The 57,671-nt window shown below is 74.7% G+C and carries 41 protein-coding genes (1 of these 41 running past the window's edge); 18 read left to right on the top strand and 23 right to left on the bottom strand.

All coding sequences use genetic code 11. The features are described from left to right. Positions 1-1,227, top strand: partial view of an alpha-amylase family protein gene (locus ABWU78_RS06735; protein ID WP_439157920.1) — the 3' portion only. Its footprint begins 477 nt before the window's first position; 1,227 of the gene's 1,704 nt are visible here — the last part of the coding sequence; the start codon falls outside the window, past its left edge; its stop codon occupies positions 1,225-1,227. A 46-nt stretch (positions 1,228-1,273) separates the two neighbouring features. On the opposite strand, the gene ABWU78_RS06730 is transcribed toward ABWU78_RS06735, so the two are convergent. Then, positions 1,274-1,546 (bottom strand): hypothetical protein, encoded by a 273-nt coding sequence (locus ABWU78_RS06730; RefSeq protein WP_353708159.1) that lies wholly within the window; start codon positions 1,544-1,546, stop codon positions 1,274-1,276. Positions 1,547-1,747: 201 nt separating this feature from the next. Further along, positions 1,748-2,338: a TetR/AcrR family transcriptional regulator gene (locus ABWU78_RS06725; RefSeq protein ID WP_353708158.1), complete on the bottom strand. Its 591-nt coding sequence runs from the start codon at positions 2,336-2,338 to the stop codon at positions 1,748-1,750. A gap of 50 nt (positions 2,339-2,388) precedes the next feature. On the opposite strand from ABWU78_RS06725, the gene ABWU78_RS06720 reads away from it, so the two are divergent. Genes ABWU78_RS06720 through ABWU78_RS06710 form a run of 3 tightly spaced genes read left to right on the top strand, consistent with a single transcriptional unit; the run spans position 2,389 to position 4,895 of the window. Next, on the top strand, positions 2,389-3,192 hold the full coding sequence (locus ABWU78_RS06720; RefSeq protein ID WP_439157919.1) for a class I SAM-dependent methyltransferase: 804 nt from the start codon (positions 2,389-2,391) through the stop codon (positions 3,190-3,192). Between the two features lie 52 nt (positions 3,193-3,244). Further along, complete coding sequence (locus tag ABWU78_RS06715) at positions 3,245-4,381, top strand: threonine aldolase family protein (RefSeq protein WP_439157918.1); 1,137 nt, start codon at positions 3,245-3,247, stop codon at positions 4,379-4,381. 19 nt (positions 4,382-4,400) lie between these two features. Continuing rightward, complete coding sequence (locus tag ABWU78_RS06710; protein ID WP_439157917.1) at positions 4,401-4,895, top strand: nucleoside deaminase; 495 nt, start codon at positions 4,401-4,403, stop codon at positions 4,893-4,895. Between the two features lie 52 nt (positions 4,896-4,947). Here the strand turns inward: ABWU78_RS06710 and ABWU78_RS06705 are convergent, their stop codons facing one another. Then, positions 4,948-5,850, bottom strand: a complete 903-nt coding sequence (locus tag ABWU78_RS06705; RefSeq protein WP_439157916.1) for a hypothetical protein — start codon at positions 5,848-5,850, stop codon at positions 4,948-4,950. A 90-nt stretch (positions 5,851-5,940) separates the two neighbouring features. On the opposite strand from ABWU78_RS06705, the gene ABWU78_RS06700 reads away from it, so the two are divergent. Further along, positions 5,941-6,369: an SRPBCC family protein gene (locus tag ABWU78_RS06700; RefSeq protein WP_439157915.1), complete on the top strand. Its 429-nt coding sequence runs from the start codon at positions 5,941-5,943 to the stop codon at positions 6,367-6,369. Between the two features lie 94 nt (positions 6,370-6,463). Here ABWU78_RS06700 and ABWU78_RS06695 read toward each other — a convergent pair whose 3' ends face one another. Both ABWU78_RS06695 and ABWU78_RS06690 read right to left on the bottom strand, forming a co-directional pair. Next, positions 6,464-15,904, bottom strand: coding sequence for a DUF5979 domain-containing protein (locus tag ABWU78_RS06695; RefSeq protein WP_439157914.1), 9,441 nt, complete (start codon positions 15,902-15,904; stop codon positions 6,464-6,466). A 210-nt stretch (positions 15,905-16,114) separates the two neighbouring features. Beyond that, positions 16,115-19,681, bottom strand: a complete 3,567-nt coding sequence (locus ABWU78_RS06690) for a DUF5979 domain-containing protein (RefSeq protein WP_439157913.1) — start codon at positions 19,679-19,681, stop codon at positions 16,115-16,117. Positions 19,682-19,828: 147 nt separating this feature from the next. On the opposite strand from ABWU78_RS06690, the gene ABWU78_RS06685 reads away from it, so the two are divergent. Together ABWU78_RS06685 and ABWU78_RS06680 are read left to right on the top strand one after the other, a co-directional pair. Beyond that, complete coding sequence (locus ABWU78_RS06685) at positions 19,829-21,052, top strand: glycoside hydrolase family 3 N-terminal domain-containing protein (RefSeq protein ID WP_439157912.1); 1,224 nt, start codon at positions 19,829-19,831, stop codon at positions 21,050-21,052. Positions 21,053-21,075: 23 nt separating this feature from the next. Then, positions 21,076-22,128, top strand: coding sequence for a LacI family DNA-binding transcriptional regulator (locus tag ABWU78_RS06680; RefSeq protein WP_439157911.1), 1,053 nt, complete (start codon positions 21,076-21,078; stop codon positions 22,126-22,128). A gap of 27 nt (positions 22,129-22,155) precedes the next feature. On the opposite strand, the gene ABWU78_RS06675 is transcribed toward ABWU78_RS06680, so the two are convergent. The 4 genes from ABWU78_RS06675 to ABWU78_RS06660 form a co-directional block, all read right to left on the bottom strand. After that, the gene (locus ABWU78_RS06675) at positions 22,156-22,434 is read right to left on the bottom strand and encodes a hypothetical protein (RefSeq protein ID WP_253054549.1); all 279 of its coding nucleotides are present in this window, start codon (positions 22,432-22,434) and stop codon (positions 22,156-22,158) included. A gap of 25 nt (positions 22,435-22,459) precedes the next feature. Continuing rightward, positions 22,460-23,758 carry an inorganic phosphate transporter gene (locus ABWU78_RS06670; RefSeq protein WP_439157910.1) on the bottom strand — a complete coding sequence of 433 codons (1,299 nt, stop codon included), beginning with the start codon at positions 23,756-23,758 and terminating at the stop codon, positions 22,460-22,462. Between the two features lie 212 nt (positions 23,759-23,970). Beyond that, on the bottom strand, positions 23,971-25,704 hold the full coding sequence (locus tag ABWU78_RS06665) for a hypothetical protein (RefSeq protein ID WP_439157909.1): 1,734 nt from the start codon (positions 25,702-25,704) through the stop codon (positions 23,971-23,973). A gap of 65 nt (positions 25,705-25,769) precedes the next feature. Then, positions 25,770-26,621 (bottom strand): NUDIX hydrolase, encoded by an 852-nt coding sequence (locus ABWU78_RS06660; protein ID WP_439157908.1) that lies wholly within the window; start codon positions 26,619-26,621, stop codon positions 25,770-25,772. A gap of 97 nt (positions 26,622-26,718) precedes the next feature. Between ABWU78_RS06660 and ABWU78_RS06655 the strand changes: the two genes are divergently transcribed. The 3 genes from ABWU78_RS06655 (at position 26,719) to ABWU78_RS06645 (ending at position 29,508) form a co-directional block, all read left to right on the top strand. Then, positions 26,719-27,795: an SPFH domain-containing protein gene (locus tag ABWU78_RS06655; RefSeq protein WP_253054557.1), complete on the top strand. Its 1,077-nt coding sequence runs from the start codon at positions 26,719-26,721 to the stop codon at positions 27,793-27,795. Positions 27,796-27,797: 2 nt separating this feature from the next. Next, positions 27,798-28,715 carry a hypothetical protein gene (locus ABWU78_RS06650; RefSeq protein WP_439157907.1) on the top strand — a complete coding sequence of 306 codons (918 nt, stop codon included), beginning with the start codon at positions 27,798-27,800 and terminating at the stop codon, positions 28,713-28,715. Positions 28,716-28,863: 148 nt separating this feature from the next. Further along, positions 28,864-29,508, top strand: a complete 645-nt coding sequence (locus ABWU78_RS06645; RefSeq protein WP_253054561.1) for a zinc ribbon domain-containing protein — start codon at positions 28,864-28,866, stop codon at positions 29,506-29,508. A gap of 47 nt (positions 29,509-29,555) precedes the next feature. On the opposite strand, the gene ABWU78_RS06640 is transcribed toward ABWU78_RS06645, so the two are convergent. Both ABWU78_RS06640 and ABWU78_RS06635 read right to left on the bottom strand, forming a co-directional pair. After that, complete coding sequence (locus ABWU78_RS06640; RefSeq protein WP_439157906.1) at positions 29,556-30,587, bottom strand: hypothetical protein; 1,032 nt, start codon at positions 30,585-30,587, stop codon at positions 29,556-29,558. After that, complete coding sequence (locus tag ABWU78_RS06635; RefSeq protein ID WP_439157905.1) at positions 30,584-32,950, bottom strand: S9 family peptidase; 2,367 nt, start codon at positions 32,948-32,950, stop codon at positions 30,584-30,586. Before ABWU78_RS06635 ends, ABWU78_RS06640 begins: the two co-directional genes overlap by 4 nt. Positions 32,951-33,023: 73 nt before the next feature. Here ABWU78_RS06635 and ABWU78_RS06630 point away from each other — a divergent pair, with 73 nt between their 5' ends. After that, complete coding sequence (locus ABWU78_RS06630; protein ID WP_439157904.1) at positions 33,024-33,860, top strand: MerR family transcriptional regulator; 837 nt, start codon at positions 33,024-33,026, stop codon at positions 33,858-33,860. Positions 33,861-33,864: 4 nt separating this feature from the next. Here the strand turns inward: ABWU78_RS06630 and ABWU78_RS06625 are convergent, their stop codons facing one another. Then, a complete protein-coding gene (locus tag ABWU78_RS06625) occupies positions 33,865-35,334 on the bottom strand; it encodes a DUF1254 domain-containing protein (protein ID WP_439157903.1) in 1,470 nt (489 codons plus the stop codon). A 141-nt stretch (positions 35,335-35,475) separates the two neighbouring features. Between ABWU78_RS06625 and ABWU78_RS06620 the strand changes: the two genes are divergently transcribed. Then, entirely contained in the window at positions 35,476-36,411 is a 936-nt protein-coding gene (locus ABWU78_RS06620; protein WP_439157902.1) for a transglutaminase-like domain-containing protein, read from the top strand. Between the two features lie 52 nt (positions 36,412-36,463). On the opposite strand, the gene ABWU78_RS06615 is transcribed toward ABWU78_RS06620, so the two are convergent. After that, entirely contained in the window at positions 36,464-38,191 is a 1,728-nt protein-coding gene (locus tag ABWU78_RS06615; RefSeq protein ID WP_439157901.1) for an outer membrane protein assembly factor BamB family protein, read from the bottom strand. A 21-nt stretch (positions 38,192-38,212) separates the two neighbouring features. Then, complete coding sequence (locus ABWU78_RS06610; protein ID WP_439157900.1) at positions 38,213-40,036, bottom strand: outer membrane protein assembly factor BamB family protein; 1,824 nt, start codon at positions 40,034-40,036, stop codon at positions 38,213-38,215. 175 nt (positions 40,037-40,211) lie between these two features. On the opposite strand from ABWU78_RS06610, the gene ABWU78_RS06605 reads away from it, so the two are divergent. Next, positions 40,212-41,198, top strand: coding sequence for a diguanylate cyclase domain-containing protein (locus ABWU78_RS06605; protein ID WP_439157899.1), 987 nt, complete (start codon positions 40,212-40,214; stop codon positions 41,196-41,198). A gap of 44 nt (positions 41,199-41,242) precedes the next feature. Here the strand turns inward: ABWU78_RS06605 and ABWU78_RS06600 are convergent, their stop codons facing one another. The 5 genes from ABWU78_RS06600 to ABWU78_RS06580 form a co-directional block, all read right to left on the bottom strand. Next, positions 41,243-41,962 carry an ABC transporter ATP-binding protein gene (locus tag ABWU78_RS06600; protein ID WP_253054577.1) on the bottom strand — a complete coding sequence of 240 codons (720 nt, stop codon included), beginning with the start codon at positions 41,960-41,962 and terminating at the stop codon, positions 41,243-41,245. Then, the gene (locus ABWU78_RS06595; protein ID WP_253054579.1) at positions 41,949-43,025 is read right to left on the bottom strand and encodes an ABC transporter ATP-binding protein; all 1,077 of its coding nucleotides are present in this window, start codon (positions 43,023-43,025) and stop codon (positions 41,949-41,951) included. The genes ABWU78_RS06600 and ABWU78_RS06595 overlap by 14 nt, the downstream gene beginning before the upstream one ends. After that, positions 43,022-44,416, bottom strand: a complete 1,395-nt coding sequence (locus ABWU78_RS06590; RefSeq protein ID WP_439157898.1) for a branched-chain amino acid ABC transporter permease — start codon at positions 44,414-44,416, stop codon at positions 43,022-43,024. Before ABWU78_RS06590 ends, ABWU78_RS06595 begins: the two co-directional genes overlap by 4 nt. Continuing rightward, positions 44,413-45,471, bottom strand: a complete 1,059-nt coding sequence (locus ABWU78_RS06585) for a branched-chain amino acid ABC transporter permease (protein ID WP_253054583.1) — start codon at positions 45,469-45,471, stop codon at positions 44,413-44,415. Before ABWU78_RS06585 ends, ABWU78_RS06590 begins: the two co-directional genes overlap by 4 nt. Before the next feature lie 114 nt (positions 45,472-45,585). Next, positions 45,586-46,839: a branched-chain amino acid ABC transporter substrate-binding protein gene (locus ABWU78_RS06580; RefSeq protein WP_353708135.1), complete on the bottom strand. Its 1,254-nt coding sequence runs from the start codon at positions 46,837-46,839 to the stop codon at positions 45,586-45,588. A 346-nt stretch (positions 46,840-47,185) separates the two neighbouring features. Between ABWU78_RS06580 and ABWU78_RS06575 the strand changes: the two genes are divergently transcribed. The 3 genes from ABWU78_RS06575 to ABWU78_RS06565 all read left to right on the top strand — a co-directional run bounded on the left by ABWU78_RS06575 (position 47,186) and on the right by ABWU78_RS06565 (position 49,214). Then, positions 47,186-47,662: a nitroreductase family deazaflavin-dependent oxidoreductase gene (locus ABWU78_RS06575; RefSeq protein WP_353708134.1), complete on the top strand. Its 477-nt coding sequence runs from the start codon at positions 47,186-47,188 to the stop codon at positions 47,660-47,662. Positions 47,663-47,901: 239 nt separating this feature from the next. Continuing rightward, on the top strand, positions 47,902-48,105 hold the full coding sequence (cspE, locus tag ABWU78_RS06570; protein WP_047231069.1) for a transcription antiterminator/RNA stability regulator CspE: 204 nt from the start codon (positions 47,902-47,904) through the stop codon (positions 48,103-48,105). 362 nt (positions 48,106-48,467) lie between these two features. Further along, positions 48,468-49,214: a hypothetical protein gene (locus ABWU78_RS06565; protein ID WP_439157897.1), complete on the top strand. Its 747-nt coding sequence runs from the start codon at positions 48,468-48,470 to the stop codon at positions 49,212-49,214. Positions 49,215-49,403: 189 nt separating this feature from the next. Here ABWU78_RS06565 and ABWU78_RS06560 read toward each other — a convergent pair whose 3' ends face one another. After that, positions 49,404-53,288 carry a TM0106 family RecB-like putative nuclease gene (locus tag ABWU78_RS06560; RefSeq protein ID WP_439157896.1) on the bottom strand — a complete coding sequence of 1,295 codons (3,885 nt, stop codon included), beginning with the start codon at positions 53,286-53,288 and terminating at the stop codon, positions 49,404-49,406. Between the two features lie 322 nt (positions 53,289-53,610). Between ABWU78_RS06560 and ABWU78_RS06555 the strand changes: the two genes are divergently transcribed. After that, complete coding sequence (locus ABWU78_RS06555; RefSeq protein WP_439157895.1) at positions 53,611-54,687, top strand: hypothetical protein; 1,077 nt, start codon at positions 53,611-53,613, stop codon at positions 54,685-54,687. Positions 54,688-54,716: 29 nt separating this feature from the next. Here the strand turns inward: ABWU78_RS06555 and ABWU78_RS06550 are convergent, their stop codons facing one another. Beyond that, positions 54,717-55,157, bottom strand: a complete 441-nt coding sequence (locus ABWU78_RS06550; protein ID WP_253054596.1) for an SRPBCC domain-containing protein — start codon at positions 55,155-55,157, stop codon at positions 54,717-54,719. A gap of 188 nt (positions 55,158-55,345) precedes the next feature. Between ABWU78_RS06550 and ABWU78_RS06545 the strand changes: the two genes are divergently transcribed. Further along, a complete protein-coding gene (locus tag ABWU78_RS06545) occupies positions 55,346-55,570 on the top strand; it encodes a hypothetical protein (RefSeq protein ID WP_353708130.1) in 225 nt (74 codons plus the stop codon). 112 nt (positions 55,571-55,682) lie between these two features. Here the strand turns inward: ABWU78_RS06545 and ABWU78_RS06540 are convergent, their stop codons facing one another. Further along, positions 55,683-56,447, bottom strand: a complete 765-nt coding sequence (locus ABWU78_RS06540; protein WP_253054946.1) for an amino acid ABC transporter ATP-binding protein — start codon at positions 56,445-56,447, stop codon at positions 55,683-55,685. 74 nt (positions 56,448-56,521) lie between these two features. After that, on the bottom strand, positions 56,522-57,538 hold the full coding sequence (locus ABWU78_RS06535; RefSeq protein WP_439157894.1) for an amino acid ABC transporter permease: 1,017 nt from the start codon (positions 57,536-57,538) through the stop codon (positions 56,522-56,524). Between the last annotated feature and the right edge of the window lie 133 nt (positions 57,539-57,671).

The raw sequence follows: 57,671 nt of genomic DNA, 5'->3' as shown, positions 1-57,671 counted from the left end.
CGCACGGGCGAGTGGTACCGCCACCGCTTCTACCGCCACATGCCGGACCTCAACACCGCCAACCCGAAGGTCCGGGACGCGATCGCGAAGACGATGGGCTACTGGATCCAGCTCGGCCTCTCGGGCTTCCGGGTCGACGCCGTCCCGTTCTTCCTCGGGGACGCGGCGGCGAACCCGTCGGACGAGATCGAGGACCCGCACGACTTCCTGCGCGCGCTGCGCTCGTTCCTCTCGCGCCGCGCGGGCGACTCGATCCTCATGGGCGAGGTCAACCTGCCGTTCGCGGAACAGCGCCTCTACTTCGGCGACGACGGGACGGGGGACGGGAGCGAGTCCGGACCGTCGAGCTCCGAGCTGACGCTCCAGTTCGACTTCAACGGCATGCAGGCGCTGTACCTGTCGCTCGCGCGGCACGACGCCGGTCCGCTCGCCGCGTCGCTCGCCGCGCGCCCCCCGATCCCCCACGACGCGCAGTGGGCGACGTTCGTGCGCAACCACGACGAGCTGACGCTCGACAAGCTCTCCGACGACGAGCGCCAGGAGGTCTTCGCCGCGTTCGGACCCGAGGAGGACATGCAGCTCTACGGGCGCGGCCTGCGCCGTCGGCTCCCGCCCATGCTGGGCGGCGACCCGCGCCGCGTCCGGATGGTGTACTCGCTGCTCTTCGCGCTCCCGGGGACGCCGGTCCTCTTCTACGGCGAGGAGATCGGCATGGGCGAGAACCTCGCCGCTGACGGACGGCTCGCCGTGCGGACCCCGATGCAGTGGACGTCGGAGCGCAACGGCGGCTTCTCGCGCGCCCCCGCGCGCCGGCTCGCGGGGCCCGTTCCCGGCGACGGCTACGCGCCCGAGCACGTCAACGTCGCGGACCAGCGGCGCGACCCGGACTCGCTGCTGACGTTCGTGCGCCTGCTCGCGCACCGCTACCGCGAGTGCCCCGAGCTGGGCTGGGGCGAGGTCGACGTGCTCGACCAGGCGGAGCCGTCCGTCCTCGCGCTGCGCAGCACGTGGCAGGAGGCGTCGATGGTCACCGTCCACAACCTGTCCGCGAACCCGGTCGTCGTCCGGCTCGCGCTCGGCGACCTGCCCGCGGAGGCGCGCCTCGTCGACCTGCTCGACGCGGACGACGTCGAGCCGGACCCCGACGGGACCGCCGAGGTCCGGCTCGACGGCTACGGCTACCGCTGGCTGCGCGTCACGCACCCGGGCACGCGCCGGCTCCTGTGATCCGGCGTCCGTTCAGCCGCACCCGGGAGCGCCGCGCGGACCGTCCTCAGTCGTCGTGGCTCGGCTCGTCCGGGCCGACCGGCCGGCCCGGCGACGACGGCCAGTCGGGCGGCGAGTCGGGGACCGGGTCGGACGGTCGCGGCTCGCCGGGGACCGGGTCCGCGTGGCTCGGGTCGCGCGGCGGCTCCGACGGGTCCGGGGGCGGTCCCGGGGACTTCGGCGGCTCGACGGTCGGCTCCGCGGGCCGCACGGGCTCGACCGGTCGGCCTGGGTCGGCGGGCCGGTCCGGGTCGGCGGGGCCGGGGCTGTTCGTGGTCATGGCTGCTCCTCCGCTGCTCGCGGCGCCCGGTCGGGCGTCCCTTCGACGCTAGGCAGGTGCGCGCCCGCTCGCTCGCCCCGGCGACCCTTCCTGCCCCCGCACGCCGCGGTGCGTTCCTGGCAAGACCCGGCGCGCGACGCGGACGGAGCACCGGCACCTCGGCCTTCGCCGGACAGCGCCCGTTCCGAGCGACGAGCGGTGTCACGGGTCAGCCCTCGTCGCTGACGCACCGTCTCCGCCCTGGAGCACGGCGGCCACGATCTCCTCGACCGTGGCGGTGTCCGGCGTCTCGCCGGCGAAGAGCAGGTGCCCGGTGCCGATAAGGGTGCGCGCGAGCATGTCGGGATCCAGGTGCGTGGCGGACGACCCGGAGGCCGTCTCGTCCCGGAGACGCTGTGCGAGGGCGACGGCCGCCTCGGTCAAGACCGGGATCCCGCGCGGGGTCGAGGACCGGAGGCGTGCGCGCAGGCCGTCTCGGGCGATCGTCAGGCGGACGAGCTCGAGCGTGACGGGCGTGAACACCACCTGGAGCGCACGGACCATGGTCGACGCCTGGTGCACCTCGGCGAGTCCGGCGAGGTCCGCCTCGACCCGCGCGACGTGCGTGCGCACGAGCTCGGCCAGGAAGTCGTCGAAGTCGTCGAAGTGCCGGTGCAGCACCCCTTTGGCGACGCCGGCCTCGTCGGTGACGGACCGGCTCGTCAGTCCGCCCGCGCCGTCGCGCACGAGGACGCGCTGCGCCGCTGCGAACAGCTGTGCCTGAGCGTCGCGCAGGGCCACTCCGGTCGGCATCCTTCTCCCGTCACGTCGACAGTGGGCATGTGCCCACTTAAAGTGGGCGCATGGTCACTCTATCGCCGTCGCCCGAACCCATGCCGCACCAGCAGCGCCGGATCGCCGAGTCCTTCGGGACCGACGCCACCCGGTACGACCGCACTCGACCTCACTATCCGCGGGCCCTCGCCGACGCCGTCCTCGACGGGCTCGACGGTCGACGCGTCCTCGACGTCGGCATCGGGACCGGGTTGTCCGCGCTGCCGTTCCGAGCGGCCGGGGCCGACGTCGTCGGTATCGAGGTCGACGAGCGGATGGCCGAGGTCGCGCGGTCCAAGGGGTTCGTCGTCGAGACCGCCAGGTTCGAGGAGTGGGACCCGGCGGGACGCACGTTCGACGCCGTGATCGCCGGGCAGACCTGGCACTGGGTGGACCCTGACACCGGTGCCCGGCAGGCGGCACGGGTCGTGCGCCCAGGCGGCCGCATCGCCCTGTTCTGGAACGCCGCCGAGCCCGAACCGGCGGTCGCGTCCGCCTTCGCCCGGGTCTACCGGGACGTCGACACGGGCCTGCCGTTCACTCCCTTCGCCACGTCGGCCACCACCGGACAGGACCGGTTCCTCGAACCGGCCGAGGCGGGGCTGCTGCGGACCGGCGACTTCGCCCCGCCCGAGCGGTTGCAGCTCGCCTGGACCGCCACGATCACCCGGCAAGCCTGGCTCGACCAGGTCCCCACCAACGGTGGACACCACCTCATCCCCGCCGACCAGCTCACCCTGCTGCTGAACGGGCTCGGCGCAGTCGTCGACGCGCACGGAGGAACCTTCACGATGCGGTACACCACCCACGCCACCGTGGCGCGGCGCCTCTGACGGAGACGCACCGACGAGCGCCGCCAGGCGATCGGGTCCTTACGCTGGGCACGTGACCTCGTTCGCCTCGGACAACTACTCCCCCGCCCATCCCGACGTCCTCGCCGCGCTCGCCGCGGCGAGCGCCGGGCACGAGATCTCGTACGGCGAGGACCCGTGGACGGCGCGCCTCCAGGACGCCGTGAGAGCCCGCTTCGGCCCGGACGCCACCGCGTACCCGGTGCTCACGGGGACGGGTGCGAACGTCGTGGCGCTCATGGCGATGCTGCCGCGCTGGGGCGCGGTCGTCGCGACCGAGCACGCGCACCTCAACACGGACGAGAACGGTGCGCCCGAGCGCGTCGGCGGGATCAAGGTGCTCGCGGTCCCGGCGTCGGACGGGAAGCTGACGCCCGACGCCGTGGAGCGGTTCGCGGGCGACCTCGGCGACCCGCACCGCGCGCAGCCGCTCGTCGTGTCCCTCACGCAGGCCACGGAGCTCGGCACGCTCTACACGCCCGCCGAGATCCGCGCGGTGGCCGACGCCGCGCACGCGCGCGGCATGCGCGTGCACCTCGACGGGTCGCGCCTCGCGAACGCCGCCGCCGCGCTCGACGTGCCGCTGCGCGCCCTCACGACCGACGCGGGTGTGGACGTGCTGTCGTTCGGCGGCACCAAGAACGGGCTCGCGCTCGGGGAGGCGGTCGTCGTGCTCGACCCGTCGGCCGTCGACGGCGTCGAGTTCGTGCGCAAGGCGACGATGCAGCTCGCGTCCAAGATGCGCTACGTCTCCGCGCAGCTCCTCGCGCTGTTCGAGCCGGTGGGCGACGCCGTCGCCGAGGTCGACGAGATCGCGGACGCGGACGAGCTCTGGCTGCGCAACGCACGGCACGCGAACGCGATGGCGGCGCGCCTGCGCGCGGGGCTCGCGGACGTCGTCGTCCCCGCCGCGCTCGGGCCGGACGACGCCGTGCGCGCCACCCCGACCGGCCTCGCCTTCACGCAGCCCACGCTCGTCAACGCGGTCTTCGCGACGCTCCCCCGCGCGGCCGTGGAGCGCCTGCGCGAGCGCCACCGCTTCTACGACTGGGGACCGGGCGAGACCGCCGACCGGGTCGAGGTCCGGTGGATGTGCGCGTGGGACACGACCCCGGACGACGTGGACGGGTTCGTCGCGGACGTGCGCAGCGTCCTCGCGCTCGCACGCTGACCGGGCGAGGATGGGCGCCATGACTCCCGAGGCCCTCCCCACCCCGGACGACCTCGTGCACCTGCGCCGCTGCGTCGAGCTCGCGCGCGAGGCGCTCGACGACGGCGACGAGCCGTTCGGCTCGCTCCTCGTCGACCGCGACGGAGCCGTGCGGTTCGAGGACCGCAACCGCGTGAAGGACGGCGACGCGACCCGGCACCCGGAGTTCGAGATCGCCCGCTGGGCCGCCGAGCACCTGACGCCCGAGGAGCGTCGCGACGCGACCGTCTACACGTCCGGCGAGCACTGCGCGATGTGCAGCGCGGCGCACGCCTGGGTCGGGCTCGGGCCGATCGTCTACGCGTCGAGCACGACGCAGCTCGTCGGCTGGCTCGACGAGTGGCGCGTGGCGCCCGGACCCGTGCGCCCGCTCGCGATCGGCGACGTCGCGCCGGGCGTGCCCGTGCGCGGCCCGGCCTACGAGCTCGCCCCCGAGATCCGGTCGCTGCACGCGCGCCTCCACGGCGTGTCGTGAACCTGTCAGCACGACGTCGCGCCCTGCCGCGACCTCGCGCTGACAGGTCGCGTCAGCCGTCCAGCGCGGCCGCCACCGTGCCCGCCACCTCCGGGAGCGCGAGGTAGCCCGCCGGGCTGCCGTCGGAGAACAGCACGGCTGCCGCGTGGTGGCCCGGCGCCGCGTTCGCGACGACGAGTTCCTCGATCGCGGGCCTCGGCGGGTCGAGCGGGAACGCCGCAGGTCCGAGGCCGTGGAGCGCGAGCGCGTCCCGGCGGTCGCGCGCCGCGACCCAGCGGCGCACCGGCGCGGGCACGCGCAGCGGGGCGCGCGCGGCGAGGACGTCGCGGATCGCCCGGATCGCGAGCGGGGAGCCCAGCGTGAGCAGCAGCGGCACGTCCCACCGCGCGGCGTCGGGGTGCTCGCGCAGCACCGAGTACGCGACGACCGACCCGAGCGAGTGCGCGACGACGACGGCCGGGCCGTCGGTCGGGATCGCGGCCGCGAGCGCGTCGTCGATCGTCCTGCGCACGGCGTCGTCGTGCAGGTACGCCCACACGTCGCGCGCGAGCAGCACGACGACGCCGCTGCTCAGGCCGGGCACGTACCGGTCGAGCGCGGACAGCAGCAGGTTCAGCCACTCCCCCGCACCGACCCCGGCGCCCTCGGGGCGCGCCGGCACGCCCGCTCCCGCTCCCCGCAGCACCTCCTCGACGACGGCCGCGACGAACGCGAGCTCGTCGCCGGGCAGGACATCCAGCGCGTGCACCGTCACCGGCGGCGGCTCCACGTCGCCCGCGACGAGCCCCGCGAGGGTGTCGCCGTAGAAGACGAACGACGTGTCGGCGTCGTGCAGCACGCGGCTCGATCCCGCCGCGCGCAGCCCCGCGTCCAGCACGGTGGTCCAGGTGCGGTCAAGGACGTCGGCGTCGAGGCCCTGGTTGTCGCGGCCGTGGACGAGCACGAGTCGGGTCACGCGCCCGAACCTACCGGCTGCCGGTGCCGCCCGGAGGGTCTACCGTCGCCCCAGAAGCGGGCCCCCGCCCCCGAGCCCCCGGAGGTACTCATGACCGACCCGACCCTGACCGAGCACAGCACGACCGCCGAGATCCACGTCGCGCGGCCGCCGCAGGTCGTGTGGGCCGAGCTGCTGCACCCGAGTGCCCGCTGGATGCTCGGCATGAACGTCGAGACCGACTTCCGGCCCGGCAGCCCCGTCACGTTCGAGGGGCACTACATGGGCCGCGAGTTCGCGGACTGGGGCACCGTCGTCGCGGTCGAGCGCCCGCGGCTGCTGCACTTCACGCACTTCTCCCCCACGATGGGCCTGCCCGACCTCCCCGAGAACTACCACGACATCGCCATCACGCTCGAGCCGGACGACTCCGGGACGCGCGTGCGCGTCGTCGAGCGCAACATCGAGACGGCCGAGCGCGCGGAGCGCGCGCACGCGCTGTGGACCAAGGCCCTCGCGACGCTCGCGGGCCACGACTGAGGTCAGGCGCCACTCGCGGCGACGACGACGGGTCGGTCACCCCGCGGGGTGACCGACCCGTCGCCCGTCGCGGTGGGCGACGGCGTCATGCCCGTCAGGCGGTCCGGAGGCGCCTCGTCACGGTGAGCAGCGCGGCCCCGCCGAGGACGAGCAGCGCGCCCAGGCCGACGAGCCCGCCCGTGGTCGCGCCGGTCACGGCGAGACCCCCGGTCGTGCTCGCCGTGTTGGTGAGCGTCACGTCCGCCACCTCGCCGACGGCGACCGTCAGCCGGGTGGTGCGCTCGCCGTCGACCGTGAAGGCCGGCGTGCCCCACCGGACGCCGTCGATGCTCGGCAGGTCCACCTCGCCGAGCGTCACGACGGTCCCCTCGGGGAGGTCCGCGGGGCCCGTGACGACCGTGCCGTCGGCGCGGACCGTGAGGCGCCCCGACGTCGGGCCGTCGTAGAGCGTCCCGCCCGGGACGTCGGCGGTCCAGGCGACCGTGAACGTGGTGTCGTCGGGCACCCGGCCCGCGGCGCTCCCGGTGACCACCTTGTGCACGGCGAACCCGCCGACGAGGTGCGCGTCGTTCGCGGTGTTGGTCAGGGTGACCGCGACCGCGGTGTCCGCGACGACCGTGACGGTCGCCGGGTCGACGGCCACGCCGTCCACCGTGAACGTCGGCGCGCCCCAGAGGACGCCCCGGACCTCCGGCAGCGGGGTGCGCTCGGTGAACGTCGCCTCGGTCCCTGCGGGCAGGTCCTGCGGCCCGGCGACCACGGTGCCGTCGGCGAGGACGGTGAGCGTGCCCTCCGTGGCGCCGTCGTACTCGACCCCGGCCGGGAGCACGGCGGTCCAGTCGACCTGGAACGCCGTGCCGGCCGGGACGAGGCTCGCGGCGTCGCCACCGACCTCCTTGTGCACGGTGAACCCGCCGGCCTGCGCGACCGCCGTGTTCGTCACCGTGACCGCCACCGGGGCGCCGGCGGCCCCGACCACGACCGTGGCCGGGTCGAACGACGGCGTGCCCCACGCGATACCGGGGACGGCGGGGAACGTCGGCTCGGCGAGCGTCACGGCGGAGCCGTACGGCAGCTCGGGCCCGTCGACGACCGTCCCGTCCGCGAGGACCGTGAGCGTGCCGCTCGTCGGGCCGTCGAACGCGACGCCGTCGGGTACGGTCGCCGACCAGGTCACGGTGAACGCCGTGTCCTCCGGGACCGCGCCGGCCGCGGCGCCGGTGAGCGCCTTGGCGACGGTGAACGTGCCGAGCACGGTGTCCGCGGTGTTCGTGACGGTCACCGCCACCGGCTCGCCGTCGTTCTCCGTGATCGTCAGCGCGCCCTCGGGGTCGAGGCTCGGCTCGCCCCACGCGACGCCCGGGACCTCCGGCAGCGGCGTCTGCTCCGCGAACGTCACGACCGTGCCCACGGGCAGGTCCGTCGGCCCGTCCACGACGGTCCCGTCCGCGAGCACCGTGAGGGTCCCGGACAGGTCGCCGTCGTACGTCACGCCGTCGGGCAGGACCACCGACCAGTCCACGAGGAACGCCGTGTCGCCCGGGACGACCCCGGCCGAGTCGCCGATCAGCGCCTTCTGCAGCGAGAACCCGCCGACGACGCTCGTCGCCGTGTTCGTCACGGTGACCGCCGTCGGGGTGTCACCGGTCTCGGTGATCGTCACCGACTCCGGCGAGATCGTCGGGGTGCCCCAGACGACGTCCGGCACGTTCGGCGGCGTCTGTTCCGCGAACGTCACGACCGTCCCCACGGGGAGGTCCTGCGGGCCGTCCACGACCGTCCCGTCCGCGCGCACCGTGACGGTGCCCGCCAGCGGGCCGGGGTAGGTGACGCCCGCGGGGAGCGTCGCTGACCAGTCCACGAGGAACGCCGTGTCGTCCGGCACGATCCCCGCCGCGTTCCCGGCCAGTTCCTTGGCCACCGAGAACCCGCCGACGACGCTCGTCGCCGTGTTCGTCACGGTCACCACGACCGGCTCGTCGGCCTCGGCGATCGTCACCGACTCCGGCGAGATCTCCGGCGTGCCCCACACCACGTTCGGCACCTCGGGCAGCGGCGTCTGCTCCGCGAACGTCACGACCGTCCCCACCGGCAGGTCGTCCGGGCCGTCGGTGACGGTCCCGTCCGCGAGCACCGTGAGGGTGCCGGTGAGCGGGCCGGGGTACGTCACGCCGTCGGGCAGGGTCGCCGTCCAGTCGACGAGGAACGCCGTGTCGTCCGGCACCACGCCGGCCGCGTTCCCCGCGAGCGCCTTGGCCACCCCGAACGACCCGGTCACCGCGTTCGCGGTGTTGGTCACCGTGACCGCGACGGGCTCGCCGTCGTTCTCCGTGACCGCGAGCTGCGCCGGGTCCACGGACACGGCGCCCCACGTGACGTCCGGGACCGTCGGCGGGGTGGCCTCGGTGAAGGTCACCGTGGTCCCGACCGGCAAGTCCTGCGGTCCGTCCACGACCGTGCCGTCCGCGAGGATCGTCAGCGTCCCGGTGAGGAACCCGTCGTACGTGACGTCCGGCGGGAGGGTCGCGACCCACGTCACGGAGAACTCCGTGTCGCCCGGCACGATCCCCGCGGCGTCACCGATGACGGACTTCTGCAGCGTGAAGCCGCCGACGACGCTCGTCGCCGTGTTCGTCACGGTGACCGTGGTGGGGGTGTCCCCGGTCTCCGTGATCGTCACGGACTCCGGGGAGATCTCCGGGGTCCCCCACACGACGTCCGGCACGTCGGGCAGCGGCATCTGCTCGGCGAACGTCACGACCGTCCCCACCGGCAGGTCCTGCGGGCCGTCCACGACGGTCCCGTCCGCGAGCACCGTGAGGGTCCCGGACAGGTCGCCCGCATACGTCACGCCGTCCGGCAGCGTCGCGGACCAGTCGACGAGGAATGCCGTGCCGTCCGGCACGACCCCCGCCGCGTTCCCGGCGAGCGCCTTGGCCACGGCGAACCCGCCGACGACGCTCGTCGCGGTGTTCGTCACCGTCACGAGGGTCGGCGTCTCGCCGGTCTCCGTGACGGTGACCGACTCCGGGGAGACGACCGGGTCGCCCCACACGACGTTCGGGACCCCGGGCAGCGGCGTCTGCTCCGCGAGCGTCACGACCGTCCCGACGGGGAGGTCCTGCGGGCCGTCCACGACGGTCCCGTCCGCGAGCACCGTCAGGGTCCCGGACAGGTCGCCCGCGTACGTCACGCCGTCCGGCAGCGTCGCGGACCAGCCGACCTGGAACTCCGTCCCGCCCGGCACGATGCCCGCCGCGTCGCCCGCGAGCGCCTTCTGCACGGCGAACCCGCCGACGACGCTCGTCGCCGTGTTGGTCACCGTCACGGCGACGGGCTGCCCGTCGTTCTCCACGATCGTCAGCTCGGCACCCGGCGCGAACGACGGCTCGCCCCAGACGACGCCCGGCACGGCGGGGAGCGGCGTCCGCTCCGCGAACGTCACGACCGTCCCGACGGGGAGGTCCTGCGGGCCGTCGACGACCGTCCCGTCGGCGAGCACCGTCAGCGTGCCGGACAGGTCGCCGTCGTAGGTCACGCCGCCCGGCAGGGTCACGGTCCAGTCGACGAGGAACGCCGTGTCGTCCGGCACGATCCCGGCCGCGTCGCCCACGACCGACTTCGCCAGCGAGAACCCGCCGACGACGCTCGTCGCCGTGTTCGTCACCGTCACCACGACCGGCTCGTCGCCCTCGGCGATCGTCACCGACTTCGGCGAGATCTCCGGCGTCCCCCACACCACGTTCGGCACCTCGGGCAGCGGCGTCTGCTCCGCGAACGTCACGACCGTGCCGACCGGCAGGTCCGCCGGACCGTCCGCGACGGTCCCGTTCGCGAGCACGCTCAGCGTGCCGGACGTGTCGCCGTCGTAGTCGACCCCGGCCGGGATCGTCGCGGTCCAGTCGACGAGGAACGCCGTGTCGTCCGGCACCGCGCCGGCCGCGTTCCCCGCGAGCGCCTTGGCCACCCCGAACGACCCGGTCACCGCGTTCGCGGTGTTCGTCACGGTCACCGCGGACGGCGCCCCACCGTTCTCGGCGACCGTCAGCGTCGCGGGGTCCACGGACACCGCGCCCCACGTGACGCCGTCGACCGCGGGAGGCGTCGCCTCGGTGAACGTCACCGTGGTGCCCACCGGCAGGTCCTGCGGGCCGTCCACGACGGTCCCGTCGGCCAGGATCGTCAGCGTCCCGGTGAGGAACCCGTCGTACGTCACGCCCGCAGGGAGCGTCGCCACCCAGGTCACGGAGAACGCGGTGTCGGCCGGCACGAGGCCCGCGGCGTTCCCGGTCACGTCCTTCTGCAGCGTGAAGCCACCGACGACGCTCGTCGCCGTGTTCGTCACGCTGAGCTCGACGCCCGTCGCGCCCTCGACGATCGTCACCTGGGCGCTCGGCGCGAACGTCGGCGTCCCCCAGACCACGTTCGGCACGTCGGGGAGCGGCGTCTGCTCGGCGAAGGTCACCACGGTGCCCACCGGGAGGTCGGCCGGACCGTCCACGACCGTCCCGTCCGCGAGCACCGTGAGGGTCCCGGACACGTCGCCGTCGTAGTCGATCCCGTCGGGGACCGCCGCGGTCCAGTCGACGAGGAACGCGGTCTCGTCCGGCACAGCTCCGGCGGCGTTCCCCGCGAGCGCCTTGTGGACCGTGAACCCGCCGACGACGCTCGTCGCCGTGTTCGTCACCGTCACCGCGACGGGTGCACCACCGTTCTCGGTGATCGTCAGCTCGGCGCCCGGCGCGTACGTCGGGGTGCCCCACACCACGTTCGGCACCTCGGGCAGCGGCGTCTGCTCCGCGAACGTCACGACCGTGCCCACGGGCAGGTCCTGCGGACCGTCCACGACGGTCCCGTCCGCCAGGACCGACAGCGTCCCGGACAGGTCGCCGTCGTAGGTCACGTCGTCGGGGAGCGTCGCCGTCCAGTCCACGAGGAACGCCGTGTCGCCCGGCACCGCGCCGGCCGCGTTCCCCGCGACCGACTTGGCGAGCGCGAAGCCGCCGTTCACGGTGCTCGCCGTGTTCGTCACGGTCACCGCGACGCCCGTCGCGCCCTCGACGATCGTCACCTCGGCTCCGGGGTCGAGTGCGGGCTCGCCCCACACGACGCCGTCGACCTCCGGGAGCGGAGTCTGCTCCGTGAACGTCACGACCGTCCCCACGGGGAGGTCCGCCGGGCCGGCCACGACCGTCCCGTCGGCGAGCACCGTCAGCGTCCCGGACAGGTCGCCGTCGTACGTCACGCCCTCGGGGAGGATCGCGCTCCAGCCCACGACGAACTCGGTGTCGTCCAGCACGAGGCCGGCGGCGTTCCCGGTCACGGCCTTGGCCACCGTGAACCCGCCGTCCACCGTCGATGCCGTGTTGGTGACCGTCACCGTGACGGGGTCGCCCCCGTTCTCCACGACGACGAGCGTCGACGTGGGCGCGAAGGACGGCACGCCCCAGACCACGCCGTCGACCGACGGCAGCGGGGCGCGCTCGGTGAACGTCACCGTGGTGCCCACGGGGAGGTCCTGCGGGCCGTCGACGACGGCCCCGCTCGCGAGCACGGTCACGGTCCCGGTCAGCGGGCCCCCGTACGTGACGCCGTCGGGCAGCACCGCCGACCAGTCGACGAGGAACGCGGTGGCACCGGGCACCAGCCCGGCCGCGTTCCCGGTCAGCGCCTTGGCGACCGAGAACCCGCCGTCCACCGTGGTCGCGGTGTTCGTCAGCGTCACGACGACCGGCGCGCCGGCGTTCTCGGTGATGGTGACTGTGGTCCCCGGGTCGTAGGACGGCGTGCCCCACACGACGCCGTCGATCTCCGGGAGCGGGGTCTGCTCGCTCAGTGTCACGACCGTCCCGACGGGCAGGTCGGTCGGGCCGTCCACGACCGTGCCGTCGGCGAGGACGGTGAGGGTGCCGGACGTGTCGCCGTCGTAGTCGACGCCGTCCGGGATGTCCGCGTTCCAGTCCACGAGGAACGCGGTGTCGCGGGGCACCAGCCCGGCGGCGTTGCCCGCGAGCGCCTTCGCGACGCCGAACGACCCGACGACCGCGTTCGCGGTGTTCGTCACCGTGACCGCGACGGGCTCGCCGTCGTTCTCGGTGACCGTGAGCTGGGCCGGGGTGAACGACGGCGGACCCCACACGACGTCGCCGACCTCGGGCAGCGGCGTCTGCTCGGCGAAGGTCACCACGGTGCCCACCGGGAGGTCCGCCGGGCCGTCCACCACGGTCCCGTCGGCCCGGACGGTCAGCGTGCCGGACAGGTCGCCGGCGTAGGCGACGTCCGGGGGCAGGACCGCGATCCAGGTGACCGTGAAGGTGGTGATGTCGGGCACGATCCCGGCCGCGTTCCCCTGGACGTCCTTCTGCAGCGTGAAGCCGCCCACGACGTTCGACGCCGTGTTCGTCACGGTCACGAGCGTCGGGGTGTCCCCGGTCTCCGTGACGGTCAGCGTGGCGGGGTCGAACGACGGGTCGCCCCAGACGACGTTCGGGATCGTCGGGAGCGTCGACTCGGAGAACGTCACGGTCGTCCCGACCGGGAGGTCCTGCGGTCCGTCCACGACCGTCCCGTCGGCCAGGACGGTCAGCGTCCCCGTGAGGAACCCGTCGTAGGTGACCCCCGAGGGCAGCGTCGCGACCCACGTCACCGAGAACGGCGTGCTCTCCGGCACGAGGCCCTCGGCGTCGCCGACGACGTCCTTGGCGACGGCGAACCCGCCCACGGTGCTGGTCGCGGTGTTCGTCACCGTGACCGCGACGGGGGCGCCGTCGTTCTCGGTGACGGTCACCTGGGCGCCCGGGTCGAACGACGGGTCTCCCCAGACGACGTTCGGCACCTCGGGCAGCGGGGTCTGCTCGGTGAGCGTGACGACCGTGCCGACCGGCAGGTCCTGCGGCCCGTCGACGACCGTCCCGTCCGCGAGCACGGTCAGCGTCCCGGACAGGTCGCCGTCGTAGGTGACACCCGTCGGCAGCACGGCCGACCAGTCGACGAGGAACTCGGTGTCGTCCGGCACGGCGCCGGCCGCGTTCCCTGCGAGCGCCTTGCTCAGCGAGAACCCGCCGACGACGGACGTCGCGACGTTCGTGACCGTCACCGCGACGGGCTGCCCGCCGTTCTCGCTCACGACGAGCGACTCGGGCGAGATGATCGGGTCGCCCCACTGGACCCCGTCGACCTCGGGCAGCGGCGTCTGCTCGGCGAACATTACGACCGTCCCGACCGGGAGGTCCTGCGGGCCGTCCACCACGGTCCCGTTCGCGAGCACGGTCAGCGTGCCGGCGAGAGGACCGCCATAGGTGACCCCGGTCGGCAGCGTCGCCGCCCAGTCCACGAGGAACTCCGTCCCGCCCGGCACGGCGCCCGCCGCGTTGCCCAGGAGAGCCTTCTGGAGCGTGAACCCGCCGTTCACGGTGCTCGCGGTGTTCGTCACCTGGACGATGGCGGGCTGCCCCTGCCCGACGGTGAGCTCGGCAGGGCTGATGGACGGCGTGCCCCACACGACGCCGTCGATCGCCGGCGGCGCGACCTCCGTGAACGTGACGACCGTCCCGACGGGGAGGTCGTCCGGACCCGCGTAGGGCTCGCCGTTCCAGAAGAACTCGCCCTCGCCCGTGGTCGGTCCCCCGTAGTCGACACCGTCGGGGATGTCGGCTGTCCACGTCACCGTGAACGCCGTGCCGTCCGGGACGAGCCCCGCGGCGTCGCCGTCCACGATCTTCACCACCGTGAACCCGCCGACCTGCGTGGTCGCCGTGTTCGTCACCGTGACGAGCGTGTTCTGCCCCTCACCGACCGTCACGGTCGAGGGCTCGACGACGGGCGTCCCCCAGACGACGCCGTCGACCGGGTCCGGGGTCACCTCCATGAACGTCACGGTCGTGCCGACCGGCAGGTCCTGCGGGCCGTCGACGACCGCGCCGTCCGCGAGCACGGTGAGCGTGCCCGTCAGGTCGCCGTCGTACGTCGCCCCCTCGGGGAGCGTCGCCGCCCAGTCGACCTGGTACTCCGTCGCGGGGTCGACGGCGCCCGCCGCGTTGCCCTGGAGCGGCGCCTTCTGCACCGAGAACCCGCCGGCGGGTGCGCCGACGTTCGCCGTGTTGACGACGGACACGCTCGCCATCGTGCCGTCCGCGGGGACGGTGAACTCGGCCGGGAAGCCCAGCTCGTTCCCGTTGACCCGGAACACCGGCGACCCCCACGAGACGCCGTCGACCTCCGGCAGGGTCGGCTCCGAGACCGTCACGACGGTCCCGACGGGGAGGTCCGGGCCCGGGACGAGGTTGCCGTTGAGCGGGACCTCGAGGTCACCCTCGCCGGTCTCGCTGTCCGGTGCCGGCGTGACGTAGGAGTAGTGGACGGTGAACACCGTCCCGGCCGGGACGTCCGCCGCGGCGGCGCCCGTCACCGTCTTCTGCACGACGAAGCTGGAGGTCGGGACGCAGTTGAACGGCCCCGGACCGATCCACGGGTAGTTGTGGATCTCCAGGCCGCTCTGCGAGCCCTCGCCGCCGAACGTGAGGTCGCCGCCGACGTACACCCGCCCGTTCATGTGGTTGTACAGCTGGACGTCCGCCGCCGGTGCCATGACCGACCCCATGAACTGCGCCGCCCCGGCCGGGCCGAGCTGGACCGCATCGGCGTCGACGAAGTTCCACATGATCCGCGAGGCCCAGTTGCCGAAGTCCGGGCTCCCGAAGTCGTCGAACCGGACGTTGTTCGCGGCGAAGTAGTTGGGCTGGAAGTCGACCGGGCCGCCCACCACGTTGATGACGATCGGGGAGCCGTCGGCGAACCCGTCGAAGTTGAGCGTGTTCACGCCGTTGAGCACCGCGGCGTCCACCGTGAACACGTGCAGGTCGGTGCTCGTCGAGCCGTCGAAGGTCGCGATGTTGCCCGCCACCGCGGCGGGTGTCCCGGTCAGACCGGCGAACGCCATCGATGCCTGGGAGACCTGGTCCCCGAAGTCACCGAACGGCGTGAGCGCGGTCGCCGCGCCGAGGTTCGGCCGCAGCTCCCCGCCGTTCGTGTCCACCGTCCCTGCACCGGTCTTCGCCGCGCCGACCTGGACGTCACCGCCACCCTGGCCCGAGTAGCCGGCCCCCACGATGACGTTCGTCGGTGCGACCACGTCGAGGGTGCCACCCACGTGGAGCATGACCGTGCCGGGGTCCGGTGCGATCTGCGAACCCGCCCCGACCGTGCCGACGTTGAACGAGTTCCCGCTGAGAGTCCGGTTGAACGTCGCATTCCCGCCGACGACCAGCACGCCCTCGGCCTCCGAGGCCGACCCCGTGGCGAGGAAGTTCCCCCCGGCGTACACCGAGACGTTGTTGTCCGTGAACTTCGGGGGCAGGTTCCCGATTCCGGGGAACTGGCCCGGGTCGGGGCACTGCCCGACCGCGGCGAACGAGGGTGCGGCCTGGGGCCCGGTGACGAGCACGACGGCCCCGGCGAGCGCGAGCGTCGCGGCGGTGACGGCGGCGACGACGCGGCGCAGGGGGTCGAGCGTGCGGGGGCGGGAACCTCGGGTCATGCGTGCTCCTGGTCAGGCCGGCGACGGCGCCCCGGGTCGCGGCGCCCTCCTCTGTCTCTGAGACATCGCTGCTCTTCCCCCATGACGCATTCTGCGCTGTGATCTCGGTCTCGTCCTCTTGAGACGGTTTGGTCCGGTCGGTCCTACCTCGTCCTCCCGGCGCGACGACGGCCGGCACCCGCGCGGGTGCCGGCCGCCGATCGGTGCGCGTCAGGCGAGGCGGCGCTGCCGGGCGCGGAGCAGCAGGAGCGCGCTGCCGGTCCCGAGGAACGCCAGGGCGAGGACGGTCACGAGCACCGCGTCGGTGCCGGTGATCGCGAGCTCCTCGTCGTCCGCGGTGTTGGTGAGCGTCACGACCACCGTGCCGTCGCCGACCGTCACCTCGGTGACGGCCGTCCCGTCGACCGTGAAGGTCGGCGTGCCCCAGTCGACCCCGCCGATCTCGGGCAGGTCGGTCTCGGTGAGCCGGACGACCGTCCCCACGGGCAGGTCCTGCGGGCCGTCGACGGCGACCCCGTCGGCGCGGACGGTGAGCGACCCGGTGACGGCGCCGTCCGGGCCGTCGTACGCGTAGCCCACGACGAACTCCGTGGTCGGGGGGACGGCGTCGGACGCCTCGCCGGTCACCCGCTTGACCACGGAGAACCCGCCGAGCGCCTGGTTCGCCGTGTTGGTCGCGGTGACCAGCGTGTTCTGCCCGTCGCCGACGACGACCGTCGGCGGGCTGAACGTCGGGACGCCCCACGCGACGCCGGGGACGTCGGGCAGGTCCGCCTCCGTGTAGGTGACGACCGTGCCGACCGGGAGGTTCTGCGGGCCGGCGACGACCGTCCCGTCGCCCGGGACCTGGAGGTAGCCGCCGACGAGGGTGCCGTCGAGCTCGTACGAGTACGCGACGGTGAACTCGGTTCCGGCGGGCACGAGGTCCGCGCGGTCGCCGGTCACCTCCTTGGCGACGGAGAACCCGCCGACCTCGGCCACGTCCTGCGTGGTGTTGGTCAGCGTGACGAGGGTGTTCTCCTCGTCGCCGACCGTCACGGTCTCCGGGGAGAACGTGGGGGCGCCCCAGACGACGCCGTCGACCTCCGGCAGGTTGATCTCGGTGAACGTCACGACCGTCCCGACCGGGAGGTCCTGCGGGCCGTCGACCACGGTGCCGTCCGCGAGCACGGTCAGCGTCCCCGTGAGGGGGCCGTCGTACGTGAAGCCCGTGGGCAGGGTCGCGGACCACTCGACCTCGAACGCCGTCCCGGGGGGCACGCTCCCGGCGAGGTCGCCCTCGACCGTCTTCGCGAGCGAGAACCCGCCGACCTGCGCGGTCGCCGTGTTCGTCACGACCACGCCCGCGACCGCGTCCCCCTCACCGATGGTGACGGTGCCGGGCGAGACGGTCGGCTGCCCCCAGTCCACGCCGGGGACGTCGGGCATGGTCTGCTCCGTGAACGTCACGACCGTGCCCGCGGGTAGGTCCTGCGGGCCGTCCACGACGGTCCCGTCCGCGAGCACGGTCACCGTCCCGGAGGTCGGACCCTCGTAGCCGGAGTCGGGCGGAACCTCCGCCTCCCAGGCGACGACGAACGCGGTGCCCGGCGGCACGGCCCCGGACGCGTCGCCCGTGACGGTCTTCTGCACCGCGAACCCGCCGACCTCCTCGGGCGCGATCGCCGTGTTGGTCACGGTCACGGCGACGCTCGTCGGCCCCTCGACGATCGTGATCGGAGACGCGGGCTCGAGCGTCGGCAGGCCCCAGACGACACCGTCGACGTCGGGCAGCGGCTGCTGCTCGACGAGCGTCACGGTCGTGCCGACCGGCAGGTCGGACGGGCCGTCCGTCACGCTCCCGTCGGCGAGGACGGTCAGCGTGCCCGACGTGTCGCCGTCGTACGCGACACCCGCGGGGACGGTCGCCGTCCAGTCGACGAGGAACGCGGTCTCGGACGGGACGACGTCGGCCGCGTCGCCTTCGAGCGACTTCTGGACCGTGAAGCCTCCGACCACGGCGTCCGCGACGTTGGTCACCGTGACCGCGACCCCGGTCGCGCCCTCGACGATCGTGATCGGCGACGCCGGGCTGAGCACGGGGTCGCCCCACTCCACGCCCTCGATCTCCGGCAGCGGCGTCTGCTCCGTGAGCGTGACGGTCGTGCCGACCGGCAGGTCGGACGGGCCGTCCACCACGGTCCCGTCCGCGAGGACGGTCAGCGTGCCCGACAGGTCGCCGTCGTACGTGGCCCCCTCAGGGAGCGTGGCGTCCCAGTCGACGAGGAACGCGGTGTCGTCGGGGACGAGCCCCGCGGCGTCGCCCGTCACGGCCTTGGCCACGGAGAACCCGCCCACCACCGGGACGGCACCACCGTTCGCCGTGTTCACCACGGTCACGGTGACGGTCTGGTTCTCCTGGATCGTGAACTGGGCGGGGTCGCCGAGCGGCTCCCCGTTCACCTGGATCACGGGCGTGCCCCACTCGACGCCCGGCACCGTGGGCAGGTCGGTCTCGGTGATCGTGACGACGGTGCCGACGGGGAGCGTCGGCCCGCTGACGAGCGCGCCGCTGATCGGCACGACGAGCGTGTCGCCGCCGGTCGTCCCGTCCGGCTCCTCGTACGTGTACTCGACGTCGAACGTCGTGTCCGCGGGCACGTCGGCGGCGGCCTCGCCCGTGACGGTCTTCTGGACGACGAAGCTCGCCGACGGGATGCAGCTGAACGGCCCCGGGCCGATCCAGGGGTAGTTGTGCTGCTCGTTGCCGCTGCCCGACGTCGTGAGGTCGTTGCCCGCGTAGACGCGCCCGTTGGTGCTCGACGTGAGCGTCACCTGGTCCGCGGACGGGGCGAGGATCGAGCCGACCCACTGCCCCGCGCCGCTCACGGTGACGTCGCCGCTCCCCGTGAAGTTCCACATCAGCCGCGCCGCGGCGTTGCCGATGTTCGCCGGGTCGTCGACGCGCGCGCCGTTGATGTCGACGTAGGCGGCCGAGACCGTGACGGGCGCGTCGCCGACGACGTTCACGACGACGGGTGCGCCGTCCGGGACGCCCACGAAGAAGAACTCCGACGCGCCGTCGAGGACGGCCGCGTCGACGGTGAACGCCTGGAGCGTCGTGTTGCTCGGGTCGGTGCTGGTGAACGTGACGCGCCCTCCGTCGCGCGCCGCGGTCCCGGTCGCCGGGACCGCGCCGAGCACGGCCGACTCGTCGACGATCACGGTCTGGAACCCCTCCCACGGGGCGAGCGCGGCGCCCGTGCCCATGTTCGTCTCGACCGCGCCCCCGTTGGTGTCGAGCCCGCCCGCGTCCTCCAGGTCGCCCCCGACGTGCACCGCGCCGCCGCCGTCGAGGTTGGCGCCCACGATGACGTTGGTCCCGGCGGCGATGCTCATCACGCCGCCGACGTGCAGCATGGGCGACCCCGGCTCCGGCACGATGCCCGAGCCGGCCCCGACCGTGCCCACGTTGAAGCTCCCCGGGGTGTCGAACGTCGCGTCGCCCCGCACGACGAGCACGCCCTCGCTCTCGGCCGAGGTCCCCGTCGCCGTGTAGTTCCCGCCCGCGTAGACGGCGACGTTGTTGTCGGTGAAACCCGGGACCGGCACGGGTCCGACGTTCGGGAAGTCGTCGGGGTCGGGGCAGAACCCGATCGCCGCCGCGGCGGGCCGGGCCTGCGGGCCGGCCACCAGCGCGACCGCACCCGCCAGCGCGAGCACGGCGGCGACGAGTGCCGCGGTGACCCGACGAGCACGGGGGAGGACGACGGGACGGGTGGGCGAGCGGTAGGTCATGCCGTGCTCCAGGATCGGTGACGTCGGCTACGGCACGCGTGTCCCGACGCACCGTTGCCCCGGGACGCGGCACCCCGTGCGGGCATCATGTCGCGCCGCACCAGGTTCCGCCCGTCGAACGCGGTCGGGCTACGGTGGCCGCTGGAGGTGCCGCCCTTGACCCCCCGTGCCCGGACCACCTGGATCGTCGTCGCCGTCGTCGCCACGCTCGCCGCCGTCTCGGCGGTCGCGTGGTACCTCACCCGCCCGGGCTCCGCCCCGGTCCCGTCACCGTCGGGCGCGCCGAGCGCCTCGCCCGATCCGTCGCCGTCGGCCACTCCCCCGACGCCGTCCACCCCGCCCGAGGACCCGCTGGCCGGGTGGACGCTCGAGCAGAAGGTCGGGCAGCTCTTCATGGTCGGCGTCGACGTGAGCGATCCGCAGCAGGTGAGCTACGACGCGGTGTCGCAGCTCCACGTCGGCAACGTGTTCCTCGCCGGGCGGTCGCAGGCGGGCACCGGTCCGACGGCCGACCTCGTCGCCGGCTTCACGGCGCTCGTCTCGCCGGAGACGACGAACGGCACCCCGCTGTTCGTCGCGACGGACCAGGAGGGCGGCTACGTGCAGGTGCTGCGCGGACCCGGGTTCTCGCAGATCCCCACGGCCACGGACCAGGCGGCGCTCGACCCCGCGACGCTGCAGGCGGACGCGACGACGTGGGGCGGCGAGCTCGCGGCGGCCGGCGTGAACCTCAACCTCGCGCCGGTGATGGACCTCGTGCCCGAGGGCACGGCTGCGCAGAACCCGCCGATCGGGTACTTCCAGCGGAACTACGGGTCCACGCCGGACGCGGTGACGGCCCACGCGAACGCCTTCAGCGCCGGCATGGAGGCGTCCGGGGTGGACGTGACGATCAAGCACTTCCCGGGGCTGGGCCGCGTCACCGAGAACACGGACACCGACGCGGGCGTCACGGACGACGTGACGACCCGCGACGACCCGTCCGTCGCCGTCTTCGCCTCGGGGATCGAGGCGGGCGCCGCGTTCGTCATGACGTCCACCGCCGTCTACGCGCAGATCGACGGCTCGTTGCCCGCGGCGTTCTCGCCCGTCGTCGTCGACGGGATGCTCCGCGGCGACCTCGGGTTCGACGGCGTCGTCATCACCGACGACGTGTCCGCGGCCCAGCAGGTGCAGGCGTGGTCGCCCGCCGAGCGCGCCGTCCTGACGATCGACGCGGGCGGCGACATGGTGCTCGCGTCCGCCGACCCGAGCGTCGTGCAGCCCATGGTCGCGGCCGTCGTCGAGCGCGCGACGACCGACGCGGCGTTCGCCGCGAAGGTCGACGCAGCGGTGCTCCGCGTGCTCGCCGCGAAGGAGCGTCTGCGCTGAGCCCGGGCGGTATAACTGACGCCATGGCTGCCCGTCGCCCCTCGCCCCGCCCGACTCTCGAGGCCGTCGCGGCCGTCGCCGGCGTCTCCCGCGCCACCGTGTCCCGCGTCATCAACGGGGTGCCGACGGTCGACCCGGCGATCGTCGAGGTCGTCGAGAAGGCGATCGACGAGACGGGCTACGTCCCCAACCTCGCGGCGCGCACCCTCGTGACGCGACGCACCGGGTCGGTCGCGCTCGTCGTCTCCGAGCCGACGGAGCGGCGGCACACCAGCCCCTTCCTGGAGCGCCTGTTCACCGACCCCTACATCGGCCGGGTCACCGCCGGCGCGCAGCAGGTGCTCCGGCCGCGCGACATCCATCTCGCGATCCTGCCCGCCGACCCGCCCGCGCACGACCAGGTCGTGCGCTACGTGCGCCAGGGCCACGTCGACGGCGTCCTGCTCATCACGTCGAGCTCCGGCGACCCGCTCCCCGCGCGGTTCGCCGCGCTGTCCGTGCCGGTCGTGCTCTCGACGCACCTCGACGGGGCCGACGAGTCGGCCGGCGTGAGCTGGGTCGACCTCGACCAGGCCGCGGGCGGCCGCCTCGCGGCCGAGCACCTGGTGGCCCGCGGCCGGACGCGCCTGGCGACCGTCGCCGGGCCCGCCGACGTCCCCTTCGCACGCGCCCGGCTGGAGGGCTTCCTCGACGCGGTGCGGGCCGCCGGTCTCCCCGCGCCGTTCGTCGTCGAGGGCGACTTCACGCGCGCGGGCGGCGAGGCGGCCGCGCGCGAGCTCCTCGCCGCACGCCCCGACGTCGACGGCGTGTTCGGCGCGAGCGACCTCATGGCCGACGGCGCGTCCACGGTCCTGCAGGAGGCCGGCCGGCGCGTCCCGGAGGACGTCGCGGTCGTCGGGTTCGACGACTCCACGGTCGCGCACCAGGCGCACCCCCCGCTCACGACGGTGCGTCAGCCCGTCGAGGAGATGGCGGCCGAGATGGCGCGCCTCCTGCTCGCGGCGATCGACGCCCCGGAGACCGAGCCTCGCTCGGTCCTGTTCGACCCGACCCTCGTGGTGCGCGACTCCGCCTGACCCCGCCTCGCGGGGGGGTGAGCCGGGTCAGTGGCCGCCGCTCGCGATGAACGCGATGCCCGCCGCGATCGCGACGACGACGACGGCGAAGCACACGAGCGCGCCCGCCCGGCGACCGCGGGTGGCGCGCTCGACGCGCACGGTCCGGCCGTCGGACGTGAAGCGGCCGTCGGGGGTGCCGACCTCCACGGGCACGGCGCGGCCGGCGGCGAGCCGGACCCCGAGCGCGAAGAGGGCGGGCAGGCCCGCGCCGACGACGAGGCCGGCGACGACGACCTTGAGCAGCGAGTCGATCTCGACGAACACGGTTCTCTCCTCCGGGCTGCCGGGGTCAGACGCTCGCGCGCTGGCGCGCGGCGGCCGGGGTCACGGTGGGTGCGCCCGCGGCGGGCACGGGCGACGCGGCCTGCGGATCGGCGTCGGCGAACGGGTCGGCCGCGTCGAGGCGGCGCTCCAGCGCGGCCTCGCGCGCCTCGACGACCTCGGCCTCGAGCCCGGCGTCCACCGTGCCCTCCTCCCAGGCGTCGTTGACGTTGTTGTGGTCCACGGGCTTGCGGCGCGACGCGACCCAGATGGCGACGGACGTCGCGACGAGGATCGCGAACACGACGACCGTCCCGGCCGCGCCGCCGATCCCGTGCTGGATGCCGTAGCAGGCCGCGCCGACGAGGCCGGCGGCCGGGAGCGTCAGGCCCCACGCGGCGAGCATGCGGCCCGCGACGCCCCAGCGGACCGTGGCGCCCGGCATCCCGACGCCCGAGCCGAGGATCGAGCCGGTCGCGACGTGCGTCGTCGAGAGCGAGTACCCGAACAGGCCGGACATGAGGATCACGGCCGCGGACGACGTCTCGGCAGCCATGCCCTGACGGGTGTCGATCTCGACGAGGCCCTTGCCGAGCGTGCGGATGATGCGCCAGCCGCCCAGGTACGTGCCGAGCGCCATGAAGGACGCGCAGGCGAGGATCACCCAGAACGGGACGCCCGAGTCCGCCGGGACGGCGCCCGCCGCGATGAGCGCGAGCAGGATGATGCCCATCGACTTCTGCGCGTCGTTGGTGCCGTGCGCGAGCGAGACGAGCGACGCCGAGCCGACCTGGCCCCAGCGGAACGCCCGGGTCGAGACGTCCTCGGGGACGTCGCGCGTGAGGCGCGCGACGGCCCACGTCCCGACGCTCGCGACGCCGACCGCGACGAGCGGGGCGAGCAGCGCGGGGATGAGCACCTTGGCGGCGACACCGCTCCAGATGACGCCCTGCGTGCCGACGGCCGCGAGCACCGAGCCGACGACGCCGCCGATCAGCGCGTGCGACGAGCTCGACGGGATGCCGAGCAACCAGGTCAGCAGGTTCCAGGTGATGCCGCCCACGAGCCCCGCGAGGACGACCTCGAGGGTGATGACGTCGGCGTCGACCAGACCCTTCGCGATGGTCGCCGCGACCGCCAGGGAGAGGAACGCTCCGACCATGTTGAGGACGGCGGAGAGGGCGACGGCGGTCTTGGGCTTGAGGGCCTTGGTGGCGATGGAGGTGGCCATCGCGTTGCCCGTGTCGTGGAAGCCGTTGGTGAAGTCGAAGGCCAGTGCGGTCACGACGACGAGCACCAGCAGGAGCGTCTCGGTCACGTCGTCCATGGTGGGGTCATCCCCGGAGCGCGCTCGACCATCCTGTGGATTCTTCCGCCACTGTTCACCGACAGTTCATCCGGCGTTCGAAGCCGGTGTTCGAACGCCGGACGGGGCCTGGCCGGGCAGGGCCGGACGGCCCGCGGGAACGGGCGGCCCGGCCCTGGTGAGGACGACCCGCGGGGTGCCGCACAGGGCGACGCACGGCGACGGCCGGGACGTCAGGCGACGGTCGGCGCGCCCAGGTCGGCGAGGGCGTCGTCGAGGTCGTCGACGACGGTCGCGACCGCCTCGCGCTGCGTCCGGGCGCGCTCCGCCTCCGCCGCGACGGCGGTGCGCGCCTCGGCCAGCTCGGCGTCGAACCGCTCGGCGCTCGCCTGCGCGGCGGCACGCTGGTCCCGCGCGCGCTGCTCGCCCGAGAACCACTGCCACGCCGCGACCACGGCCGCGACGACGGTCACCGCGTACCAGGCCGGCGCGACCGCGATCCCGAGCACGAGCGTCACCACCGCGATCGCCCCGACCCCGCCGACGACGCCCCACGACACCCCGTCGACGGGGCGCGCGAGGAGCTCCGCCCGCGCCGTCGCGGCGGGCGACGCGCCGTCGTCGGCCGGCGTGACGGTGACGGTCCGGCCCGCGAGGCGCAGCACGCGCGACGGCGCCGGGGACGCCGCGAGCTCGGAGGCCCGCGCGTGGCTCGCGACGCGCAGGTCGTCGACGAGCAGCGGTGCCGCGAGCGCCACGAGCCCCGGGTCGGTGCCGCGGGCGTCGTCCACGAGCAGGTCGACGAGCGTCCCCGCGGACGCGTCCCACTCCGGGCCGTCGTCCTCGGGCGCGCGGCCCACGCGGTCGGCCAGGAGCTCCGCCCGCTCGAGGAGGCCGCGCTCCACGGGCGCGCCCTCGTTCACGAGCGACCCGACGACCCGCAGCAGCGCCGCGCCCGGGGCGGGTGCGCCGCTCGGCGCCGCAGTCGTGCCGGAGGTGGTGCCCGACGGCGCCCCGAGCGCGAGCGGCCCGGGCGCCGGCGACGGCAGCGCGACCTCCCCCGCCACGACGGCCCGCGACCACGCGGTCCAGGACCGCAGCAGCGGCAGGGCGTCGGGCGCCGCGGTGCGGCGACGCGTCCCGGACCCGTCGGCCGCGGCGGCCTCGGGCGATCCCCAGTCGTCCGCGCTCCCGGGGAGCGCGGGCGCGGCCTCGAGGAGCCGGGCGCGCCAGCGGGCGCGCGCGTCGTCGTCGAGCAGGGCCACGCGGTCGGCGAGCGCCGCGCGGACGACCGCGACGCCGTCGTCCCCGAGGTGCCCCGCGGCCGCCGCGCACCACAGCGCCCGCTCGGAGACCGACACGAGGACCTCGTCCGGCCGCTCGCCGGGGCGCTCCGGTGCCGCGTCCGGCTCCCCGTCGGCGCTGCCCCAGCCGCTCTCGGGGAGGACGGGGGCGTCGAGCACCCAGGGCGTCCACTCGCGCGCGAGGCCGGGCCGGCCGACGAGCGCGCACACCGCGACGAGGTAGGTCGCGGCCCGACGGCGGTCGCGCAGGAGCGCCTCCTGCGCCGCCTCGGGGTCGAGCCGACCCGCGGGCAGCTCGGCGACGGCGAGCGCCGCAGGGACGAGCCAGTAGCCGGGAACGTCGGCGAGGTCGGGCGACCGGCGCAGGTGCGACACGTCGCCCTCGCCCGCCACGACCGCGCGCGTCAGGGCGCGCGCCGCGTCCCGGGCACGTCGGGCGGGCGTGAACAGCGCGAGCTCCTCGCGCACCTCGCCGAGCTCGATGAGCGCGTTGACGAGGCGCGTGAGCACCTCCACGCGGCTCGACAGGTCCCCCTCCAGCGAGCGCAGGCGCCGGTTGAGCGACGCCTCGCGCGACCGCGCCATCGCGGCCTGCGCGGCGAGCTCGTCCGAGAGGGCCTGCATGTTGCCCTGGTCGCTGCGCCAGTAGCTGTACGTCGACATGCGCGCGAGCGTACTCAGCCGCGCGCCGCTGTCGAGGGGGAGTTCTCCCCCGGGTGCCCCGCCGGTCAGCGCCGCGGACGCATGAGCGGCGGATCGAGGACGGCGGGCACGCTGGCGGGCGCGAGGTCCGGGTCCGCTGCCGAACCCGGGGTCGCTCCCCACGCGGGGCCGGTCGTGGGGAGGGACCCCGGGTTCGGCGCGGCGCGGTAGAGGGTCGCGGGGCGGCCGGTGCCGCCTGAGGTCGTGCGGCCGGTGTCCTGGAGGAAGCCCGGGGTGGTCGTGGCCTTGCGCGAGAAGTTGCGCGGGTCGAGCCGCACGCCCCAGACCGCCTCGTAGACGCGCCGCAGGTCGGCGACCGTGAACTCGGGCGGGCAGAACGCCGTCGCGAGGGCCGAGTACTCGAGCTTGGCGCGGGCCCGCTCGACACCGTCGGCGAGGATCCGCGCGTGGTCGAACGCGAGGGCGGTGCCCGACGGCGCCCGGTCGCCCGACGCCGTCGGCCCGGCCGGGGCCTGCGCGAGCAGGGGCGCGACGGGGTGCCAGGCCGCTCCCCCGGCGTCGGACCCGGCGCGCACGACACCGAACTCGGGGGCGAGCAGGAGGTAGGCGACGGAGAGGACCGGCCCGCGCGGGTCGCGGTCGAGCGGCCCGTAGGTACGGAGCTGTTCCAGGTGGCCGGGCGGTCGGACGCCGGTCTCCTCCGCGAGCTCGCGCCGGGCCGCCCCGGCGAGCCCCTCCTCCGGCAGCACGAACCCGCCCGGGAGGGCGAGCGCGCCGCGGAACGGCTCGATGCCGCGCTCGACGAGCAGCACGTGCAAGGCGTCGTCGCGGACCGTGAGCGCGACGACGTCGACCGTGACGGGCAGCAGCGCGGCGGTCGGCGGGACGCCGGGGTTCGGGCTGACGGACGGGGTCATGCGGCCATCGTCGCACATTAGCGTCAGGTTGACGAGAACAATCGGAGAGGTCTAGCGTTCTTATCGTCAAAACGACGAGAAAAAGATGGAGACGACCATGGCCACCATCCGCACCTACCCGTGGACCCGGCACTTCCTCGGCAGCCCCACCGGGCACGTCGTGCACCTGCGCCGCGGGCGCGTCGCGCACGAGGGCGTGGGGCAGGCGTTCTGGTTCCGCCCGACGACGTCGGTCCTCTCGGAGGTCCCCGTCGACGACCAGGAGCTGCCCGTCTTCTTCCACGCCGTGACCGCCGACCACCAGGACGTCACCGTCCAGGCCGGGGTCACCTACCGGTTCACCGACCCCGTGACCGTCTCGCAGCGCCTCGACTTCGCCGTCGACCCGGGCAGCGGCGAGACGAGCACCGCGGGCCGGGACCAGGTGACCAGCATCGTCGGCCGGCTCGCGCAGAGCCGCGCCGCCGACGCGCTCGCGGCGATGCCCCTCGCCGACGCCCTCACGGCCGGCGTGCCGCGCGTGCGCGACGTCCTCACCGACGCGCTGACCACCGACCCGCGCCTCACCGCGACCGGGATCGTGGTCATCGGCGTCCAGGTGCTCGCCGTCCGCCCCGAGAAGGACGTCGAGCGCGCGCTCCAGACGCCGGCGCGCGAGCGCGTGCAGGCCGAGGCCGACCGCGCGACGTACGAGCGCCGGGCCCTCGCCGTGGAGCGCGAGCGCGCGATCGCCGAGAACGAGCTCGCGAGCACGATCGAGCTCGCGACCCGCCGCGAGCGCCTCGTCGCCCAGGAGGGCGCGAACGCGCGGCGCGAGGCGGAGGAGAAGGCCGCCGCCGCGCTGGTCGACGCCCGCGCGACCGCCGAGCGCGCTCGGCTCGCGACCGACGCGCAGGCCGAGCAGGTGCGCGTCGTCGGCGCGGCCGAGGCCGCCGCCGAGCAGGCCCGCATGGACGTCTGGGCGAGCGCAGGCCCGGGCACGCTCCTCGCCCTCGCGGTCCGAGAGGCGGCCGGCGCGCTCCCCGACGTCCAGAACCTCACCGTCACGCCCGACCTCCTGACGGGTGTGCTGGGCTCGCTGCTGGGCGGCGCGCTCGGTGGGCCCGACGGCGGACCGGACGGCGGGCGGTCGGGGACGGCCGCGGGCGCCGGGACCACGGGGAAGGCGGCCTGACGGTGCTGCGGCGACGCGCCGTCGTCGTGCACCGGCGCACGGAGCTCGACGACCTGCTGGACCGGCACGGGACCCGTGGCCAGGCGGAGTTCTTCCTCCGCTCGCGCGGTCGGTCGCTCGCCGAGGTCCAGGCGCGGCACGACGCGCTCGCGGCGGCGCGCGACGCCGTCGTGACCGCCCTCCCGGCGGGCTGGGCGCGTGCGGACGTCGAGCGCGCCGACCTGTCGCGGTTCCTCCTCGCGCCGGAGGACGTCGTGGTCGTCGTGGGGCAGGACGGTCTCGTCGCGAACGTCGCAAAGTACCTGCGCGGGCAGCCCGTGCTGGGCGTGGACCCCGAGCCCGAGGTGAACCCCGGGGTGCTCGTGCGGCACTCGGTGGGGGCCGCCGCGGCCCTCCTCCGCGGTCTCGGTGACGACGCCCCCGCGGGCGCGCCCGACCCCACGGCGGTCCTGCCCGTCAACGCGCTCACCATGGTCCGTGCCGACCTCGACGACGGGCAACACCTCACCGCGCTCAACGAGGTGTTCGTCGGGCACCCGAGCCACCAGAGCGCGCGCTACACGCTGCGGTGCGCGGCGGGCGAGGAGCGGCAGTCGTCGTCGGGCGTGCTCGTCGCGACCGGCACCGGCGCGACGGGCTGGTGGGCGTCGCTCGCGCACGACCGCGGCGGCCGCCGGGCCCCGGGGCGCACCGAGCACCGGCTCGGTTGGTTCGTGCGCGAGGCATGGCCCTCGCCGACGACAGGCGTCACGCTCACGGAGGGCGTCGTGGAGGAGGGTGCGGACGTCGCGCTCACCGTCGCGTCGGACCGGCTCGTCGTGTTCGGCGACGGTGTGGAGGACGACCGGCTCGTCGCCTCCTGGGGCCAGACCGTGACGGTCCGCACCGCCGACTCGCCCCTGCGGCTCGTCCGCCCCTGACCGCCGGGTGCCCGATTTCACCCGGGTGATCCGTCCGGGCGACGAGGGTCCGTGGGTAGCATCGCTGCGGTCATGGGATCCCCATGACGCACCCCTCCCGCGGGCCTGGCCTGCGGACACGCCCCCCGAGCCTGCCGAGGTCCCTGCCATGAGCGCGCCCATCGCCTTCACCGACAACGTCCGCGACCTGTCGAACGCGGGCGGCTACCAGTTCGAGTTCCGGTGCGAGCGATGCGGCAACGGGTACCGGTCCGCGTACCAGGCGGACCTCGTCGCCAAGGGCAGCAGCCTCGTCCAGGCGGCGGGCCGGTTCTTCGGCGGCAAGGTGGCCGACCTGTCGTACGCGGCGGGTTCGTGGGCCGCCGACCGGCAGACCAACTCGTCCGCGAAGGACAAGGCGCTCGACGCCGCCGTCGGCGAGGTGCGCGACGCCTTCCGCCAGTGCCACGGCTGCGGCGACTGGATGTGCCACGAGGTCTGCTGGAACGACGCCGTCGGGCAGTGCGTGCGCTGCTCGCCCCAGCAGGCGGAGGAGCTCGCCCAGCTCCAGGCCGAGGCGCGCCGCTACCAGCTCCAGGAGCAGCTCCGGACGACGGACCTGGTCGGCGGCGCGGACCTGCGGACGCCGGTCGTCACGCAGTGCCCGTCGTGCTCGGCCAAGGTCGGAGGCGGCAAGTTCTGCCCCGAGTGCGGCGAGCGCCTCGCGCAGGTCGCCGCGTGCCGCGAGTGCGGCACGCAGAACGCCGCGGGCGCGCGGTTCTGCGCCGAGTGCGGCAGCCCGCAGGCCGTCTGACCGCGGGCCGCCTCCACGCATACCACCCGGACCGCCGGGCGGCGGACTCAGAGGTCCGGAGGCGTCCCGCCCGACCGGCCCCGACGCGCCGCCTGACGAGCCTCCCGCGCCTCGCGGGCCTCACGGTCCCGGCGCGCGCGGAGCACGGCCTCGCGCCGCTCGCCGATCTCGTCGCTCGTCAGGCTCGTCAGGTGGTCCTCCGCACCGCGCGCCGCCGCCCGCTCCGCCTCGACGCGGGCCCGGTGCTCGGCCGACTGCGGGCGCGTGCGCACGACGCGCGGGTCGAGCCGGTACTCGTCGCCGTGCCGCTCGAGTCGGCGCCGCGCCGCCAGGCGTGCGCGCTCGCGGTGGAACCGCCACGTCCAGGCCCGGCGGAGCGCGACGACGGACCAGAGCGCGAACGGGACCGCGGCCACGACGAGCCCGACCCGCCAGCCGGACGGCAGCGCCGTCGACGCCCCGGTGCTCGCGAGCACCCAGGCGATCCCTGCGGGGACCGCGGGCCAGAACTCGCGGAAGTCGAGGTTCCAGCCGCAGGCGTAGAAGCGCATGAGGGTGTCCGTGAGCCGCGTGCGCCGCTGCGGCTGGAGCGACATCGCGACCGGACCCGGCACGGGCGGGCCGAGCGTCGTGCCGGGCGCGACGTGGCTCGTGAACGAGAGCCGGTCGCCGCGGTACGCGGGCCGCAGCGCGCGCCCGGCGTACACGAAGGACAACGCGGCGAGCGGCCAGATCGCGCACGACAGGTACCACGCGACCGGCCCCGCGAGCACCACGACGATCGGCGCGACCACGGCGAGCCGGCCCAGCACGGCGCCGGGCGAGGCCACGAGCTCGGCCCACGGCTCCTGGTCCGCAGGTGGCTCGAACAGCCCGTACGCCGCGACCGCGAGGTACAGGCCCAGGACGAACAGCCCGATCGTCGTCCACACGAGCCCGATCGCGAGGTAGCCGACCGGGCGCAGCAGCAGCGCCGCCGTCGCCGGGGGCGTCGCGTCGCGCGCGGACCGCGGGTCGGGCGTCGGGCCGCTCACCGGACCGGTCGCCTGGTCGGTCACCGTGTCGTCACCGGCGCTCACCGCCCCGCGAGCCCGAGCACGTCGAGCACCCACGCGTCCTCGTACGCGACCTCGCGCCACCCCTCGTACCGGCCCGAGACGCCGCCGTGCCCGGCGTGCATCTCGATCTTCAGCAGCGCGGGCGCACCGGCGGCGCGCAGGCGCGCGACCCACTTGGCCGGCTCGACGTAGAGCACGCGCGTGTCGTGGAACGACGTCACGGCGAGGATCCGCGGGTAGTGGGCCGCGTCGTCGGGCACGTTCTCGTACGGCGTGTAGGTGCGCATGTACCGGTAGACCTCGGGGTCGTGCAGGGGGTCGCCCCACTCGTCCCACTCGACGACGGTCAGCGGCAGGGACGGGTCGAGGATCGACGTGAGCGCGTCGACGAACGGGACCTGCGCGAGCACGCCCGCGAACAGCTCGGGCGCGAGGTTGGTCACCGCGCCCATGAGCAGCCCGCCCGCGGAGCCGCCCTGCGCCACGAGGCGCTCGGGGCTCGTCCAGCCCGCGTCGACCAGGTGGCGCGCGACCGCGACGAAGTCGGTGAACGTGTTCCGCTTGGCGAGCGTCTTGCCGTCGTCGTACCAGCGGCGCCCCATCTCGCCGCCGCCGCGCACGTGCGCGACGGCGAACACGACCCCGCGGTCCAGCAACGACAGTCGTGCGATCGAGAACCCCGGGTCGATGCTGATCTCGTACGAGCCGTACCCGTAGAGCAGCAGGGGCGCGGGCTCCGCGCCCGTGCCGGTCGCGTCGAGCCCGACGGCGTCGCGCCGCCACACGAGCGAGACCGGCACCTGCGTCCCGTCCTCGGCCGTGGCCCACTCGCGGCGTTGCACGTAGTCCGCGGCGTCGTACCCGCCGAGCACGGGCTGCTGCTTGAGCAGCGTGAGCTCGTCGGTCTCGACGCGCAGGTCGTACACGGTCGACGGCGTGACGAAGCTCGCGTAGGACAGGCGCACGTTCGGCTGGTCCCACTCGGGGTTTCCTGCGAGCGCGGCGGTGTACAGCGGCTCGTCGAACGCGACCTCGCGCACGTGCCAGTGGTCGCCCGAGGGTGCCGGGGTGTCGCCCGTGCGGATCGGGGTCGGCAGACCCGCCGGGCGCGGCGGCCCGGCCGACGCGAGGTCGATCACCCCGACCCGCGACAGCGCGTCGCGCCGGTAGGAGACGACGAGGTGCGAGGCGAAGGCGTCGACCCCCTCCAGCCGGGTCTCGGGGTCGTGCGGCACGACGACGGTCGCCTCGCCCGGCCCTCCCGGGGACGTGCCGCCGTCGGGCACGCCGGTCACGACGAGCTCGAAGTTCTCCGCGCCGTCGTTGTGCAGCACGAGCAGCACGTCCCGCCGCTCCCCCGCCGAACCCGACGTCGCTGTCGTTCTCGCGGCCTCTCCGACACTTTCCTCGTCCTCGACCGCGGGGAACCACGTGCTCGGCAGGACGGCGTGCTCGACGGTGTACTCGACGCCCTCGCGGCGCGGCCACACGACGCGCGGCTCGGCGGTCGGGTCGGCGGCGTCGATCAGCCAGGTCTCCGACGTGATCTTCGAGCCGACGTCGATCTGCACGAACCGCTGCGAGCGCGAGACGCCCACGCCGACCCAGTAGCGCTCGTCGGGCTCCTCGAAGACGACGACGTCCTGCGTCGCCGGGGTCCCCACCTCGTGGCGCCACACGCGCCAGGGCCGCCACGCGTCGTCGACCGTCGGGTAGAACACGAACCGCCCGTCCGGGGAGAAGACGGCGCCCGGGAACGTGCCGGGGACCTCGTCCACGAGGTCCGTGCCCGTGTCGAGGTCGCGGATGCGCAGCGTGTACCGCTCGTCGCCGACGACGTCGACCGCGTACGCGAGTCGCGTGCCGTCGACCGACACGTCGAACGACCCGAGCGAGAAGAAGTCGTGCCCCTCGGCCTCGACGTTGTCGTCGAGCAGCACCTGCTCGCCCGGCACGGGCACGCCCGGCTCCAGCACGGGCGGCACCCAGGACGACGGCGCGTCGCTGCCGAGGCTCGCGTCGATCGGCGCGCGCGCCCGGATCGGGTACTGCGAGCCCTCCACCGTGCGCGCGTAGTACCAGTGCGCGCCCTGCCGCACGGGCACGGACAGGTCCGTCTCGAGCGTGCGCGCCTTGATCTCCTCGAAGATCCGCTCGCGCAGCGGCTCGAGGTGCGCGAGCCGCGCCTCGGTGTACACGTTCTCGGCCTCCAGGTGGGCGACGACCTCGGGCGACTCCTTGTCCCGCAGCCACTCGTAGTCGTCCTCCACGGTCTCCCCGTGGTGCGTGCGCGGCGCCGGGCGGCGGGGCGCGACGGGCGCTGCCGGCTCCTCCCGCTCCGCGGGGGTCGGCGGCGTGGCGGTCTGCGTGAGGTCGTCAGGCATCTGGCCAGGGTAGTGCCGCCCGACGGCGCCCGGCCGCCGTGGCGCGTCCCGCACCGGTCGTTACGCTCGACGCGTGACGCAGGAGCAGGGGGCCCGCCCGACCGCGGAGACGCTCACGAGCGGGGAGATGGTGCGCGCGTCGGGGCTGTCCATCAAGGCGCTGCGGCTCTACGACGCGAACGGGCTCCTCGTCCCCGCGCGCGTCGACCCCCGCACGGGGTACCGCGCCTACGCGCCCGAGCAGGTCGAGCGGGGGCGCGCCCTGGCGCTGCTGCGCCGGCTCGACGTGCCGCTCGCGCGCGTCCCCGAGGTGCTCGACGCCGACCCGCGCGACGTGCGCGACGTCCTCCTCGGGTGGTGGGACGAGCAGCAGCGGGCGCTCGCGGAGCAGCGCGCGACCGCCGAGGAGCTCGCCCGCCGGCTCGCCGCGCGACGCGGGGAGGCCGAGGTCCGGTGGCGCGACGTCCCGGCGTGCACGGTCGCCACGATCACGTCGTCCACGACCCAGGCCGACCTCGTCCCGACCTTCAGCGCCGACCTGCTGACGATCCGGGCGCACCTCGCCGCCGCGGGCGCCGAGGCGGGCGCCGCGCACTGGGTGATCTACCACTCGCCCGTCGGCCGCGACGTCCCCGGTCGCGTCGAGGCGTGCGTCCCGTACCGGGGGCCGGTCGTCCCCGTCGGGCCGGTCGTGCTCCGCGAGGACCCGGCCCGCACGGAGGCGTACGTCGAGGTCCCCTCGCGCGACTGCCGGTTCCCGCAGATCGTCGGGTACCTCGACGCGCTGCGCGTCGCGACCGGGCAGGCGCACGCCCCGTCCCGCGAGGTCTACGCCGTCCCGTGGTCCGACGAGCAGGACGCCGTCGTCGCGGAGGTCGCGCTCGCCGTCGGGCCCGGCCCCGCGCGCTGACCCGTCAGTCCTCGACGAGCTCCAGGTCTCCGGGGAGCCAGGTGCGGTCGAACCACGGCTCGAGCGGCCCGTACAGGCGCAGCATGGGGAACCACGACCTGCCCGGGACCGTCTCGACCCAGTTGCTCTCGCGCCCCGCGGGCGGCTCGGGCCCGAACCACAGCACGGTGCTCCCGTCGGGCTCCGTCGCGACCGTGCCGCTGAGGCTCATGACGCTGGGGTACGGGTTCGCGGTCTGGAGGAGCGACCGGGTCTGCGTGTCGTAGAGGTCCACCGACCAGAAGTTCTTCGCGGGCGGGTTCGGCGGCAGCACGAGCCGGTACGTGCGCGCCCCGTCGAGGATCCGGCCCTGCGCGTCGTGGGCGGTGTACGCGTAGGCGGACCCGGCCCCGACCTGGGCGTGCGCCATGGCGGGGGTGATGACCGTCGCGAAGAAGTGGAACTGCGTGCGCGCGTCCAGCAGGCGCGCACCGTCGGCGAGGAACTCGTAGGAGCCACCGAGGAACGCCTGGAGCCAGCTCGACCCGGGCGCGACGCGCGCCTCCGGGTCGCGGGGCGAGTACACGAGCGCACGGCTGATCGCCGCGCCGGCCCGCGCGGCGGTGTCGAGCGTCGCGCGCAGCTCCGGGCTCGGGGCGAACGGGCGGCCGGGCACGATGCCCACGGCGCGCAGCAGGCCCGCGCGCTCCGGGTCGAGCGCGCTCGTCGGCTCCTCCGCGACGATCTCGGCGACCTCGTCGAAGAACGAGGCGTCGTTGGCGTGCACCGTGTTGACGCGCGAACCGGCGATGTTGACGAACTCGGTCGGCGCAGGGTCCGCAGCGTCGGCGAGCGGGTAGATCCGCGTCTCCTTCATGGCCGGCACGCCACCCAGCGCGCGCAGCACGACCCAGTTGGTGAACGTGGGCGTCCGGTAGACGAAGTAGCCGTCCGGCACGTCGCCGTCGTAGCCGGGCGGGAGGAAGAGATAGCGGCCGCCCTCGCCGCGGTCCGGGCCCGCGATGCCCATGTCGGCCACGTAGCGGAACCAGAAGTCGTCGACGACGCACAGCGACTGCTTCGGCGGCTCGATGACGAGCGGTCCCGTCTCGCGCAGGTCGACGAAGAGCGACCCGTACGTCGTCTCCGTGTTCGGCGTGAGGAAGATGCCGCCCGAGTCCGCCCGCGGGTCGGTGTACCCGACCTGGTTCGACCGCAGGAGCCCGAGGCTGCGGAACCCGCGCCGCATCGCCACGAGCGAGGCGCCGGGCACGGTGCTGAGGAACGCCTCGACCCCGCGCAGGAAGTCCAGCGACCCGTAGAGCCGCTCGACGGACTCCGGGGTCGGCACCCCGTCGACCAGCTCGAACCGCCCCAGCGGGGTGTCCACCGGCGACGGCGTGCTCACGGCGGCGACCGCCGCGGCCAGGGCGTCGGCCCCGGTGCTCGTCGCCATACTGGTCTCGGTGCTGGTCTCGGTGCTCGCGTCGGGCATGGCTCAGGCCCCTTCGTCGGTCGATGCACGGCACGCACGCTCGACGCCGAGCGGCTGCGCCGACCGTAGGCCCGGGGCCACCGCGCCGCCACCGGGAACACGGCTTGACCCTGCCCCTGGGGCGGACCCGAGGCTCGCGGCATGGACGTCTCGCGCTACGCCACCCACAGCCCCTGCTCCGACCCGCGCCACCACGCGCCGCTCCTCGCGGCCGTGGCGCCCGACCCGGCGAGCCTGCACGCGGCCGTGACGAACGCCGTCGTGCACTACCGCGCCGGGGCGACCGCCGCCACGCCGGACCAGCTCGACGACGTCGACCGGCGCTGGACGGCGTCGATCCTCGACGCGGTCGTGGAACGTTCGCCCGGCCCCCTCGACGCGCCGCGCTCCTCCGAGCGTCAGGTCGGGGGATGCTGCCGCGACCACTCCCTCCTCGCCGTCGCCGTCCTCCGCGAGCACGGCGTCCCGGCCCGGACGCGCCTCGGGTTCGCGGACTACCTCGGCACGGACGGGTTCCACCACGACCACGTCGTCGTGGAACGGCACGACGGCGCGCGCTGGGTGCGCTCCGACCCGGAGCTCGGGCCCGACGACGTCGCGTTCGACCCGTTCGACCTGCCGACCGGCGAGGGGTCGCCCTTCGAGACCGCCGCGGAGGTCTGGACGGCGTACCGCGCCGGACGCCGCGACCTCGCCGGCCACGGCGCCGGTCCCGACCTGCCCTGGCTGACCGGGCCCGGGTTCGTCCAGCGGTACGTGCTCGCCGACCTCGCGCACCGGCAGCGGCACGAGCTCCTGCTGTGGGACGTGTGGGGGGCTGCCGCCCTGCCCGGCGCCGCCCCGGACGAGCGCGCCGTGGCGCTCACGGACCGGGTCGCCGACCTCACGCTCCAGGCCGACGCGGGCGACCGGACCGCCGAGGCGGCGCTCACCGTGCTCTGGGCGACGGACGACCGCCTGCGGCCCGGTCGCTACGTCACGACCTGGTCGCCCACCGGCCGGCTCGGCTGGACCGACCTGGTCGCGCGCCGGACCGGCTGGGCCGCCGTCCCGCGCGACGCTGCGCTCGTCGGGTGAGCCCCGCGGGTGAGCCCGGTGGGCAGGTCCCGCCTGCCGAGCCGGGTGCGGCTCAGCCCAGCAGCGCGACCGTCCGGCCGTCCCAGCGCAGGAGTCGACCCTGGGCCGGAACGAACGACGCCCACTCGCCCTCGAGGTCCTGCTCCCAGACGACCGAGCCCGACGACAGCTCGAGCGCGACCACGCGCGGGTGGGTGCCGGTGGACGGGTCGACGAGCACCAGGATCGCGCACCGCCCGTCCGTGAAGGCCTGCGTCACCATCGCCGACCGGCCCTCGTCGCCCCCGAGGTCGTCGAGGAACCGCGACCACGTCTGCTCGCCCGAGAGCGCGTCGAGCGCCAGGACGGTGCTCGCCGTGCCGACGACGGCCGTGCCCTCCGCGAGCACGTAGACGGCCTCCGGGACGCGTGCGCCGTCGTACGTCCACAGGCGCGCGCCCTCGTCGTCGTACGCGCGCAGGTCGATCCCGTCGCGCACGAGGAGCACGCCGGGCGCCGGGTCGTCGGTCGCCTGCGGGTCGAGCACCTCGCCCGGGGCGTCGAGGACGGGCACCCCGGCCCCGTCCAGCACCCGGTCGGGTCGCAACGCCCCGGTCGTGCCCTGCCGGTCGGCGTCCACGAGGAACCGCCCGCCCGCGAGCGGGACGGCGCCGTCGGTCGGCAGGTCCGGGTCGTCCAGGCGCTCGCCGTCCGGGAGGAACGACGCCGCGACGCCACAGCCGCCGACGTCGACCAGGGTCTCCGTCGCGACGAGCGTGAGCCGGTCCGGGTCGATCTCCTCGCCGCCCGTCTCCGGGTCCCACGTGGTGCACGACCACGGCACGTCCTGGAACGGGAGCTCGCTCCGCCAGCGCACGTCGCCGGTCAGGGCGTCCTCGACCGTCACGACGACGTCGCGCCCCGCGACGCCGTCGACCGACTCCCCGGCGCCCGGGTCGACCGCGACGGGCGGCCCGCTCGGCTCGCCCGGCTCCCCGACGCGCTCGGCCCGGACCAGCCCGCCGTCGGGCCCCGGCACGAGCACCGCGCCGTCCACCTCGACGTCGCGCTCCCCCACGACCTGACCCGCCGCGCCGAGCACCGTCACGTGCGCCGGCGGGACGTCCGCGCCCGGCTCGGGCTGCGACCGCGTCCCGGGGTCGTACCAGAACGGCCCGACCCCGGATCCCGCGACGCACACCACCTCGCGCGACGCCACGCCGGGCAGCTCCCACGGGCTCCAGGACCCGCACACGGCCTCGTCGCCGCCGAGCGGGGTCCGCCACGCCTCGGCGCCGCTGTCCAGGTCCAGCGCGACGGCCTCGTCGCCCTCCACCGTCACGAGCAGACCCGGCAGGAAACCGACGCCGCGGTCCGTCGCGGCCGACGCCGTCCACCTCTCGGTCGGGGCGGCGTCGAGGGGCCGCACCGCCCCGCGCGCGACCTCGAGCCGCTCCTGCGCGTCACGGCTCGTCACCGTGTCGACGACGAGCATCCCGCCCACGAGCACCACCACGACACCGGTCACCACGGCGGCGGCGACCCAGCGCGCTCGCCTGCGGTCCCCGCGCGGCTCGCGCGGATGAGGGGGCGGCCCCTCGACGTCCACCCCGTCCGGGCCGTCGCCGGCGGCCACCGTCGCGTCGTGCGCCCCGAGGCCGGGAGGGGTGTCGCGAGGGAGCGCACCGAGCAGCACGGGGTGCGGCGCGTCGAGGAGGTCGGGGTCGACGTCGATCCCGGCCGACTCGACGAGCTCGAACGTGCGGCGGTCGTCACCGCCGTCTCGTCGTCGGAGCGGCACGAGCCCAGCGTAGGACGGGCGTCAACCGAGCCGGGCGATCTCCGTCTCGCTCATCCGCAGGAGCCGACCCTGGAGCGGCGCCGCCCAGGAGCCCCCGTCGGCCGACACCTCCGTCGTCCACGCGACGTGGCCGTCGGACAGGTCGAGCGCGAGGAGCGTGGTCCTCCCGGCGTCCCAGTCGGAGACCGTGACGATCGCCCGGGTGCCGTCGGTGTACGCGGTGTCGGTGCCCCAGCCCGACCCGACGTCCAGCGCCGCCTCGGCCTCCTCCCTGCCGAACGACCAGCGCTCGCGGCCCGTGGCGGCGTCGAGCCCGATGAGGACGCCGTTCCCGTACCCGTTCGAGATCACCAGCGTGTCGCTCGCCGCGACGAGCACGCTCTCCGGCGTCCCGACCTCGTCCGTGCGCCACAGCTCCGCGCCCGCCTCGTCGTAGGCGGCGATCCCCAGCCCGTCGCGCACCACGTGCGGGCTCGGGCGCCCGTCCGTCGACCGGGGCACGACGACCGGCCCGGGCGCCTCCCAGCGCACCGACCCGTCCGGCGCGAGGATCGCGGGTGCCGCCGTGACGTCCCCGCCCGCCGGGTAGCCCCAGCTGTAGTCGTTGCTCGTCGGGTCGCGATAGTAGGTGCCGTCGCCGAGCGCCACGACGCCGTCCGTCGGGACACCGACGTCGTCGAGCCGGGTCCCGTCGGGCGTGAACCACGAGGTGACGCCGCAGCCGTCGACGCGCAGGAGGCGTGTCTCGACGGCGACCCACAGGTTCTCGAGCTCGGTGCGGGTCGTCTGGGTGCCGTCGGTCTCGCTCCACTCGACGCACTGCCCCGACCGTGCGACGAACGGGACGTCGGCCTCCCAGCGCAGGTCACCCGTGAGGGCGTCCTCGACCCGGACGACGGCCGGGCGTCCGACGGGCATCTCGCTGATCTCGCCCGTCACCAGGTCCTGTTCGACCAGGGCACCGTCACCCTCCGGCACCTCGCCCACGCGCTCCGCCCGGACGATCGTCCCACCGAGCCCGGGCGAGGGAGCGCCGCCCTCCGAGGTCACCTCCCGACGGCCGAGCACCTCGCCGTCCGCGTCGACGACGGTGACCGTCCACGCCGAGGCCTCGACGCGCCCCGTCATCGGGTCGAACGGCAGCTCGTCCTCGGGGAGCGGTGCGCCCGCCGCGTCGAGGGAGGGGGCCAGGCACACGAGCGTGTCGTCCGGGTCGCCGAACGGCAGGGACCAGACGAGCGCGCTGCCGCACGCCGCGTACGCGCCGACCTCGACGCGCCAGCGCTCCTCGCCCGTGTCGAGCGAGCGCGCGACCGCGGACTCCCCCTCGAACGTCACGAGGGCGCCGGGGACGAGGGAGAAGCCGCTCGGGAGCGAGACGTCGGCGGTCCACTGCTCCCGCGGGGCGTCGGGGAGCGGCTCGACCCCGCCTGGTGCTGCGCGCAGGCGGTCGAGGTCGGCGCGGCCGTGCCACGCGTCGACGGCGAGCATCCCGCCGAGCACGAGGGCGACCCCGGCGGCGACCGCGCCGACCACGGCCGTCCGTCGGCCGGAGCGGGACGCCCGGGCACCGCCGGAAGGGTCGCCGTCAGCGGGCTCGGCCGGGTCGGGCGCCTCCTCCGGGCCCGGGACCGGCACGCCCTGTCCGGGTCCGAGCGCGTCGAGGTCGACCGGCGACGCGGCGCCCGACCGGGAGGCACCCGCGGTGCTGCCGCGAGGAACGGGCGTGGTGCCGGCGGCGGAACCCCAGGCCGGCGAGTCGTCCTCGAGGTCCGCGTCCGCGTCCGCCGACTCGACCAGCTCGAAGGTCAGTCGGTCCCGGGCGTCACGACGGCGGAGCGGCACCCTGCCAGCCTAGGGGACTTCCGTGCTCCGTCCTCGACTCGCACGTGACCGTGGGACGGCCCTCACGGGCCGCGCGGTGACGCCCGGCGACAGCCGCGTGACGCGGCCGTGAACTCTCGACGAACACTCGTGCTCGTCCCGGCCGCGACCGTCGCGGCGCCGCCACACTGCCCCTGTGCACGACGAACTCACCGAGCTGGCTCAGCACACCGCGATGCGCCCGCCGGCGCGCGCGAGCGGCGCCGTCGCGGACCTCGCGCGGCCGGTCCTGTCGGTCGGCTCCGCCATGCCGGTCGGGCAGCTCGAGGTCGTGTTCCGCGACCCCGACGTCGCGTGCGTCGTCGTGCACGACGACGCGGTCCCCCCGCCCGGTGCTCCGGCCCCGCGCACGGGGGTCGTGGTGCGCGCGAGCCTCGTCGCCGCGCTCACCGGCCGGCTCGGCTACGGCCGCGCGGTCCTGGAGCGCCGGCCGGTCGCGAGCGTCACGGACTGGGCGCCGCTCGTCGTCGCGCCGACGGCGGCCGTCACGGAGGTCGCGACGCTCGCCATGTCCCGGCCGGACGACCACCGGTACGACGACGTCCTCGTCCGCGGCGGCCACTGGGCGAGCGTCGGCGCGGCCGAGCTCGTCCGCTCGCTCGTCGGCACGCTCGCGGAGCGGTCCACGCACGACCCGCTCACGGGACTGCTCTCGCGCCGCAGCACGTGGCACTCGCTCACCCGTCGCTGCCGGCTGGTCGCGCACGGCGGCACGCGCGTCGTGCTGCTCCTGCTCGACGTCCGCGACATGGCCGGGATCAACGCCGTCCACGGGCAGGACGCCGGGGACGCCGTCCTCGCGGGGGTCGGGCGGAGCCTGCGGTCGTGGCTCCCCGGGGGCTGCGAGGCGGGCCGCGTCGACGGCGACCGGTTCGCCGTGCTCGCGACGCTGCCCGCGATGGGCGACGTCGAGGCCGCCGCGAGCGCCGAGGCCCTGCGCCACGAGGTGCTCGCCCGGCTCGGCGCACCGGACGGCCCGGCCCGCCCGACGTTCCGCACCTCGCTCACGTGGTCCGTCGCCGGAGCGGCGGACGCCGACGAGCTCGTGCGCGAGGGCGAGGCCCGCCTCGCGACCACCCCCACCCCGCCGAACACGACATGGGTGCCGTTATCCGTCGGATAACGGCACCCATGTCGTGTTCGACAGCGCGTGGGGGCGTGGTCGGGTCAGGCGACGCCCAGGTAGGCCTCCTTGATGCTGGAGTCGGCCAGCAGCTCCTTGCCGCCCCCGGCGCGCACCACCTCGCCCGTCTCGAGCACGTAGGCGCGGTCGGAGCGCGAGAGCGCCTGCTGCGCGTTCTGCTCGACGAGCAGGACCGTCGTCCCCTGGGCGTTGATCTCCGAGACGATGCGGAAGATCTGCTGGATGACCATGGGCGCGAGGCCCATCGACGGCTCGTCGAGCAGCAGGAGCCGTGGGCGGGCCATGAGCGCGCGCCCGATCGCGAGCATCTGCTGCTCGCCGCCGGACATCGTGCCGCCCACCTGCTCCTTGCGCTCGGCGAGGCGCGGGAAGAGGTCGAACACCCGGTCGACGGTCTCGTCGTGCTCGGCCTTCGACGCGAACGTCCGCGCGTACGAGCCCATCTCCAGGTTCTCGATGACGGTCATGCCGGGGAAGATGCCGCGGCCCTCGGGCGCCTGCACGATGCCTTCCAGCACCCGCAGGTGGGCCTTCATCCTGGTGATGTCCTTGCCGTCGAAGAGGACCTTGCCCCGCGAGACCGGGCGGATGCCCGAGATCGCGCGCATCGTCGTCGTCTTCCCGGCGCCGTTCGCCCCGATGAGGGTGACGAGCTCGCCCTCCTCGACGGTGATCGAGATGCCCCGCACCGCCTCGATGCGCCCGTAGGCGACCGTCATGTCCTGCAGCTCAAGCAGTGGCATCGCCGCTGCCTCCTTCGGTCGTCGGCCCGGCGGCACGGTCCGGGCCCGTGCCCCCCTCGTCAGCGGTCAGCTCGGAGTCCGGCACGCCCAGGTAGGCCGCGATGACCTTGGGGTCGCTCGTGACCTCGTCGGGCGTGCCGTCCGCGATGACGCGCCCGAACTCGAGCACGACGATCCGGTCGGTCACCCCGCGGACGAGGCGCATGTCGTGCTCGATGAGCAGGACGGTGTAGCCGTCGTCGCGGATGTGGCGGATGAGGTCCATGAGGGACTCCTTCTCCGCCGGGTTGAAGCCCGCCGCGGGCTCGTCGAGGCACAAGAGCTTCGGCTCGGTCGCCAGGGCGCGCGCGATCTCCAGACGGCGCTGGTCACCGTAGGAGAGGTTGCGCGCCTTCTCCGTCGCTCGTCCGCCCACGCCCACGAACTCGAGCAGCGCGAGCGCCCGGTCGATCGCGTCCCGCTCCTCGCGCCGGTGGCGCGGGGTGCGGAACAGCGCGCCCGGGACCGAGGTGCGGTGCCGCGCGTCCGACCCGACGACGACGTTCTCGAGCGCCGTCATCTCGTTGAAGAGACGGATGTTCTGGAACGTGCGGGCGATGCCGCGCTGCGTGATCCGGTAGCGCTTGAGCTTGCCGACCGGGGAGCCGTCGAACACGACCTGCCCCTGCGTGGGCCGGTAGACGCCGGTCATCGCGTTGAACGCCGTCGTCTTGCCCGCGCCGTTCGGCCCGATGAGGCCCAGGATCTCGCCGCGCCGGATGTCGAACGTCACGTCGTTCAGCGCGACGAGGCCGCCGAACTGCACGGTGACGTTCTGCATCTGCAGCAGCGGCTCGCCGACCTTCGCGTGGACCGTGCGGTCCGGCGCGACCATTGCGTCGACGAGGTCGGGGTTCGCGAGCTCGGGCCGCACCTCGGCGACGTCGACGATCGCGGGCTCCTCCAGGACGGCGCCCGGCATGTAGAGGTCGGCGCGCGAGGAGTCGGCGCGGCCCGACGACGCGAGGTGCTCGTCGCCGTGCTCGCCGCCCGCACCGATACCGCCGGGGTCGTGGGTGCTCATCGGGTCTCCTCCCCGTCCGTCGTGCTCTCTCCCGTGCCGTTCCCGGCCGCCGTCGTGCGGGCGCCGCTCGTCGTGGCCGACGCGCCCGACGCCGTGGCGACGGCCGGGGAGCCCGGCCGCGCACCGTCGTCGGACCCCGAGCGCGTGGCGGCCTGCGCCGTGCGGCGCGCCGCCACGTAGAGCTCGCGCCCGTAGGCGAGCAGCTTCTGCCGGACGGGGATCAGGCCCTGTGGACGGAAGATCATGAGCACGACCAGCGCGATCCCGAAGAACAGGTACCGGTAGCTCGCGATCTCGTTGCCGTTGATCGGGATGCCGAAGAGCTCGGTCCGGCCGAGGAAGAAGTTCGGCAGGTACACGATGATGAACGCGCCGAGGATCACCCCGAGCTTGTTGCCCTGCCCGCCGAGCACGACCGCGCAGAGGAAGAGCACGGAGTTGATGACGTTGAAGTTCGTCGGGATGACGAACTGCACCTGGCCCGCGTAGAGCGCGCCCGCGACGCCGCCGATCGACGCGCCGATGACGAACGCCCACAGCTTGAAGCGGAAGGTCGGGACGCCCATGATCTCCGCCGCGTCCTCGTCCTCGCGGATCGCGACCCAGGCGCGCCCGACGCGCGAGCGCTCCAGGTTCCCCACGAGGAGGAGCGAGATGACGATGAACACGAGGCTGAGCCAGTACCACCACACGCCCGAGTTGAGCGTGCCCGCGGCGTTGCCCGCGGAGAAGACGCCGTTGGGCAGCTCCTCCGTGACCCCGACGCGCGGGTAGGCCACGCCGCGCAGGCCCTGGCCGCCGCCCGTGAGCTCGTCGAGGTTGTCCGCGAGGAGACGGACGATCTCGCCGAACCCGAGCGTGACGATGGCGAGGTAGTCGCCGCGCAGGCGCAGCGTGGGCGAGCCGAGGATCAGGCCGGACAACGACGTGATCGCGACGGCGACCGGCAGCGCGGCGAGCCACGCCCAGTCGCTCGACAGCCACTCGTCGGTCTGGTTCCACGGGCTGTCCGGGCTCGTGAGGATCGCGACCGTGTACGCGCCGATGGCGTAGAAGCCGACGTACCCGAGGTCGAGCAGGCCGGCCTGGCCCACCACGACGTTGAGGCCGATGGCGATGAGGGCGATCATGCCGAACTGCGCCATCACGCCGCCGAAGTTGGTGCCCACCGTGGTGAGCACCGGGATGTTGAGGACCGGTACGAGCGCCATGAAGATCAGGAACGGCACGCCGATCAACCACTGGGTGGGCCGCGCCTGGGCGTCCCACCACAGCCGGAACCGGTCGCCGACGCCGCCGTGCGGGCGGTCCTTGGTCGCGACCCGGCCCACGGGAGGCATGGACGTGGGGCGGCCCTCGGGCGCCTGGGGTGCGGGAGTCGAGGTGCTCATGCGCGGGCCCTCCCCAGCGACTCGCCGAGGATGCCCGTCGGGCGGAACATGAGGACGACGATGAGGAGCACGAACGCGACGACGTCGCGCCACTCCGTCCCGAACACGACCTGCCCGTAGTTCTCCATGACGCCGAGCAGCAGACCGCCGAGCAGCGCGCCGCGCAGGTTGCCGATCCCGCCGAGCACCGCGGCGCAGAACGCCTTGATGCCGAGGATGAAGCCGCCGGAGTAGATGATCCCGTTCGGCACGCGCAGCGTGTACAGGAGCGCCGCCGCACCGGCCAGGATGCCGCCGATGAGGAACGTCAGCATGATGACGCGCTCGCGCGAGACGCCCATGAGGGTCGCGGTCACCGGGTCCTGCGCGACGGCGCGGATGCCGCGGCCGAACTTGGTCCGGTTGATGAACATGTCCGTCGCGAGCGCGAGGACGAGCGCCGACAGGATGATGACGAGCGTGATGTTCGTGACCGGCGCGCCGCCGATCGTGAACTGCACCTCGGGCTGCACGAGCCGGATCGGCTGCTGCGCGTTGACGCCGCCCAGCGTGCCGCCCGTGAGCTTCGGCAGCACGAAGTGCACGAACTCCTGGATGATGAACGACATCCCGATCGCGGTGATGAGGAACACGAGCGCCGGCGCGCCGCGTCGGCGCAGCGGCCGGTACGCCACCCGTTCCAGCCCGACCGCGGCGCCGCCCGCGACGAGCATCCCGCCGAGCATCGCGATGCCGAGGTAGAGGACGGTGAGGGCGATGCCCTTGTCGTACGCGTTCCCGCTCGGGGCGAAGCCGAGGAGCATGAGGGTCGCGTACTGCCCGAACATGCCGAGCATGAAGACCTCGGAGTGGGCGAAGTTGATGAGCCGCAGGACGCCGTAGACGAGCGTGTAGCCGACGGCCACGAGCGCGTAGATGGCGCCGTACGTGAGGCCCTCGATGGTGAGGCCCCAGAAGTTCCGGGCGAGGCCCGCGATGTTGAAGTCGATGAGGGACTGGTGGACGAGGGGACCGGCGGTCGCGCTGTGCATCAGCGCGTCAGCAAGAGCGGGCATGACGCTCCCTGATTCTTTCTCTGGTGTACGAGGTCGTGGTCCACGACGGGCGCCCCGCCCGGCGTCCCCCGCGCGGTGCGGGAGCGTCGGGGCAGGGCGCCCGTCGTCGTCGGACTACTGGACCTCGTAGATCCAGATGAGCGCGGAGGCGAGCTCGCCCGTGTCGTCCCACTCGTAGGTGCGGGCCAGGCCCTCACCGGAGTAGTTCGCCACGTAGTCGATCAGGCCGGCGCGGTCCGTCACCCCGGACGCGATGCCCGTGAGCATGATCGTCGCGAGGTCGTAGCCCTCGACCGAGTACACGCCCGGCGCCTGGCCGTTCGTCTCCTCGTACGTCGCCGCGAAGTCCTCCGGGGCGGGGCCGCACGGGCAGGAGAGGATCGCGCCCTTCGAGGACGCGCCCGCCTGCGAGACGAACTGCGGGTCGTTCGTGCCGTCCGCCGAGACGAACGGGATCTCGACGCCGCCGTCGCGCAGCTGCTGCACGAACGGCGCCGCCTCCGCGTAGTAGCCGGCGTAGAAGACCGCGTCGGCGTCCGCGCCCGAGATGATCTGGACGGCCGCGGAGAAGTCCTTGTCGCCCGTCTTGACCTCGGCGGCGCAGTCCTCGTTCGCGGCGTCGCCCAGGCCCTCGGTGATCTGCTGGGCGAGACCGATGCCGTAGTCCGAGTTGTCGGAGACGACGCAGACGCTGCCGAACTCCTTCGTGTTGACGAGGTACTTGGCGACCGACGGCCCCTGGACGGCGTCGTTGGCGAGGCCGCGGAAGAAGTTCGTCCAGCCGTTCGCCGTCAGGTCAGGGTTCGTGGCCGACGCCGTGAGCGAGAGCAGGCCCGCCTGGTTGAAGACGTCGCCCGTCGCGGCGGTCTCGCCCGAGAACGCCGGGCCGAGCAGGCCGAGCACGGAGGTGTCGCCGACGATCTGCGGCGCGACCTGGGTGGCCTTCTGCGGGTCGCCCTCGGTGTCGAACTCCTTGATGGTCACCTGGCACCCGGGGTTCGCCGCGTTGAACGCGTCCACCGCGACCTTCGCCCCGTACAGGATGTTGAGGCCGAGCGCGGCGTTCGGACCCGTGAGGGCGCCCGCCATCGCGATCGACGTGCCCTCGGCACACTCGGCGCTGCCGTCGCCGGCCGGGTCGGCCGGGTTGCCGGCCGCGGTCGCCTCGACCTCGGCGCCGTCGATGTCGATCTGGACCGACGGGACGATGCTCAGGTCGGCCGAGCCACCGTCGTCGGTCTCGGTCGACGTCCCGGTCGTCTCGTCGTCTCCGCCGCCCTGGGACTGGGGACCGCAGGCGGTGAGGACGAGAGTGGCCGCGAGGAGCAGAGCAGCACCCCCGCTCGCCCGTCGTGCTGTGCGATGCATGCCAACCTCCGTGGTCCTGATCCCCGCGGAGGGCGGCCACGCCGCTTCTCTCCGCGGTCGATCGCTGAATTCAACACTGAATTGCGTGCTGAATAGTGACACAGGTCACCCGGGGACGAAACCGGCCCGCGGACGTGTCGCCCGGAGCCCTCCGCGGCATCTCGGAGGGCTCCGGACCCACGAATCCGCGGGAGGTGGCGCCTCCGCGTTCCTGGGTGACGCGAACGTAGGCGGATCGGATTTCGTGGGACGCAGGGAGTTGTTACCGACTCGTAACGTAAGGGTCTCGTTTCGTTCCGTGGACGGTACGGATGTGCCGTTTTCGGCGTCCCTCTACGGTGGAGCGATGACCCTCGCGTCGCGCCTCCTGCACACCCGCTGGTTCGTCCGGGCCCCGATCGTTCTCTTCCGCTCCGGCCTCGGCTTCCTCGCCGGTGGACGGCTCCTGCTGCTCGGGCACCGCGGCCGGTCCACGGGCGAGGCCCGGTACGTCGTCCTCGAGGTCACCGACCGGCCGGCGCCGGGGTCGTGGGTCGTCGTCGCCGGGCTGGGGCCGCGTTCGCAGTGGTACCGCAACGTCGTCGCGGACCCGCGCGTGCTCGTGTGGGTGGGGCGACGGCGGCACGTGCGGAGCACCGCCCGCACCCTCCCGCCCGACGACGGCGCCCGCCTCCTGCGCGCGTACGCCGCCCGGTACGCGCGGGGCTGGGCGGTGCTGGAGCCGGTGCTCCTCGAGTGGGCCGAACCGCTCGCCGCCGAGCGCGGGGAGGCGGACTGGCGGCGGGTCGTGCCCGTGGTGGAGCTGACCGCGCTCGGGGTGTGACCTGCGGCGTCGGGACCTCGTGCGGCCGTCGCGACACCCGCGCGACGACCCATGGCCAAGAAGGGGCATACCCTGTACGGTTGACCCCGAGATTGCAGTGCCTCGCTTGTCCTCGCGTCGATGTGACCGCCACCCGGCGGGCGCCCGGCGGACCTTGTTACCCAAGAGTTGACGACGAACACCGTGATGTACTCCCCTGCGCCCGCGGGGGGTGTTTCCACACTCTTGAAGGAGTAACAATGGCTACCGGAACCGTGAAGTGGTTCAACAGCGAGAAGGGCTACGGCTTCATCGCCCCCGAGGACGGCTCGGCCGACGTGTTCGCGCACTACTCCGCGATCCAGTCGCAGGGCTTCCGCACGCTGGAGGAGAACCAGCGCGTCGAGTTCGACGTGACGCAGGGCCCCAAGGGCCCGCAGGCGGAGAACATCCGCGCGATCTGATCCGATCTCCCCGGTGACGACCCTCACGGGTCGCGCCGACCGATCGTTCACCGAGTGCCCCCGACCCCTCCGGTCGGGGGCACTCGTGCGTCCGGGCCCGGCCGTCCGTCGGACGAGGTGCCGAACCCGTGGCTGCGGGTCACGCGACGGCCGACATGACGCGTCACCCCGGCTCGGCGGAGAGCGCGCCCCCGCGAACCCGGGGTCGCGGGGTACGGGAGGGCGCGGGTGGCGCCCGTCCCCGGGTTCGGCGGCCGGCGGAACCGTGGGGCGGGGCTCCGCGTTGGTCCGGGAGTGAGCCGCACCGGCCACGACACCGCGCGAGCGCACGGCGCCGCGCCATCCCACCCGGAGGACGACCCATGGGATTCCTGGACCGGCTCCTCGGCCGCGAGCCGCGCGACCCGCACGGCGACCCGCAGGCGGGCCCCTACGGCTCGCCGGCGCAGCACCCGACGCAGTACCCGCCCCAGTACTCCGGCCAGCCTGCGTACGGGAGCGCCCCGCAGGACGCGCGCCCCGGGGCGGCCGCGCCCCGCACCCCCGACCAGGTCGCCATCGACCGCTACCGGTACCTGCTGCGCACCGCGCCGCCGGACCAGGTCGAGCAGGCCCACGCCGAGGCGTTCGCGCGTCTGACGCCCGAGCAGCGGCGGCAGGTCCTCGCCGAGCTCGGTGAGCAGGTGCCGGCGTCGGAGCGCGCGACGTCCGACGCGCCGCAGGACCTCGCCCGGATGGCGACGCGCGCCGAGATGCGCCAGCCCGGCACCCTGGAGCGCACGTTCGCGGGCCGTGGCCAGGGCGCACCCGGCTTCGGCGCCATGGTCGGCTCGAGCCTGCTCGGCACGATCGCGGGCGTCGTCATCGGCTCGGCGGTCGCGAACGCCCTCTTCGGGCCCGCGTTCGCCGACCCGACGCAGCCCGTCGCGGAGGACGCGGCGGCCGAGCAGGGCGCCGAGGACCCCGGCGCGGCCGAGGGCGGCGACGGCGGAGCCGTCGAGGCCTCGGGCGGGGACCCTGCGGGCGGCGGGCTCGACGACGGCGGAGGTGACGTCGGCGGCGACTTCGGCGGCGGCTTCGACGACTTCGGCGGCTTCGGGGAGTTCTGACCGACCCGCGCCGCAGGCTCCGCCCCGTGACACCGGGTCCGGGACCCCGCGATGCCGGGGCCGGAAGCCCCGCGATGCCGGGGCCGGAACCCCCGCGATGCCGGGTCCGGGACCCCCGCGATGCCGGGGCCGGACCCGTGTCGGCACCGCCGTCGGCCACCCCGGTGCGCGGGGCAGGTCGACGGCGGGTCAGCCCAGAGGCGCGGAGCCGGTCAGCCCCAGGAACGCGCCGAGCTCTTCCACGCCCCGCGGTGAGTGCGGCAGCGCGTCGGTGAGCCCGGGCGACCGCACGACGACGGCGCGCCACTGCGCCCGCGAGACCGCGACGTTGACGCGGTGCCGCGACAGCAGGAACCCGAGGCCGCGCGAGGCGTCGCGGCCCGAGGACGCCGCGAGCGTCACGACGACGACCGGCGCCTCCTTGCCCTGGAACCGGTCGACCGTGCCCACCTGGACGTCCGGGTACCCCGCCGCCTCCAGCGCGCCCCGCACGGCCCACACCTGCGCGTTGTAGGCCGCGACGACCAGGACGTCCCCCTGCCCGAGCGGGCGTCGCTCCTCGACCCCGTCGACCGTCGTCGTCCACGTCCGCCCGAGGACCCGCTCCACCTGCCGGACGACCTCGGCCGCCTCCTCGGGCGAGCGCACCGAGTTCCCCGCGTGCTCCACGAGCACCTGCTCGATCCCGGGCGGGACGCCGTCGAGGTCGCGGGCCGCGGTGCACGGGTGCGCGTGGAGACGGTCCTCGTACGCGAGGGTCGAGACGGCCTGCGCGAGGCGCGGGTGCATGCGCCAGGTCGTCGGCAGGAAGTAGCCGCGCCCCGGGGGCAGCACGCCGTGGCCGTCGGCCAGCCAGCCGAGCGCGGACCGGTCGACGGGCTCGGGGTGCCGGCCCTGGCTCACCTGCGGGAGCTGCTGCGGGTCGCCCAGGAGGAGGAGCCGACGCGCGGCGCGCGCCACCGCGACCGTGGTCGCGAGCGAGAGCTGACCGGCCTCGTCGACGACGAGCAGGTCGAGCGTGCCGGCGGGGAGCCGGTCCGCCGCGAAGTCCCAGGCGGTCCCGCCGACGACGCGCGCTCCCGGCTGCGTCGCGAACGCCGCGAGGTGGGCGCCGTCGAGCTCGTCGTACACGGCGCGCGTCGACGGCCCGTCCGCCGCGATCTTCTTCGCGACGACCTCGCGCGGGACGCCCGCCCCGAGCACGACCGCCCGCAGCATGTTCTCGACGACGGCGTGCGACTGTGCGACGACGCCGACCCGCCAGCCTCGCGCGACGAGCCGTGCGACGACGCGCGACCCGACGTAGGTCTTGCCCGTCCCGGGCGGGCCCTGGACCGCGAGGTACGAGTCGTCGAGCCGTTCGACGGCGGCCGTGACCGCCGCGACGACGTCGCCGTCCACGACCGGCGGGAGCCCGGGCGCGACCACACCGTCCGCATCCTCCGGGAGGCGCGCGCCGTCGCTGCCCTCCGGAGCACGAAGACCGTCCACGGGTGCGGCGGGCGCCGGCACGAGCCGTGGACGTCGCCGCAGGAGCACGTCGGTCGCGGCGTCGAGCGGGAGCGTCCCCGTCGTCCGCCACGTCCGGAGCGCCGTGCGGGCGGCGGCCTCCGCCGCCGCCTCGAGCGGCTTCGCGCTCGGGCCGGGCGACGGGGTGAGCGCGACGGGGGTCGCGTCGAACGGCTCGGCACCTGTCGGGAGCTGCTCGCGCACGACCAGCACGTCCCGGTCGCCCGCAGGAGTCGCCCGACGCCCGGCGTCCACGACCGACGCCCCCGTGAGCCAGCCGCGCACGCCGTCGACGGCGGTCTTGGCGCACGGCGGCAGCGGTGGGTCGTAGAGCACGTACGGCGCCACCCCGACGCGCAGGTCGCTCCCCTCGGGGAGACGACCCACGAGCGCCAGGCGCCGCGACCACGTCCGGCGCCCCGGCTCGACCTCCCAGCCCGAGACGACCTCCGCCTCCTCGACGAGGAACGCGTTGCGCCTCCCCAGCCACTCGTCCACCGGGAGCGAGAGCCGGGAGTAGTGCTCGTGCCAGAACGGCTTCCCCTCGCGCCGGAAGTACCCTGCCGCCGCGCCGTACAGCGCGAGCGCCCGCTCGTCGGCGCCCCGCCGGGCCCGGTCCTCCCCCACGACCTCCCGGATCTCCTCCTCCAGCACCACCGCGGACGCCCGCTCCCGCGGCTCGACGTCCGCCAGATCCCCACCCCGCCTGTCGGGCGCGATCTCGCCCCCGGGAGAGGTGACGGACAGGGCGGGGTCGGGGGAGACGCGCGCCGTCGTGGCGGGCCTGGCGGGAGCATCCGAGCGACGAGGATGCGGATGGTAGACGGCGCGCGTCTCCCCCGACCCCGCACCCGAGGCAACCACCTCGGAGGTGAGAACGGCGTGCCGCAACCAGTCCGCCAGGCGCAGCGTCGACACGCAGTCGTACCGGTTGTAGTCCGCGATCCCGCGGAGCAGCTCGTCCGCCTCGTCGTCGCGGCCGGCCTCACGCAGGGCGGTGTACTCCGCGTACGCGACGACCGACGCCGCGGCGGTGGTCACGTCGCCGGTGCGCAGCTCGTCGCCCATGTAGAGCGGCTCGAGCTTCTTGATCGACCGGGACTTGTCGGAGACGCGCAGCGCCTGGCGCACGACGGCGTACAGGTCGACGAGGACGCCGTCGCGCAGGAGGTCGTCGACCTCCTCCTCGTACACGCCGTGCCGCGCGGCGATGGCGAGCAGGTGCGCGCGCTCGTAGTCCGCATAGTGGTAGACGTGCAGGTCCGGGTACGTACGGCGGCGCGCGTTGACGTGGTCGACGAACGCGACGAGGGCGTCGCGCTCCGCCGCGAGGTCGTGCGCCCAGAGCGCGTGGAAGGCCGGCCGGTCCTCGGGCGCGGCCGGGCGCTCGACCCAGCCGAACAGGTAGTCGAGGCCCCAGCTCGTGCCGCTCTCGTCCGTCCACAGCGGGTCGCCCTCGAAGTCGAAGAAGACGTCGCCGGGGCTCGGCGCGGGCAGCGCCAGCACGGGCGCCGGGTCGTCGATGCGCCACGAGAGCTCGTGCGGCCCCGACGCGTCGGCCCACACGACGGTGCCGTCGGACGGCCCCGTGCCGAGCTGGAGGGCGGCCTGGCGCCGCACCGTCGCGAACGTGGACCGGCTCATGCCCTCGGGGACCGGCGTCTCGTCGGTCGCGGCGGCGAGCTCGTCGATCGTGCGGATACCCGCCGCGTGCAGCCGTGCGCGCTGCGACTCGTACACCCCGCCCACGAGCAGCACGTCGCGGTGCGACTCGATCTGGGCCCGGCAGTCGGCGCAGCGCCCGCACGCCCGGACGGCAGGGTCGTCCCAGGGCGCGCGGCCGTCGCGCGCGACGTGCTCGGCGGTGAGCCGGACGAGACGGTCCCGGCGGTCCCGGAACACGGGCAGGAGGTCGGCGAGGCGGTGCGACGTGCGCTCGCGCGTGCCGAGCACGAGCGAGACGTCGGGGTCGACGGGCACGCCCGCGGCCTGGAGCTGGTCGCCGTACGCGGCGAGCTGGAGGAGCGCGGGGACCTTGGCGCGCCGCGCGAGCTTGGTGTCGACGACGGCGTAGCGGGCCGCCCCCGCGTCGTCGGTGCCGGTCCGGACGAGGAAGTCGGCGCGCCCGTGGAAGGAGCCGTCGAAGAACGTCGCCTGGTGCACGACGTCGGCGCCGGCCTCGAGCGCGGCGAGCGTGCGCGCCTGCGCGGCCACGAGCTCGTCCCAGGAGACCCCGCGCGGCGGCTCGAGGCGCACCACGCCGCGCCCCGTCGTCGGGTCGAACGCTCCGTGCTCGGCCTCGTAGCGCGCGAGGACCTCGTGCTCGTGCCGCACCCCGAGCGCCGCCGTGCGCGCGAGCATCGCGTCCTCCGCGTCGTCGGGTCGCGGGGCGCGGCCGAGCTGCTCGTCGAGCCGGCACAGGAGCCGGTACTCGCAGTCGGCGGCGACGACGAGGTCGCTCGCCGAGTGCACGAGGACGCGATCGCGCGCGGGCGCGCCGCTCGTGGCGGTCCGGCCGGGGTCGGCCGCGACGGTCCGCAGCGCCGGCTCGTCGACGAGGAACACGCACACCTCCGGGTCGGGGGACGATCGCCGTCGGGGCGGGGGCTGGGCCGCCTCGCCGGTCTGCGTCCGTTCTACCAGCGGCCACCCACGTCGCGACGCGGCGGTCCCCGCCGCACGCCCGAGGCGCCCGCCGGGGTGCCGCGACCTCTGCTCCGGTCCGCGACCGGTCCGTGGCCCGTGCGGGGGCGCCCCTCCCGGCCCACGGTCGGTGCGATTCGTGCCCGGGGCCACGACTCCCCTACTGTTCCCGTCGAAGCCGGAGCCCCGTCGAGACCCCGCGTCCCCGTCGACCGTGCACCGGACGCTACCGAAGGAGGACCCCATGGCCGTGCGGTTCGTGCCGCCCCCGGGGTGGCCCGTCCCCGAGGGCTTCACCCCCACGACCGACTGGCACCCGGACCCGTCCTGGCCGGCCCCGCCCCCGGGCTGGGTGTTCTGGGAGGACGCCACGACCTCGGGGTCCCCGGTCCCCGTGCCCCTCCCGGACGCGCCGGTGCTCCGCACGACCGAGCCCCTGCCCGCGGGCGCGTCGCACCCTGCACCCGTGCCCTCGGGGGGCGGGACGCCGACGCGCCGGTCGCTGCGCGAGCGCTCGTCCGGCGCGACGCCGGCGGTCGGCACGACCGGGGCGGTCGGCGCGCACCCCGCGGAACCCGGGGCCGACGCGACGCGCGTGGCGACGCTCGACCCGGTCGGGGCGTCCGCCGTCGACGACCACCCGGTCGTCGGCTCGACGATGATCCTCCCGGCGCTCGGCGCGCTGCTCGACGACCCGGCCGCCCGCCCGACGACCACCGGCGCACCGACGGTCTCGGCCGGGCCCGCGCGCTCCGGCGTGGTCCCCGTCGGCCCGACCCCCACCGGCCCCGCCGCACCACCCGTGCGCACGACGGCGAACCCGGCACCGCGGGCCACCACGGGCGTCGGTCCGCTCGCGCTCCCCGGCGCCGACGACGACGAGGACGCCGCCCCCGACCGCGGCTGCCGGTGGCTCGTGCCGACCGCCGTCGGGCTCGCGGGCGTCGCCCTCGGCCTGCTCGTCGGCATCGGCCTGACGCTCTCCGCGCAGGGCGAGGCGCAGCGCGAGAAGGCCGAGGCGCAGCGCGTCCAGAGCGAGGTCGCGGCCGAGCGCGAGCAGCTCGAGTCGGAGCGGGCCGACCTGGAGGCGCAGCGCGCCGAGCTCGACGCGGCGACGACCCAGCTCACGGAGCGCGAGGAGGCCGTCGCGAAGGCGGAGGAGGACGCGACGAAGCGGTCGCAGGAGCTCGACGACCGGCAGAAGCAGCAGGACGAGCGTGACGAGCAGCAGGACCCGCCCGGCAACGGCAACGGCAACGGGAACGGGAACAACGGCAACGGCGACGACGGCGGGTGGGACTGGGGCGACTGGGGCTGGTGAGAGCGCGGTGGCCCCCGCGAGCCCGGGGCTCACTTCTCCGGGTCGGGGTGCTCGGCGAGGCGCGCGTAGCGGCTGAGGATGCGCGGCCACCCGGTGAAGCGCGACCGCACCCGCTCGCTGCCGGGCGCCCAGCCGCCGTGCTCGAACCGGACGGCGGTCCCGTTCGCGCTCGGCCGCAGGTCGAGCCGGACGAGCGACGCCCGCCCGGGCGGCTGGCCCGGGGTGAACGTGTGCGCGAGGCGGTCCGCCCGTTCCCAGAGCGTGACGCGCCCCCACACCTGCTCGTCGGCGCCGTGGGACGCGACCACGCGACCGCCGACGACGGGCTCGACGACGAGCCCGGAGAACGTCCCGGCGTCGTCGGTGAACCCGGGCGGCCACCACTCCGCGATCCGGTCGGCGTACGTGTCGAACGCGACCTCGACGGGGCACGCGAGGCGGAGCTCGTGGACGATCGGAGCGAGGCTCATGCGGTCCTCCCGGGGACGACCCGGACGCGGCGACGGGCTCGCGTCAGGAGCATTGAACTGCGCCGCCCCACGTCCCGCCACCGGTGGCCCACCGTGGCCGGTCCTCCACGAAGGTCTCCACGAACGCCTCACGGACACGTCACCGCTTCCGGTCGCGGAACGCACGAGGTTCACCGAAGGTGGGAGGCGTGCTGACGCGATCTCCCTCCCACACCCTCGCCCACGCCCAGGACAGCGAGACCCCGATCTACGACGCGCTCGTGGTCGAGCACGAGAACATGCTGCCGCTCGTGCACCTGGGCCGAGCGCTCAGCGGGGAGATGGTCACCGTCGCGCGCCCCACCGGCCTCTCCCCCCGGCTCCTCGCGTCGCACGACGCCCCTGCGCTCCCGCGCCGCCGTCGCGCGGTCTGAGCCGAGCACGCCAGATCGACCCCCACGTCACCACGTCGACCCACCGAAGGTCGATCTCGGACGCTCGGGCCGATCTCGCGGCAGCGGCCGGCACCCCTCGGGCGAACGCCCCCTACAGGACGTGCGCGAGGAAGGACCGCGTGCGCTCGTGCTGCGGGTCGCCGAGCACCTGCTCGGGCGTCCCCTGCTCGACGATGACGCCCTCGTCCATGAAGACGACGGTGTCCGCGACCTCGCGCGCGAACCCGATCTCGTGCGTCACGACCATCATCGTCATGCCGGACCGCGCGAGGTCGCGCATGACGGCGAGCACCTCGCCGACGAGCTCGGGGTCGAGCGCCGACGTCGGCTCGTCGAACAGCATGAGCTCGGGCTCCATCGCGAGCGCCCGCGCGATCGCCACGCGCTGCTGCTGGCCGCCGGAGAGCTGCGCCGGGTAGTGGTCGGCGCGGTCGGCGAGACCGACCCGCGCCAGGAGCTCGGTCGCCTGCGCGCGCGCCGCCGACCTCGCGAGCCCGTGCACCTGCACCGGCGCCTCCGCGACGTTCTCGAGCGCCGTCATGTGCGGGAACAGGTTGAACCGCTGGAACACCATGCCGATCCGCGAGCGCTGGCGCGCCACGACCTTGGGGTGCAGGCGGTGCAGGCGGGTCCGCCCGTCCTTGGTGACCTCGCGGTAGCCCATGAGCTCGCCGTCGACGCGGACGCGCCCGCCCGTGATCTCCTCGAGCTCGTTGACGCAGCGCAGGAGCGTCGACTTGCCCGAGCCCGACGGTCCCAGGACGACGCACACCGAGCCGCGCGGCACCTCGAGGTCCACGCCCCGGAGCACGTGCAGGTCGCCGAACATCTTGTGCAGGCCCTCGACCTGCACCATCGGCGTGCTCGAGCCGGCCTGCGCCCGGTCGGACTCGCGGCCGGCCGCCGAGGATGCCGCGTCGTGCGTCCCGCTCACGGGGTCACCTCCAGGAAGGGGTCGTCCTTGGTCGTGCCGGACGCGGCGATGAGGTCCTGCTTGCTGGGCTTCCTGCGGCCGCCGCCCGTGCCTCCCGGCCCGCGCCCGCGGCGTCGGGCCGCCGTCTGCGTGCCGAACCCGCGGCCGTAGTACCGCTCGATGTAGTGCTGGCCCACCATGAGGACGCTCGTGATGAGCAGGTACCAGATCGCCGCGACCATGAGCAGCGGGATCGGCAGGAAGAGCCGGTTGCCGATGGCGTTGGTGGAGTACTGCAGGTCGAGCGTGAACGGCACGGCGAGCACGAGCGACGTCGTCTTGAGCAGGGAGATCGTCTCGTTGCCCGTCGGGGGCACGATGACGCGCATGGCCTGCGGCAGCACGATGCGCCGCAGGATCTTGCCGTCCTTCATGCCGAGCGCCTTGGCGGCCTCGGTCTGGCCCGGGTCGACGGACCCGAGGCCCGCGCGCACGATCTCGGCGAGGTACGCGGCCTCGTTGAGCGAGAGCCCGATGAGCGCGCACACGAACGCCGTGAACAGGTCCGCCGTGCGGAACTCGAAGAACTCGGGGCCGAACGGGATGCCGAGGCTCAGGCGCGGGTAGAGCACCGAGACCAGCCCCCAGAAGACGAGCTGGGTGTAGATCGGGGTGCCGCGGAAGAACCAGATGTAGCCCCAGCTCACCGACTTCATGACGGGGTTGTCCGACCGCCGCATGATCGCGAGCAGCACGGCGAGCACGATCGCGATCGCCATCGAGCAGAACGTCAGCACGAGCGTCCAGCCCACGCCGCGCACCACCGTCACGTCGCGGAAGTAGAGCCAGACGACGTCCCAGCGGAACTTCTCGTTCGTCAGCAGGGCGTTCGCGGCCATCGCGGCGAGGACCAGCAGCACGACGGCGGAGATCCACCGGCCGGGCCGCGGGACGGGGCGGGCGTGGATGCGGTCGGGGACCGGGTCGTCGCCCGGTGCGCCGGCGGCGTCGCCGCCGGGTGTCCTACCGGTCATGGTGCACCTCGGGGTGTCGGGGCTCGGGGCACGAGCCGGGCCGCGGGGACGACGTCGTCCGCGCAGGCGTCCAGTGTGCCGGTCGCGGGCGCCGTCGTCGTCGGGCCCCACGGGACGCCCGACGACCCGCAGG

The organism is Cellulosimicrobium sp. CpK407, assembly GCF_051844275.1.
GTDB classification, from domain to species: Bacteria; Actinomycetota; Actinomycetes; order Actinomycetales; family Cellulomonadaceae; genus Cellulosimicrobium; species Cellulosimicrobium cellulans_G.
The sequence above is the reverse complement of the archived record's forward strand: the minus strand, read 5'-3'. Positions and strand labels throughout refer to the sequence as shown.

Coding starts and splice junctions, on each gene's coding strand:
- cspE (WP_047231069.1), top strand. CDS start 47,902: ATGGCTACCGGAACCGTGAAGTGGTTCAACAGCGAGAAGGGCTACGGC.
- ABWU78_RS06710 (WP_439157917.1), top strand. CDS start 4,401: ATGACTCCCGAGGCCCTCCCCACCCCGGACGACCTCGTGCACCTGCGC.
- ABWU78_RS06595 (WP_253054579.1), bottom strand. CDS start 43,025: ATGAGCACCCACGACCCCGGCGGTATCGGTGCGGGCGGCGAGCACGGC.
- ABWU78_RS06700 (WP_439157915.1), top strand. CDS start 5,941: ATGACCGACCCGACCCTGACCGAGCACAGCACGACCGCCGAGATCCAC.
- ABWU78_RS06590 (WP_439157898.1), bottom strand. CDS start 44,416: ATGAGCACCTCGACTCCCGCACCCCAGGCGCCCGAGGGCCGCCCCACG.
- ABWU78_RS06585 (WP_253054583.1), bottom strand. CDS start 45,471: ATGCCCGCTCTTGCTGACGCGCTGATGCACAGCGCGACCGCCGGTCCC.
- ABWU78_RS06550 (WP_253054596.1), bottom strand. CDS start 55,157: ATGAGCCTCGCTCCGATCGTCCACGAGCTCCGCCTCGCGTGCCCCGTC.
- ABWU78_RS06540 (WP_253054946.1), bottom strand. CDS start 56,447: ATGGTGCAGGTCGAGGGCCTGCACAAGATGTTCGGCGACCTGCACGTG.
- ABWU78_RS06730 (WP_353708159.1), bottom strand. CDS start 1,546: ATGACCACGAACAGCCCCGGCCCCGCCGACCCGGACCGGCCCGCCGAC.
- ABWU78_RS06580 (WP_353708135.1), bottom strand. CDS start 46,839: ATGCATCGCACAGCACGACGGGCGAGCGGGGGTGCTGCTCTGCTCCTC.
- ABWU78_RS06620 (WP_439157902.1), top strand. CDS start 35,476: ATGGACGTCTCGCGCTACGCCACCCACAGCCCCTGCTCCGACCCGCGC.
- ABWU78_RS06625 (WP_439157903.1), bottom strand. CDS start 35,334: ATGCCCGACGCGAGCACCGAGACCAGCACCGAGACCAGTATGGCGACG.
- ABWU78_RS06600 (WP_253054577.1), bottom strand. CDS start 41,962: ATGCCACTGCTTGAGCTGCAGGACATGACGGTCGCCTACGGGCGCATC.
- ABWU78_RS06720 (WP_439157919.1), top strand. CDS start 2,389: ATGGTCACTCTATCGCCGTCGCCCGAACCCATGCCGCACCAGCAGCGC.
- ABWU78_RS06655 (WP_253054557.1), top strand. CDS start 26,719: ATGGCCACCATCCGCACCTACCCGTGGACCCGGCACTTCCTCGGCAGC.
- ABWU78_RS06660 (WP_439157908.1), bottom strand. CDS start 26,621: ATGACCCCGTCCGTCAGCCCGAACCCCGGCGTCCCGCCGACCGCCGCG.
- ABWU78_RS06680 (WP_439157911.1), top strand. CDS start 21,076: ATGGCTGCCCGTCGCCCCTCGCCCCGCCCGACTCTCGAGGCCGTCGCG.
- ABWU78_RS06555 (WP_439157895.1), top strand. CDS start 53,611: ATGGCCGTGCGGTTCGTGCCGCCCCCGGGGTGGCCCGTCCCCGAGGGC.
- ABWU78_RS06725 (WP_353708158.1), bottom strand. CDS start 2,338: ATGCCGACCGGAGTGGCCCTGCGCGACGCTCAGGCACAGCTGTTCGCA.
- ABWU78_RS06690 (WP_439157913.1), bottom strand. CDS start 19,681: ATGACCTACCGCTCGCCCACCCGTCCCGTCGTCCTCCCCCGTGCTCGT.
- ABWU78_RS06670 (WP_439157910.1), bottom strand. CDS start 23,758: ATGGACGACGTGACCGAGACGCTCCTGCTGGTGCTCGTCGTCGTGACC.
- ABWU78_RS06575 (WP_353708134.1), top strand. CDS start 47,186: ATGACCCTCGCGTCGCGCCTCCTGCACACCCGCTGGTTCGTCCGGGCC.
- ABWU78_RS06635 (WP_439157905.1), bottom strand. CDS start 32,950: ATGCCTGACGACCTCACGCAGACCGCCACGCCGCCGACCCCCGCGGAG.
- ABWU78_RS06565 (WP_439157897.1), top strand. CDS start 48,468: ATGGGATTCCTGGACCGGCTCCTCGGCCGCGAGCCGCGCGACCCGCAC.
- ABWU78_RS06695 (WP_439157914.1), bottom strand. CDS start 15,904: ATGACCCGAGGTTCCCGCCCCCGCACGCTCGACCCCCTGCGCCGCGTC.
- ABWU78_RS06665 (WP_439157909.1), bottom strand. CDS start 25,704: ATGTCGACGTACAGCTACTGGCGCAGCGACCAGGGCAACATGCAGGCC.
- ABWU78_RS06645 (WP_253054561.1), top strand. CDS start 28,864: ATGAGCGCGCCCATCGCCTTCACCGACAACGTCCGCGACCTGTCGAAC.
- ABWU78_RS06535 (WP_439157894.1), bottom strand. CDS start 57,538: ATGACCGGTAGGACACCCGGCGGCGACGCCGCCGGCGCACCGGGCGAC.